Source organism: Rhizobium sp. BK275 (assembly GCF_014193555.1).
Taxonomy (GTDB): domain Bacteria; phylum Pseudomonadota; class Alphaproteobacteria; order Rhizobiales; family Rhizobiaceae; genus Rhizobium.
Genome location: NZ_JACHZL010000007.1, coordinates 281,797 through 337,343 on the forward strand (window position 1 = coordinate 281,797; position 55,547 = coordinate 337,343).

58 protein-coding genes and 1 pseudogene (2 of these 59 only partly in view) are annotated in these 55,547 nt (G+C 60.8%); 27 read left to right on the forward strand and 32 right to left on the reverse strand.

Translation table 11 applies throughout. From position 1 onward, the window contains the following. Positions 1-622, reverse strand: partial view of a hypothetical protein gene (locus FHT82_RS22555; RefSeq protein WP_183734900.1) — the 5' portion only. Its footprint begins 6,212 nt before the window's first position; the window shows 622 of its 6,834 coding nt (coding positions 1-622); the start codon lies at positions 620-622; its stop codon lies beyond the left edge, outside the window. Between the two features lie 464 nt (positions 623-1,086). On the opposite strand from FHT82_RS22555, the gene FHT82_RS22560 reads away from it, so the two are divergent. Further along, a complete protein-coding gene (locus tag FHT82_RS22560; RefSeq protein WP_183734901.1) occupies positions 1,087-1,458 on the forward strand; it encodes an Hpt domain-containing protein in 372 nt (123 codons plus the stop codon). Between the two features lie 202 nt (positions 1,459-1,660). Further along, positions 1,661-1,981 (forward strand): 2Fe-2S iron-sulfur cluster-binding protein, encoded by a 321-nt coding sequence (locus tag FHT82_RS22565; protein WP_183734902.1) that lies wholly within the window; start codon positions 1,661-1,663, stop codon positions 1,979-1,981. Between the two features lie 325 nt (positions 1,982-2,306). Here FHT82_RS22565 and FHT82_RS22570 read toward each other — a convergent pair whose 3' ends face one another. Next, positions 2,307-2,936, reverse strand: a complete 630-nt coding sequence (locus tag FHT82_RS22570) for a DUF922 domain-containing protein (RefSeq protein WP_183734903.1) — start codon at positions 2,934-2,936, stop codon at positions 2,307-2,309. A gap of 102 nt (positions 2,937-3,038) precedes the next feature. Here FHT82_RS22570 and folP point away from each other — a divergent pair, with 102 nt between their 5' ends. The 5 genes from folP to FHT82_RS22595 all read left to right on the forward strand — a co-directional run bounded on the left by folP (position 3,039) and on the right by FHT82_RS22595 (position 6,015). Next, positions 3,039-3,932: a dihydropteroate synthase gene (folP, locus tag FHT82_RS22575; protein WP_183734904.1), complete on the forward strand. Its 894-nt coding sequence runs from the start codon at positions 3,039-3,041 to the stop codon at positions 3,930-3,932. Positions 3,933-4,007: 75 nt separating this feature from the next. Next, on the forward strand, positions 4,008-4,376 hold the full coding sequence (gene folB, locus FHT82_RS22580) for a dihydroneopterin aldolase (RefSeq protein ID WP_112547776.1): 369 nt from the start codon (positions 4,008-4,010) through the stop codon (positions 4,374-4,376). Beyond that, positions 4,366-4,884, forward strand: a complete 519-nt coding sequence (gene folK / locus FHT82_RS22585) for a 2-amino-4-hydroxy-6-hydroxymethyldihydropteridine diphosphokinase (protein ID WP_183735101.1) — start codon at positions 4,366-4,368, stop codon at positions 4,882-4,884. Before folB ends, folK begins: the two co-directional genes overlap by 11 nt. A gap of 185 nt (positions 4,885-5,069) precedes the next feature. Beyond that, complete coding sequence (locus FHT82_RS22590; RefSeq protein WP_183734905.1) at positions 5,070-5,564, forward strand: hypothetical protein; 495 nt, start codon at positions 5,070-5,072, stop codon at positions 5,562-5,564. 7 nt (positions 5,565-5,571) lie between these two features. Continuing rightward, positions 5,572-6,015 (forward strand): YetF domain-containing protein, encoded by a 444-nt coding sequence (locus FHT82_RS22595; RefSeq protein ID WP_183734906.1) that lies wholly within the window; start codon positions 5,572-5,574, stop codon positions 6,013-6,015. A 13-nt stretch (positions 6,016-6,028) separates the two neighbouring features. Here the strand turns inward: FHT82_RS22595 and FHT82_RS22600 are convergent, their stop codons facing one another. Together FHT82_RS22600 and FHT82_RS22605 are read right to left on the reverse strand one after the other, a co-directional pair. Then, positions 6,029-6,604, reverse strand: coding sequence for an isochorismatase family cysteine hydrolase (locus FHT82_RS22600; RefSeq protein WP_183734907.1), 576 nt, complete (start codon positions 6,602-6,604; stop codon positions 6,029-6,031). A gap of 21 nt (positions 6,605-6,625) precedes the next feature. Next, positions 6,626-6,838: pseudogene (locus tag FHT82_RS22605) on the reverse strand (hypothetical protein); the annotation flags it as partial. A 199-nt stretch (positions 6,839-7,037) separates the two neighbouring features. On the opposite strand from FHT82_RS22605, the gene FHT82_RS22610 reads away from it, so the two are divergent. Further along, a complete protein-coding gene (locus FHT82_RS22610) occupies positions 7,038-7,214 on the forward strand; it encodes a hypothetical protein (protein ID WP_183734909.1) in 177 nt (58 codons plus the stop codon). Positions 7,215-7,414: 200 nt separating this feature from the next. On the opposite strand, the gene FHT82_RS22615 is transcribed toward FHT82_RS22610, so the two are convergent. From FHT82_RS22615 to FHT82_RS22630, 4 genes are all read right to left on the reverse strand, one after another. Next, positions 7,415-7,966: a hypothetical protein gene (locus FHT82_RS22615; protein WP_183734910.1), complete on the reverse strand. Its 552-nt coding sequence runs from the start codon at positions 7,964-7,966 to the stop codon at positions 7,415-7,417. A 234-nt stretch (positions 7,967-8,200) separates the two neighbouring features. After that, positions 8,201-9,280, reverse strand: coding sequence for a TIGR01620 family protein (locus tag FHT82_RS22620; RefSeq protein WP_183734911.1), 1,080 nt, complete (start codon positions 9,278-9,280; stop codon positions 8,201-8,203). Next, complete coding sequence (locus FHT82_RS22625; protein WP_183734912.1) at positions 9,277-10,752, reverse strand: YcjX family protein; 1,476 nt, start codon at positions 10,750-10,752, stop codon at positions 9,277-9,279. Before FHT82_RS22625 ends, FHT82_RS22620 begins: the two co-directional genes overlap by 4 nt. Before the next feature lie 73 nt (positions 10,753-10,825). Further along, on the reverse strand, positions 10,826-11,320 hold the full coding sequence (locus FHT82_RS22630; protein ID WP_183734913.1) for a histidine phosphatase family protein: 495 nt from the start codon (positions 11,318-11,320) through the stop codon (positions 10,826-10,828). A gap of 277 nt (positions 11,321-11,597) precedes the next feature. On the opposite strand from FHT82_RS22630, the gene dksA reads away from it, so the two are divergent. Continuing rightward, a complete protein-coding gene (dksA, locus tag FHT82_RS22635) occupies positions 11,598-12,017 on the forward strand; it encodes an RNA polymerase-binding protein DksA (protein ID WP_007826301.1) in 420 nt (139 codons plus the stop codon). A gap of 113 nt (positions 12,018-12,130) precedes the next feature. Here the strand turns inward: dksA and FHT82_RS22640 are convergent, their stop codons facing one another. Next, positions 12,131-13,270, reverse strand: a complete 1,140-nt coding sequence (locus FHT82_RS22640) for a flagellar biosynthetic protein FliO (protein ID WP_183734914.1) — start codon at positions 13,268-13,270, stop codon at positions 12,131-12,133. 331 nt (positions 13,271-13,601) lie between these two features. On the opposite strand from FHT82_RS22640, the gene FHT82_RS22645 reads away from it, so the two are divergent. Continuing rightward, on the forward strand, positions 13,602-16,205 hold the full coding sequence (locus FHT82_RS22645) for a PAS domain-containing sensor histidine kinase (protein ID WP_183734915.1): 2,604 nt from the start codon (positions 13,602-13,604) through the stop codon (positions 16,203-16,205). Positions 16,206-16,320: 115 nt separating this feature from the next. Here the strand turns inward: FHT82_RS22645 and FHT82_RS22650 are convergent, their stop codons facing one another. Both FHT82_RS22650 and FHT82_RS22655 read right to left on the reverse strand, forming a co-directional pair. After that, entirely contained in the window at positions 16,321-17,247 is a 927-nt protein-coding gene (locus FHT82_RS22650; RefSeq protein ID WP_183734916.1) for a pseudouridine-5'-phosphate glycosidase, read from the reverse strand. A gap of 30 nt (positions 17,248-17,277) precedes the next feature. After that, a complete protein-coding gene (locus tag FHT82_RS22655; protein WP_183734917.1) occupies positions 17,278-18,222 on the reverse strand; it encodes a carbohydrate kinase family protein in 945 nt (314 codons plus the stop codon). A gap of 229 nt (positions 18,223-18,451) precedes the next feature. On the opposite strand from FHT82_RS22655, the gene recA reads away from it, so the two are divergent. The 3 genes from recA (at position 18,452) to FHT82_RS22670 (ending at position 23,382) form a co-directional block, all read left to right on the forward strand. Continuing rightward, positions 18,452-19,540: a recombinase RecA gene (recA, locus tag FHT82_RS22660; protein ID WP_112547765.1), complete on the forward strand. Its 1,089-nt coding sequence runs from the start codon at positions 18,452-18,454 to the stop codon at positions 19,538-19,540. Positions 19,541-19,696: 156 nt separating this feature from the next. Next, the gene (gene alaS / locus FHT82_RS22665) at positions 19,697-22,351 is read left to right on the forward strand and encodes an alanine--tRNA ligase (protein WP_183734918.1); all 2,655 of its coding nucleotides are present in this window, start codon (positions 19,697-19,699) and stop codon (positions 22,349-22,351) included. Positions 22,352-22,530: 179 nt separating this feature from the next. Then, positions 22,531-23,382: an AraC family transcriptional regulator gene (locus FHT82_RS22670; RefSeq protein WP_183734919.1), complete on the forward strand. Its 852-nt coding sequence runs from the start codon at positions 22,531-22,533 to the stop codon at positions 23,380-23,382. Between the two features lie 9 nt (positions 23,383-23,391). Here FHT82_RS22670 and FHT82_RS22675 read toward each other — a convergent pair whose 3' ends face one another. Together FHT82_RS22675 and FHT82_RS22680 are read right to left on the reverse strand one after the other, a co-directional pair. Further along, positions 23,392-24,021, reverse strand: coding sequence for a glutathione S-transferase family protein (locus FHT82_RS22675; RefSeq protein ID WP_183734920.1), 630 nt, complete (start codon positions 24,019-24,021; stop codon positions 23,392-23,394). Between the two features lie 447 nt (positions 24,022-24,468). Further along, a complete protein-coding gene (locus tag FHT82_RS22680) occupies positions 24,469-25,680 on the reverse strand; it encodes an NADP-dependent isocitrate dehydrogenase (RefSeq protein WP_183734921.1) in 1,212 nt (403 codons plus the stop codon). Positions 25,681-25,872: 192 nt separating this feature from the next. Between FHT82_RS22680 and FHT82_RS22685 the strand changes: the two genes are divergently transcribed. From FHT82_RS22685 to FHT82_RS22705, 5 genes are all read left to right on the forward strand, one after another. After that, positions 25,873-26,415 (forward strand): hypothetical protein, encoded by a 543-nt coding sequence (locus tag FHT82_RS22685; RefSeq protein WP_183734922.1) that lies wholly within the window; start codon positions 25,873-25,875, stop codon positions 26,413-26,415. Between the two features lie 107 nt (positions 26,416-26,522). Continuing rightward, entirely contained in the window at positions 26,523-28,559 is a 2,037-nt protein-coding gene (locus FHT82_RS22690; RefSeq protein ID WP_183734923.1) for an FUSC family protein, read from the forward strand. 18 nt (positions 28,560-28,577) lie between these two features. After that, positions 28,578-29,408, forward strand: a complete 831-nt coding sequence (locus FHT82_RS22695) for an RNA methyltransferase (protein WP_183734924.1) — start codon at positions 28,578-28,580, stop codon at positions 29,406-29,408. After that, complete coding sequence (gene murI / locus FHT82_RS22700) at positions 29,389-30,189, forward strand: glutamate racemase (protein WP_183734925.1); 801 nt, start codon at positions 29,389-29,391, stop codon at positions 30,187-30,189. Before FHT82_RS22695 ends, murI begins: the two co-directional genes overlap by 20 nt. Positions 30,190-30,320: 131 nt before the next feature. Then, a complete protein-coding gene (locus FHT82_RS22705; RefSeq protein ID WP_183734926.1) occupies positions 30,321-31,835 on the forward strand; it encodes an ATP-binding protein in 1,515 nt (504 codons plus the stop codon). Between the two features lie 5 nt (positions 31,836-31,840). Here the strand turns inward: FHT82_RS22705 and FHT82_RS22710 are convergent, their stop codons facing one another. Continuing rightward, entirely contained in the window at positions 31,841-32,176 is a 336-nt protein-coding gene (locus FHT82_RS22710; protein WP_183734927.1) for a cupin domain-containing protein, read from the reverse strand. A gap of 103 nt (positions 32,177-32,279) precedes the next feature. Here FHT82_RS22710 and FHT82_RS22715 point away from each other — a divergent pair, with 103 nt between their 5' ends. The 6 genes from FHT82_RS22715 (at position 32,280) to FHT82_RS22740 (ending at position 37,269) form a co-directional block, all read left to right on the forward strand. Continuing rightward, positions 32,280-32,810, forward strand: a complete 531-nt coding sequence (locus tag FHT82_RS22715; protein WP_183734928.1) for a MarR family transcriptional regulator — start codon at positions 32,280-32,282, stop codon at positions 32,808-32,810. A 197-nt stretch (positions 32,811-33,007) separates the two neighbouring features. Continuing rightward, the gene (gene rpsD / locus FHT82_RS22720) at positions 33,008-33,625 is read left to right on the forward strand and encodes a 30S ribosomal protein S4 (protein WP_183734929.1); all 618 of its coding nucleotides are present in this window, start codon (positions 33,008-33,010) and stop codon (positions 33,623-33,625) included. Positions 33,626-33,695: 70 nt separating this feature from the next. Continuing rightward, positions 33,696-34,625, forward strand: coding sequence for a glutaminase (locus FHT82_RS22725; protein WP_183735102.1), 930 nt, complete (start codon positions 33,696-33,698; stop codon positions 34,623-34,625). Positions 34,626-34,685: 60 nt separating this feature from the next. Next, positions 34,686-35,552, forward strand: a complete 867-nt coding sequence (gene ttcA / locus FHT82_RS22730) for a tRNA 2-thiocytidine(32) synthetase TtcA (RefSeq protein WP_183734930.1) — start codon at positions 34,686-34,688, stop codon at positions 35,550-35,552. A 44-nt stretch (positions 35,553-35,596) separates the two neighbouring features. Next, positions 35,597-36,427, forward strand: coding sequence for an inositol monophosphatase (locus FHT82_RS22735; protein WP_183734931.1), 831 nt, complete (start codon positions 35,597-35,599; stop codon positions 36,425-36,427). Between the two features lie 17 nt (positions 36,428-36,444). After that, entirely contained in the window at positions 36,445-37,269 is an 825-nt protein-coding gene (locus tag FHT82_RS22740) for an inositol monophosphatase family protein (protein ID WP_183734932.1), read from the forward strand. 4 nt (positions 37,270-37,273) lie between these two features. Here the strand turns inward: FHT82_RS22740 and hisC are convergent, their stop codons facing one another. From hisC to FHT82_RS22765, 5 genes are all read right to left on the reverse strand, one after another. Next, positions 37,274-38,332, reverse strand: a complete 1,059-nt coding sequence (gene hisC, locus FHT82_RS22745; RefSeq protein WP_183734933.1) for a histidinol-phosphate transaminase — start codon at positions 38,330-38,332, stop codon at positions 37,274-37,276. Between the two features lie 30 nt (positions 38,333-38,362). Then, positions 38,363-39,643 (reverse strand): multidrug effflux MFS transporter, encoded by a 1,281-nt coding sequence (locus FHT82_RS22750; protein WP_183734934.1) that lies wholly within the window; start codon positions 39,641-39,643, stop codon positions 38,363-38,365. A 118-nt stretch (positions 39,644-39,761) separates the two neighbouring features. Further along, a complete protein-coding gene (locus tag FHT82_RS22755) occupies positions 39,762-41,009 on the reverse strand; it encodes a multidrug effflux MFS transporter (protein WP_183734935.1) in 1,248 nt (415 codons plus the stop codon). 137 nt (positions 41,010-41,146) lie between these two features. Further along, a complete protein-coding gene (grxD, locus tag FHT82_RS22760) occupies positions 41,147-41,482 on the reverse strand; it encodes a Grx4 family monothiol glutaredoxin (protein WP_183734936.1) in 336 nt (111 codons plus the stop codon). Between the two features lie 339 nt (positions 41,483-41,821). Continuing rightward, entirely contained in the window at positions 41,822-42,052 is a 231-nt protein-coding gene (locus FHT82_RS22765; protein ID WP_183734937.1) for a hypothetical protein, read from the reverse strand. Positions 42,053-42,219: 167 nt separating this feature from the next. Here FHT82_RS22765 and FHT82_RS22770 point away from each other — a divergent pair, with 167 nt between their 5' ends. Then, positions 42,220-43,371, forward strand: coding sequence for a hypothetical protein (locus FHT82_RS22770; protein WP_183734938.1), 1,152 nt, complete (start codon positions 42,220-42,222; stop codon positions 43,369-43,371). Between the two features lie 135 nt (positions 43,372-43,506). On the opposite strand, the gene FHT82_RS22775 is transcribed toward FHT82_RS22770, so the two are convergent. From FHT82_RS22775 to FHT82_RS22810, 8 genes are all read right to left on the reverse strand, one after another. After that, entirely contained in the window at positions 43,507-43,740 is a 234-nt protein-coding gene (locus tag FHT82_RS22775; protein WP_007826248.1) for a BolA family transcriptional regulator, read from the reverse strand. A gap of 19 nt (positions 43,741-43,759) precedes the next feature. Next, positions 43,760-45,991, reverse strand: coding sequence for a phosphoribosylformylglycinamidine synthase subunit PurL (purL, locus tag FHT82_RS22780; protein WP_183734939.1), 2,232 nt, complete (start codon positions 45,989-45,991; stop codon positions 43,760-43,762). Positions 45,992-46,237: 246 nt separating this feature from the next. After that, the gene (locus FHT82_RS22785) at positions 46,238-47,074 is read right to left on the reverse strand and encodes an IclR family transcriptional regulator (RefSeq protein WP_183734940.1); all 837 of its coding nucleotides are present in this window, start codon (positions 47,072-47,074) and stop codon (positions 46,238-46,240) included. Positions 47,075-47,087: 13 nt separating this feature from the next. Continuing rightward, positions 47,088-47,477: a RidA family protein gene (locus FHT82_RS22790; RefSeq protein ID WP_183734941.1), complete on the reverse strand. Its 390-nt coding sequence runs from the start codon at positions 47,475-47,477 to the stop codon at positions 47,088-47,090. 14 nt (positions 47,478-47,491) lie between these two features. Continuing rightward, positions 47,492-48,262 (reverse strand): amino acid ABC transporter ATP-binding protein, encoded by a 771-nt coding sequence (locus tag FHT82_RS22795; protein ID WP_281412300.1) that lies wholly within the window; start codon positions 48,260-48,262, stop codon positions 47,492-47,494. A gap of 11 nt (positions 48,263-48,273) precedes the next feature. Beyond that, positions 48,274-48,933, reverse strand: coding sequence for an amino acid ABC transporter permease (locus tag FHT82_RS22800; protein WP_183734943.1), 660 nt, complete (start codon positions 48,931-48,933; stop codon positions 48,274-48,276). A gap of 4 nt (positions 48,934-48,937) precedes the next feature. Further along, a complete protein-coding gene (locus FHT82_RS22805; RefSeq protein ID WP_183734944.1) occupies positions 48,938-49,600 on the reverse strand; it encodes an amino acid ABC transporter permease in 663 nt (220 codons plus the stop codon). Positions 49,601-49,654: 54 nt separating this feature from the next. After that, the gene (locus tag FHT82_RS22810; protein ID WP_183734945.1) at positions 49,655-50,494 is read right to left on the reverse strand and encodes a transporter substrate-binding domain-containing protein; all 840 of its coding nucleotides are present in this window, start codon (positions 50,492-50,494) and stop codon (positions 49,655-49,657) included. Positions 50,495-50,680: 186 nt separating this feature from the next. Between FHT82_RS22810 and FHT82_RS22815 the strand changes: the two genes are divergently transcribed. Continuing rightward, complete coding sequence (locus tag FHT82_RS22815; protein ID WP_183735103.1) at positions 50,681-51,760, forward strand: D-TA family PLP-dependent enzyme; 1,080 nt, start codon at positions 50,681-50,683, stop codon at positions 51,758-51,760. A gap of 173 nt (positions 51,761-51,933) precedes the next feature. Here the strand turns inward: FHT82_RS22815 and FHT82_RS22820 are convergent, their stop codons facing one another. Together FHT82_RS22820 and FHT82_RS22825 are read right to left on the reverse strand one after the other, a co-directional pair. Next, positions 51,934-52,515, reverse strand: a complete 582-nt coding sequence (locus FHT82_RS22820; protein WP_183734946.1) for an acyloxyacyl hydrolase — start codon at positions 52,513-52,515, stop codon at positions 51,934-51,936. A gap of 125 nt (positions 52,516-52,640) precedes the next feature. Further along, on the reverse strand, positions 52,641-54,059 hold the full coding sequence (locus tag FHT82_RS22825) for a PLP-dependent aminotransferase family protein (protein ID WP_183734947.1): 1,419 nt from the start codon (positions 54,057-54,059) through the stop codon (positions 52,641-52,643). Between the two features lie 80 nt (positions 54,060-54,139). Here FHT82_RS22825 and FHT82_RS22830 point away from each other — a divergent pair, with 80 nt between their 5' ends. Beyond that, the gene (locus FHT82_RS22830) at positions 54,140-54,394 is read left to right on the forward strand and encodes a DUF1127 domain-containing protein (protein ID WP_183734948.1); all 255 of its coding nucleotides are present in this window, start codon (positions 54,140-54,142) and stop codon (positions 54,392-54,394) included. 8 nt (positions 54,395-54,402) lie between these two features. On the opposite strand, the gene FHT82_RS22835 is transcribed toward FHT82_RS22830, so the two are convergent. The 3 genes in view from FHT82_RS22835 to FHT82_RS22845 are tightly spaced (at most 23 nt apart) and all read right to left on the reverse strand, a layout consistent with a single transcriptional unit that may run on beyond the window. Further along, positions 54,403-54,807 carry a hypothetical protein gene (locus tag FHT82_RS22835; RefSeq protein WP_183734949.1) on the reverse strand — a complete coding sequence of 135 codons (405 nt, stop codon included), beginning with the start codon at positions 54,805-54,807 and terminating at the stop codon, positions 54,403-54,405. A 23-nt stretch (positions 54,808-54,830) separates the two neighbouring features. After that, positions 54,831-55,502 carry a phosphoribosylformylglycinamidine synthase subunit PurQ gene (gene purQ, locus FHT82_RS22840; RefSeq protein ID WP_183734950.1) on the reverse strand — a complete coding sequence of 224 codons (672 nt, stop codon included), beginning with the start codon at positions 55,500-55,502 and terminating at the stop codon, positions 54,831-54,833. Next, positions 55,499-55,547, reverse strand: the final stretch of a protein-coding gene (locus FHT82_RS22845; protein ID WP_183734951.1) for a hypothetical protein. It continues 209 nt past the right edge of the window; the window shows 49 of its 258 coding nt (coding positions 210-258); its start codon lies beyond the right edge, outside the window — the gene reads right to left on this strand; its stop codon occupies positions 55,499-55,501. The genes purQ and FHT82_RS22845 overlap by 4 nt, the downstream gene beginning before the upstream one ends.

Sequence of the window (55,547 nt, forward strand, 5' to 3'; positions counted from 1 at the left end):
CGGCCTGGCCGACCGTCATGATGCGTTCAGACGCAATGGTTTCCGGCTCGGAAAGGCGCAGCGCAACCTCGGCCATGGACCGGGCGGCGTTGCGCATGTCCTGGGCACGCGAGATCATGATGGCGAAGGCATAGAACATCATGACCGGCACGACGATGCCGACGATGCCGGCGATCACGCCCGGCAGGGCGGCGAGATCGGTCAGCGAGCGGATCTGCGCGATCTGAGGCGCATAGAGCATGAACATCAGGCCGAGGCCGATGACCACCCACAGAATGGAGACGAGAGTGGCCGTGCGCAGGGCAGGGCGGCTGGAGCCGTTTTCCAGGGACTTCAGAAGCGAGGCAGGTGAATTGCGGCTGGCATCGTTGGCAGGGGCGAAGGCGGGTGCCCGCGATGCCTGCTGATCGCCTGTGCGGCCAGCGCGGCCGCGGCGGCGTTGTGCTTCTTCCTGGGCCTGATTACGGGCATTGGATGGGTCAGTCACATTAGCCTCCGGGGCGTGGGGCGCGTTACCGCGGCGGGACGGCACGTTTTCCTGGCCGAAATCGATCTGAAGCGCCTCGTCCAATGCCTTGAACGCTTTGTCCTCGATCGATTCATTGTACTTGTTATTCGCCATTCCGATACGCCTCACAATTCCCGGCAAGTCCGGCAGCGCATCCGGGCCACCGCCTTCGCCCGGAAAGAACCTTCGCCGTTCCAGCCTTCCATCCCACGACGGACGGATAAGCATGTCATTTCAGAGTAGATAGCCGATTTTTCAAACGAAAGGTATCAAAACACTACCATTATCCACTCTGACGGCAAAGGCGCGCGGCATGAGCCCGCCTCAACAGTATCGTAGTGACACATCTGGGTGGCTTACACAATTAATGAACCCTTGCGTTTGCGCCCTTCTTAACCTGTTGTTAACACCTTTAAATTTTGGATCCCGCCCAAAAGCCGATATTTTAGCGATGTTTAAGGGACGTTAACCATACAGTTAGATTTCCACCTCTGATGTGCCGGAATTTAACGGGATCGCCATTCTCCGACCGCACAACAGATGCAACCGCAGGCGATATAAGACGGGAGAATTGGCAAATGGCAGCAGTAAGCATTGCATTCGAAGCACCTGACAATTCCCACGGGCCTTCGCCTTCCAAGGTCCGGCCGATCGACCTTGTCCATCTTGCGCGCCAGACGATGGGCGACAAGACGGTGGAAATTGAAGTCCTCCAGATGTTTGCGCGCCAGGCGCGCGCCTGCCTGCAGGACATTGCAAGCGGCGAGTCCGCCAAGGTGGGCGCAGCAGCGCACCGCCTGAAGGGTGCCGCAAGCTCCATCGGCGCCTTCCGGGTTTCGCAGTCGGCGGAAGCCGTGGAAGAGAACAATGGCGACGCGACCGCCATGGCAGCCCTCGGTGCAGCCGTCGTCGATGCCGAGAATTTCATTCTGAAACTCTGCCGCGGATAAGGCAGGACAGGCTGAGAACGACCTAGGCCCGCTGTTCCATTAGGGAACGGCGGGTCTTTTTGCGACGTTCTTCATGACGCATCGGGAATGGCGCAGCCTTTGCGTATCTGCGAGGCTCAGGGCATCCGGCAATGTTGACTGACGCGCCGAATTGTCGGAAGAAAATCCGCCCATCTACGACCAAAGACCGGAAATAGTCCTGATGCCCAAACTTACCATCGTCGCCTTCGACGGAACGCGTTTCGATCTCGATGTCGATCAAGGCTCCACCGTAATGGAGAATGCGGTCCGCAATTCCGTGCCCGGCATCGAGGCCGAATGCGGCGGCGCCTGCGCCTGTGCAACCTGTCATGTCTATGTCGACGAACAATGGACGGAAATCGTCGGTCCGCCGGAAGCGATGGAAGAGGATATGCTGGATTTCGCCTTTGACGTGCGTCCAACTTCACGCCTTTCCTGTCAGATCAGGATGAAGGCTGCCTATGACGGCCTTACCGTGCATGTGCCGGAACGGCAGGCCTGATTTCTCACTGTTTTTGAGAACCATCCTTGAGAGAATGGGGGAGCTTTCCCAAAAAGAGAGCCTCGCACGCCGGAGGCGAGCGAGGCGAGGCGGGCGCATTACCTACGGATGAGGGAGGAACACCCGCGGCTTCGGAACGCGCCAGGAGAACACAGTCACGAAAGCCAGCTGCCTTACTGCACTTTCGAATATAGTCATATTACCGCTTTCCGGTTGAGTCCACCAGAATGAAAAATGACCGGTAAAAGGCTGGGAAGCGCACAAGTTTCGCACAAGTTTCATTGTGCAGCTAACGATCTCTACTCGCCTTGAGGCTGAAAAGAGCTTATCTTTCGCCGCCTTTGCCCTTGAGTCTATTGTTGAGCAGTCTCAACATGCGATTCTGGAAATTGACGGCTTCGACGCGATCGAATCGGGCCTGCAGCTTGTCATGCTCCTCTATTCCGCGAGCCGACTCATTCGAGACGAGTTCCTGCATGGCCTCGCAATTACGCTGCGACGGGAGCGCTTTGAGTTCGCGCTCCATGACGCGGGCCTGGGTGCGGGCGATCTCGGCATGGCGCTCCTCGTGACGCCTGATATCGCTCGACAGCGCATCCCAGATCATCGACAGCTCGCGGCTCGTACCCTTACGATTGCCCCACCGCGGCATGATGATCTGCGTGTGGACAGTGACTTTGACGTTGCCGACGCGGCAACGTCCATTTTCCTGGATATAGGTGGCCTCGCCGCCGAAACGGATCTTGGTGGCGCCGGGATGGCGGGCGGAGGAGCCGTTCGCTGTCGGGCCACGGCGGCTCAGCTCATCGTCCAGCTCGTCGGCCGTCTTTCCTTTGATATCGAAATAGGAATAGCTTTTCGTTGCAATGACTTCGGCTGCCGCGGGGCTGCAGAGGAAAAGGGCAATCATGGAAAAGGCGATGGGAAGGCGCATATAACGCAACGCAAGCGGCATTCTGAACTGAACCTGTGTTGAAGTTTGGCGGAGCTTGGGGCATAGCCACGGTAAGCGCAATATCGGATAGCGGCTTTTTTCGTTAGTGACGGGATTAGACTGGTGAATCAGCTCGATAGCAGTTTCTGGCGTGTGGCCCATGGTCGCGAGATCGAGCTCGGCAAGCGCTCAGTGATCATGGCGATCGTCAACGTGACGCCGGATTCCTTCTCCGACGGCGGGCGTTATCAGACGGTCGACAGCGCCGTCGAGCACGCGCTGCAGGCAGTCGCGGACGGCGCCGAAATCCTCGACATCGGCGGTGAGTCGACGCGGCCGGATGCGGTTTCCGTCAGCCCGGCGGAGGAACAGGCGCGGGTACTGCCCGTCATCGAGGTGCTCAGCAGACGCACGCAAGCGTTGATTTCCATCGATACCTATCGCGCGGAAACGGCGCGGCTTGCCATTAGTGCCGGCGCCCATATCGTCAACGACGTCTTCGGCTTGCAGAAGGAGCCTGATATCGCCGCGCTGTCGGCTGAGACCGGGGCGGGGCTCTGCATCATGCATACGGGCCGCGACCGACAGAAGCTTGCCGGTATCATCGATGACCAGATCTTCTTTCTCAAGCGTTCGCTGGAGATCGCTTCGGCTGCCGGCGTCCTGCGTGACCGTATCGTGCTCGATCCCGGCTTCGGTTTTGCCAAGGAGACGCCGGCAGAAAATCTGGAACTGATGGCGCGTTTCGAAGAGCTGCACCGCTTCGGCCTGCCGCTTCTTGCCGGCACCTCGCGCAAGCGCTTCCTCGGCGCCGTCACGGGCCGGGAGCCCGCGGAGCGCGATGTGGCGACGGCCGCGACCAGCGCGCTCTTGCGAGTTCAAGGCGCGGCTGTTTTCCGGGTACACAATGTCGCAATCAACAGGGATGCGCTTGCCGTAGCCGATGCTATGCTGGCCGCCCGGAACGACACTTCTAAAGCGTGTCACGATCTGTCAGATCCGCATGCCACGCTTTAAGTCTTTGTTTTACGCATGTCGTTGTCGCAAAACCGCTACGCACTTTTGCGCGATATGCTTTAGGGGGAGGCCGTCATGAGTACCTATACGATCCTAATGCAGAACTGCGCCTTCTTCGCCCGCCACGGCGTGCATGCCGAAGAGGAATTCCTCGGCCAGCGCTTTTTCGTGGATGCCGAACTGGAGGTGGAAGCGGGCAGTGCACTGGAAAACGATTCCATCGATGAGACCGTCCACTACGGCACCGCCTTCACCATCATCGAGGAGATCGTCGTCGGCCAGCGGCGTTACCTGATCGAGGCGCTGGCGTTCGATATCGCCAAAGGGCTCTGTAAAAAATTCCCACAGATCATCAGGGCCAAGATCACGGTGCGCAAGCCGAATGCGCCGATCCCCGGCGTGCTCGACTTCGTGCAGGTGACCGTTGAGCATCGTGCCCGATAATCCATTCCATCTCGCAACGCTCGGCCTCGGCGGCAATATCGGCGATCCGGTCAAGTCCATGGCCGCGGCACTCACGCGGCTCGATGCCGACGCGGATTGCCGCGTGGCGGCCGTTTCGCGGCTTTACCGCACGCCGCCCTGGGGCAAGACCGACCAGTCCTATTTCTTCAACTCCTGCGCGGCGGTGGAAACGCGGCTTGCCCCGGAAGCGCTGCTCGATCTCTGCCTGTCGATCGAGCGGGAGATGAAGCGCGAGCGTATCGAGCGCTGGGGGCCGCGCACGCTCGATATCGATGTGCTGACTTATCAGGGAGTCGAGCAGGATGCGCCGCGGCTGGAATTGCCGCATCCACGCATGACGGAGCGGGGCTTCGTGCTGATGCCGCTTGCGGATATCGCACCCGAACTCATGGTCCGGGGCAGGGCGGTTGCCGACTGGCTGGCCGGTGCCGATATCGCGGGGATCGAGATTGCGGACGAGAGCCGCAACTGGTGGCGCAAGGCCTGAAGGGCCACCAAGAGCAGGCTGCAAGACCTAACAGCCCTCAGAATCTCCGCCATGCGGGGCTTTTCCGTGTGTTCGTAACGTCTTGTCGCCTGCACCGGCTGCGCTAACTCAGAAGGGCGACTGAGCCGGAGGTATCATGAGGCAATTCAACAGCGGCCGGAAAGGCTGCTCGTTCAGGTGCTGATATGCCGAGAACGAGCAGCAGCCTTCCCGAAGGCATCGAAGATCATACTCGCTTCCAGCAGCGCGTCTGGTGTGCGCAACGCTGGGCATGGATCGGTTTTGCCGCCGTTCTCATCGCCGCGCTTTTCGGAGCGCTCGGGCGCAGCGGGCCTCTCTCCCAACAGGAATTGAAGCTCGCCGGCGGCAACATCGAGCTGCCGATCGTTACGCGGTGGAATGCGCCCGACGAGTTGCGCGTCTTTTTCTTGCCATCCTCTTCGGATCGTAGGCTCGTCCTCGATCCCGATTTTTTCACGATCTTCTCCATCGAAGGCATCGACCCGCCGCAGAGAGCGGCAGACTACGAGAATGGCCGTATCGGCTATGTCTTTCCTGCCGATGCCGCCGCGACGAGCCAGGTTATTCTGAGGCTTCATACGCAGAAGCCGGGGCTGCATTCCTTCCGCATCGGTATCGGCCAGGACGTCATCGAACGTTCGGTCCTCGTCTTGCCGTGAGGTGTCGATGGACGCAGTCGTTCGTGGCATCGCCATCTATTTCACGCTGCTGGTGATCATCAGGCTGTCGGGCCGGCGCACGCTCGCCCAGATGACACCCTTCGATCTCGTCATCGTACTGGTGATTTCGGAGACGACACAGCAGGCAATGCTGGGTGATGATTTCTCGATCACCAATTCCGTGCTCCTGATCCTGACGCTGTTTACGACTGATATCGCGCTTTCCTATCTGAAGCGCCGGTCGCGATGGACGGCCAGGTTGATCGACGGCGCTCCGACCGTTCTCGTTACCAATGGCGTTTACGACGAGGCTGCCCTGACGGGTGCGAGACTTCAGAGAGACGATGTGATGCAGGCTGCAAGAACGCAGCAGGGCATCGAGAGTGTCAAAGATATCCGGTTTGCAATTCTCGAAGTGAGCGGCAACATCAGCATCATTCCGAAGGAGTGAGGGGAACGGCGGATCAGAGAGCGGAGAGGAATGCATCCGTTTCGGTAATCTCCACCTGCACCGAAAAGCGGCCGCCCAGCAATTCGAGCGTAGCGTCATGCGTTTCGTCAGCGCTGCTGCAGACGGCGTCCTTCAACAGGATGACGCGATAGCCGAGATCGATTGCACCAAGTGCTGCCGCGAGCACGCAGATATCCGTTTCGCCGCCGGTGATGGCGATGGCCTCGACCTTTTCCTGCGCGAGCGTTTCATGCAGCCGCCCGTCGACCCAGGGAGAATAGGTTCGCTTGTCGAGGATGCGGGCGGGCGGTGCGAAAGGCTTCAGATCGGCAACGATATCCACGAGTTCCGGCAGCAAGTGTTCGCCGGTCATCATCGGCCATTTTTCGTAATAGTTCCTCCACATGCCCGGCATGGCATCAGCGGTCGGCGGCGGGACGAAGCGTGTGAAAACCGTTCGCTCCGCATACCGCCCCGAGAGTTCAACGATCTGCGGCGATACCGTCGCCATCCACGGCACATGCCATGCTGTCTGTTCTGCAAACATCCTCTGCATGTCGATGCAGAGATGGATCCAGTTGCCGGGCATCGGACCTCAAGCTTCCTGCAATCAGGGCGAATTGATGCTGGGCAGAAAATCCTCGACCTGCTTGCGATCGCTCGCAGACAGCGACTGTACCTGTTCCTGCCAGAAGCGTTCGGCCTCCGGCGGATCCTCCTCCCACTGGCGCACGGTCGTGATGTTATCGTCGATTTTGCAGCGGCGGTGTCCGCCGAGGCGCAGATATTCCTTGGCGAGCTTCAGGCTCCTGGTTTCCGTATCCACATTGGTCGCGTTCATGGCCTTGCCTCCTTGACTGCGCAGGGACCTGCCCTGCCATTCACGGAAAACGGTACATGGCGGGAAATGATCCGAGGCCATCACGAAATATTAAAATGGGGAACGGAGACAGGTCGGCACAGTTCTCCTTACCGAGGCGGCGACGAGCCGACCTCGCGATCATGAGAAAGGAGAATTGATCATGGCAAACCAAGGCGGTTCACACGAACAGCATGTCAAGGCAGGCCAGCAGAGCCACAAGAATGCCAGTCCACAACAGGCTTCGTCTGCCAACAATCAATCCAGTTCGGGTACCCGCGGCGGCACGCATGAGCAGCATGTGAAGGCCGGTCAGCAAAGCCACAAAAACCCTCGCTAAAGATCTGACCGATCTGGAAAGAAGCCCGTAAAAGCGGGCTTCTTTCATGTCTTCGTTTCAGAATCTCAGGCCTCTGTGGCGCGACTTGAGCAGCGGCTGTCTGCTCGCACGACCCGGACGAATGCTCATGGTCTCCCGCGTCCAAAAGCAAAAGCGGCGGAAAACCGCCGCTTCAGGAAAACCCGTCTGCGATGAGTGGCTTACTGGATCGAACCGACCGCCATTTCGTCGACCTGGCGGGTGAGCGTCAGACCGATGACAGGGACCATCTGGCTTTCGACCTTGACCGAAACGGTGACGTTCATGGTCTTGTCGTCGCGCACACGGGCAATCATCGCACCGTTCAGCTTGGCGCGGTTGATGCCGACGACGACGGTGTCTTCCGTGACGGCGCCGGAGACGACGTCGAGACCCTTGCCTTCGGCTCCGTCAAGGAACTTGCCCTTATAGGTGGAGCCGGACTGGGAAATCACGGCGGTCATCGGCTGCTTGAAGACGCCGACGCGGCAGGTGCCGTCAAGCTTGATACCGGCGGAGGAATCATCGGCCGGCGAACCGACGAGATTGCAGGTGAATTTCGTGCCCTTGTACTTGCCGGCGACGATTTCGCCCGGACCCTTCCAAGTGCCGGCGACGGATTCGAAGAAGGCCTTGTCGCGGGTTGCCGCAGTGGCGTTGGAAGCGACGTCCGCCACTGGAGACAATGCCGCGGCGGCCAGGCCGCATACAAAAAGAAACTTGCGCGAATACATGGATTTTCCTTGGCAAACACCACTCGGGAACTGAGGCAAACACCACTCGGGAACTGACAGGAAGTTTTGCCGGAGAATGGTTAATGCTTTCTTTCCGAGGCGCTGAAATGCGTGGAAATACAGGGCTTTCGCAAGGCAAGGATTCTCAGGCTAAGCCTTTAGCGCATTGAATCCGCTGGAAATTTTTACGCCCTGCGCAAGAAGGCACAAATGTGTCGAAATCCGGCGTCTTCTTCACGGATTGCCGTTGCGCGCCGTCATCGAGGGCGTCAGGTCGCCGATGAAATCGCCGATTCCCGGCCGTTTCAGTGCCCGGAAGGTCAGCGGACGGCAGAGATCCATGGCGGCAATGCCGATCCGCGCCGTCATCAGCCCGTTGATGACACCTTCGCCGAGTCGGGCGGAAAGCTTCGAGGCTAGGCCGTGGCCCAGCACTTGCTGCACGAGGCTGTCGCCGACGGCAATCGAGCCGGTCACCGCAAGATGGGCGAGCACGTCGCGCATCAATCTGATCATGCCGAGCGTGCCCGGCCGGCCGCCATAGAGTTCGGCCATGGCACGGATCAGGCGAGCGGCCTCATAGAGCACGTAGAGAAGATCGACGATGGCGCGCGGACTGACCGCCGTGACGATCGAGACGCGCTTTGAAGAGTTGACGATCAGCGCGCGCGCCTGCCGGTCCAACGGGCCGAGAAGCTCGCGCTCGGCAAGCGCAATCAGATGCGGGGGGTCGATGACCTCACCTTCGGTCGCCTTCAGCGTGGTGCGGCCCTTTGCGGTTTCCGGCTTGGCGTCGACAAGGCCAGTCAGGCGGGCGACAACCGCACGGGCTTTGGCCGGGCGGGTTTCGAGGATCGCAGCATCGGCCTCGGCCTTGATGGCCTGCACCGCGGCAAGCCGCATCATGCCCGCCGTCTCCCTGATGACGATGGCGATAACGGCGAGGATGCCGATCGCGAGCGCGGCGAGCGCGGCGTAACCCAGCCAGTCGGCGCGGCTGAAGAGATCGCGGATCAGCCGGTCGGTCCAGAGGCCGAAGGCGAGGGACAACAGAATGCCGAAGGCGCCGGCGGCGATGCCGGCAAAGGAGGTGCGGCGCTTGCGCGGGGCGGCGACCGGCAACGGGCTCAGATCTTGTTCCGGATTGAGGAAGGGATCTTCCTCGTCTGATGTCAGCACAACTTCGCCGGAGAAACTTGCCGGCTTGCGGCGCTCCACACGCGGGGATTCGGCAGCCGTATTCTTGTCCTCGTAGAGGAAGGCGGAGGGGGCACGGCGTGGCGGATTGGGCTGGTCGATCGGCGGCTTGCTCATGCGAGGCGGTCTCCGAACAGGAACTGCATGGCGCGGTCGAGGCGGATATGCGGCACGGAGAGCTTTATGCCGCCGCCGGTTTCCTCGAGCTGCGGCGGGCGGAAGCGCACGACATTGACGTCGGGCAGTTCGACGGAGGTGTCACCGACCTCGATACGCTCGAACAAGGATTCGGGATTTTCCGGCAGGTCGCCGGGGAAGATCGCCGTCTTGCGTTCGCCGTCGAAGGTCTCATTGGCGATCTTCTCGCCTGCCATCGGCGTGCCGACGATGACGGGCAGGTCGTGGCCGTCCTGACGTACGGTGGCCTCCCGCGTGGCGCGCACGGAGGCAAGCGCCATGACATCGATGCCGGCGCCGGCCATGCCGATACGGTCGATGGCGCGGTCGACGAGGCGGCGCGTCAGACGGTCCAGCCGGTCATGGCTTTCATGATGCAGATGATCGGCCTTGGTGGCGGCGACCAGCACGCGATCGATGCGCCGACCGAGGAGCGACGACAGGATGGAATTGCTGCCGGGGCGGAAACAGGCGAGCACATCGGTCAGCGCGCGCTCCAGATCCTGCACGGCTTCCGGTCCGCGGTTCATGGCCTGCAGCGCATCGACCAGCACGATCTGGCGGTCGAGACGAGCGAAATGCTCACGGAAGAAGGGTTTGACGACGACGGATTTGTAGGCCTCGTAGCGGCGCTCCATCATCGCCCAGAGCGAGCCACGCTCCGGCCGGCCCTCGGGGGGCAACGCAAGCGGCGCGAAGGTCAATGCAGGGGAACCGTCGAGATCGCCGGGCAGCAGGAAGCGGCCGGGCGGCAGGGTGGAGAGCGAGCGCTCATCGGCCTTGCAGGCTTTCAGATAGTCGGTGAAGCTGGTGGCGAGGTCGCGGGCCACCATTTCATCGGCGGAAGCGGTGATGTCAGTCGCTTTCGCCAGCGTCAGCCAGGCGCTCGACAGCTCGGCGCGGATGCCGGTGGCGGCAAGCGCGATGGTTTCCTCGCAGAAGGTTCGGAAATCCTTGCCGAGCAGCGGCAGGTCGAGCAGCCATTCGCCGGGATAATCGACGATATCGATCGACAGGCGACCGGGCGAGAACATGCGCGCCCAGGAACTGGCGCTCTGATAATCGAGCGTGATGCGCAGTTCGGAGATCGCGCGGGTGGAATCCGGCCAGCTGCGCTCCTTCACCAGCGCGCGGATATGATCCTCATATTGGAACCGCGGCACGGCATCGTCCGGCTGCGGCTCAAGGCGCACGGCCGACACGCGGCCGGACTGCACCGCTTCGAACAGCGGCAGGCGGCCGCCATGCAGGAGATTATGGACGAGCGAGGAAATGAAGACGGTCTTGCCGGAGCGGGAAAGGCCGGTGACGCCGAGCCGGATGGTCGGATTGACCAGACCGCTGGCGCGGTCTGCAAGATTATCCAGCGCGATCAGCGCATCGTCGGCAAAGGATGTCAGGCGTGGCGGCAAATCGGAATCCCTGATGGCACTGCCTGCAATATAGGAAAGGGCCGCTGCCCGAAAAAGAAGCGGCGCGAAAAGCTCAGTCGGTGACGAAATCGACGAGACGCCATGCCGCAGTCGTCGTGACGTAGTCGATGACGGCGAGACCGCCTGTCGGGAAGCCCTTCGGCAAAGAGGCAGCCATCGCCTTGTGGCCGATCAGCGCCGATAGGGCCTGTTCCATGGTCGGGTTATGGCCGACGAGCATGACGCTCCCCACATCCTGTGTGTCGAGGATTTCGAGATAGGTATCGACCGAGGCATTATAGAGCGTGTCGACGAAACGCATGTCGAGCGTTTCGCCCATGGCGCGATGTACGGCCTCCGCGGTGTCGCGGCAGCGGAGCGCCGTCGAACTGATCAGGATATCCGGCCGGTAGCCCTTGTCGGCAGCACGGTCGGCGACGATCTCGGCATCCCCAAAACCTTTCTCGCTCAGCGGGCGGTCGAAATCGCGCTGTCCGGGCTCGGCCTGGGCAGCTTGGGCATGACGGAGGAGGTAGATCCGGTGCGGTGGAGGCAGGAGGGCGACCATGGGCAAATCCAGCTTCGAGCGGAGCCTTTTAAGTAGCGGCTGCGGTCCGACGACGTCAACTGTCGAAAGGCTTTCATGAGCGCAAAAGGACGGTCGCAACACGGCATTTTGAATGCGAGGTGAGAATCACCGCTCGGAATAATGGTGAGAAAATAGACTGTTAGCTCAAATTTATGACAGATTTAAAAATCTGTTTACGTGTCTTATTTGGCTTGAATCGCTGATAGCGCTTGGGATATACAGCCCGCCAGATGAGATGTTCTTCAGGAGAATCGCGTTGAGTGAGAAGATCGATCTTAGCAATTATGTACCCTCGGAAGACGAGGAGTTCATGAATACGAACCAGCGCGCTTATTTCAGAGCCAAGCTGGTTGCCTGGAAAAACGATATCCTTAGAGAAGCGCGCGAAACACTCGACCATCTGGCTGAGGAAAGCGCGAACCACCCTGATCTCGCAGATCGTGCATCCTCCGAAACCGATCGGGCGATCGAACTTCGCGCCCGTGACCGTCAGAGAAAGCTGATCTCCAAGATCGACGCAGCCCTGCAGCGCATTGAAGATGGCACTTACGGCTACTGCGAGGAAACCGGCGAACCGATCGGCCTCAAGCGTCTCGACGCCCGCCCGATCGCTACGCTGTCGATCGAAGCGCAGGAACGCCACGAGCGGCGCGAAAAGGTTTACCGGGACGAATAATCGGTTCCGGACCGACAATGAAAAAAGGCACCGCGAGACGATCGCGGTGCCTTTTTGTTTTGTGCCCTTTGCCCTGGGGGCATATGGCCCCGGCTTTTATCTGGGGCTCCCGCTCACTTGTCGCGGTTGACGCTCATTTCGCCGAAGATGCGGGCGACTTCCTTCTGAAGTGCTGCATCCGCACCTGTGATCGGCGCCATTTCGGGGTCGCGGCGCGGCATTGATCCAGACTGAGGGGATCCAGGCTGAGGGGAGCCGGGCTGCGAGGCAGGGCGCGCCTGCTGCGCGTTGGGCGTGGGAACCACGCGGTCTGCGGCGACATTGCCAGTTATTTCCTCATCGAGGATGCGCTGGAAATCCCGGCGGATGGCAGCCGATTGCACGCCGCCATCTTCCGTCGCCACCGGTGCGCCGCGTGAAACGGTGGGGATGCTCTGGGCCGGCGGCGTGGAAACTTCCGGTTCGATGCGCTGCTGCGGCAACACCCGCTGGCGGGCTGCATCGAGGATATCGGCGGCGTTGGCCGTATCGGGCACCGGCTGCGGAGCCGGGCGTTCGGGCTGGCGCGGCTGAACCTGCAGCGGGCGCTGCAGGCCGTCACGCTCAGCTGTAAGCGGAGCCGACATCTGCGGAGCGGAACGTTCCGGCTGGCTCGGCATTTGCTGAGCAGACATTTGCTGAGCAGACATGGGTGGGGCCACGGCCGGAGCGACCGGGGGTTCAGGACGCTGGCGGATTGGCTCGGCAGGCGGGGCGATGACGGGGGCGGGTGTCGGCGTCGGGATATAGGTTTCGAAATCAGGTTCGGAGCTTGCCGTTACGGACGGTGCAACGGGAGCGGCAGCCGGCCGCGGCTGCGGGGCCGGCGGCGGCTCGCGGCGCGGCTGGACGAGAGAAGGTTCCTGGACGACTGGGCGCTCCTCGACCGGCTGCGGGCGGAACTCAGCGGCCGTTTCGACTTCCGATTCCGGCAGGATGCGGCTTTCGATGACGATGTCTGTTGGTCCGCCGATCATGACGAGATGTTCGACATTGTCACGCCGCACGAGCACCAGGCGGCGGCGGGCATCGACCGCGGCAGCATCAAGCACCTGCAGGCGCGGCTGGCGGTTGCGGCCACCGCGGACGAAGGGCGAGGGCGCGCGGTTGCGCAGAAACCACATGATGGCGATGAGCAGAATGAGGGCAATGCCGACGCCGCCGGCGGCAAGCAGGAAGCGGTCGCCGTAAGCTCCTACAACATCATCGAACATAGGCACTCACTCCATTTCGCATTATGGCACAACAGACGACTTTTCCGCTCCTTAGGCAAGAGCCGGCAGGTCTGTCCAGTCACCGGCGAACGCGATTTCGTGTTGTGCAACCTATTTGGTAGAACGGGTTAGACTTCCCTTGTCAGACTGCAGCACACTGACCAGGGAAGGCTCTGGGGCAAACTGGCGCGTTTGCCTGTGAATTCAAGCAGTCTGATGAAAGCCTGCTGTTTTTGAGGGCGCAGCAAGTTGCTAAGAAGGAAAAGACTGCCTGATTCCTGCTTCGTAGCGGTGTTACGAGCGCGGCAGGAAGGGCTTATGCGAGGAATAGATGACGAAATCGCGTCAGGTCGACGACTATAACGCGCCGCTTGTGGATCGTGGGGGGCGTTCTGGTACGGCAATACGCATCATCCTGCTGGCAATCGTGCTGATTGCGGCGGCGGCGGCCTTCGTCTTCTTCAAGGATTCGCTCGGCAACGAGCTGGTGCTCGGCTGTCTCGGCGTTCTCGCCATGGTCGGCATCTTCTTCCTGGTATCCTCGGTCATCGGCTTCATCGAGGTGATGCCGCAGCGCCAGTCCGACGGTCTGGCGCGCGCTTTCCTGAACAGCCATCCGGACGGAACGCTGATCACCGACGACAAGGGCCGTATCGTCTATGCCAATGCCGCCTATGGCGCGCTGACGGGCGCGCGCAAGGCGACCGAGGTGCAGACGCTGGAAACGCTGCTGTCGCGCCACCGCGAATCGAACGAGGCGCTCTACCGGCTGGTAAACGGCCTGCGCGAGGGCCGGGAAGGCCGCGAGGAATTCCGCCTGCTGCGCGCCGTCGGACCGGGGAGCAGCGCAGGCGCCCATTGGTACCGCCTGAAAGCCCGGCAGCTGAAGCCGGAAGAGGGCGATGGCAAGCCGCTGCAGATCTGGCAGATCACCGATATCACCGCCGAGCGCGAGGACCAGGAGCGATTCTTCAAGGAGCTGCAGAACGCGATCGACTATCTCGACCATGCTCCATCAGGCTTCTTCTCAGCCGGCCGCAAGGGCGAGATCTTCTATCTGAACGCCACGCTTGCCGAATGGCTGGGGCTCGACCTCACCAAATTCATGCCGGGCTCGATGAACATCGGCGATCTGGTGGCGGGCGAGGGGCTGGCGCTGATCCAATCCGTGCAGGCCGAGCCGGGTCTGAAAAAGACCGTGACGCTCGACCTCGACCTGCGTAAATCCAACGGCCAGAGCCTGCCGGTGCAGATCATCCACCGCGTCACCTCCATGCGGGACGGGGCGCCGGGCGAAAGCCGGACGATCGTGCTGACACGCGACAAGGACGGCGAGAACGGCCAGTCGGCCTCGGCGGCCGCCATGCGCTTCACGCGCTTCTTCAACAATACGCCGATGGCGATCGCCTCCGTCGATGGCAACGGCAAGATCCTGCGCACCAATGCGCCTTTCCTGAAACTCTTCTCCAATATCGTCTCGCGTGACGATCTGGAGCGCGGCGCGCTTCTGGAAACGATCGTGCAGGACAGCGACCGGCCGCAGCTTGCCGCGGCACTTGCCGCCGCCAAGGACCGGCAAGGCGATATCGCGCCGATCGATTCCCGCACGCCGACGGACGATGCGCGTTTCTTCCGCTTCTATGTGAATGCCGTCATCGACCAGAGCGACGAGGCGCCCGAGGAGGCGGCCATCGTCTACGCGGTCGAAGTGACCGAGCAGAAGGCGCTGGAAGCGCAGATGGCGCAAACGCAGAAGATGAATGCGGTCGGCACGCTTGCCGGCGGCATCGCACACGATTTCAACAACGTGCTGACGGCAATCCTGCTCTCCTCCGACCACCTGCTGTTGCAGGCGCGGCCTGCCGATGCGAGCTTCGCCGATCTGATAGAGATCAAGCGCAACGCGAATCGCGCTGCGGTGCTCGTGCGCCAGCTTCTCGCCTTCTCGCGCAAGCAGACGATGCGGCCGACAGTGCTGAACCTCACTGATGTGGTCGGCGACCTGCGCATGCTGGTCGACCGGCTGATTTCAGGCACCAACGTCAAGCTCGACGTGGAATATGGCCGCGATCTCTGGCCGGTCAAAACCGATCTTTCGCAGTTCGAGCAGGTGCTGATCAATCTCTGCGTCAATGCGCGCGACGCCATGCCGGATGGCGGCACGCTGACGTTGCGCACCCGCAATCTGCCGGCAGCAGAAGTTGCAGCCTTCAACTATTCCTACATGCCGCATGAAGACATGGTGCTGGTCGAGGTGACCGATACCGGCACCGGCATTGCGCCCGAGATCATGGACAAGATCTTCGAGCCCTTCTTCACGACCAAGGATGTGGGCAAGGGTACCGGTCTCGGCCTTGCCATGGTCTACGGCATCGTCAAGCAATCCGGCGGTTATATCCAGCCGGAATCGGAAGTCGGCAAGGGCACGACCTTCCGCATCTTCCTGCCGCGCCATATCGTCGAGCCCGCAGTTGCCGCTGAGGCCGAAGCCGCCGATCATGCCGTTGCGGCCGGCGGCGCGCAGGTTCCGGAACTGGTCCAGCCGCAGCAGCCGGAAGACCTGACCGGCTCGGCCGTCATCCTCTTGGTGGAGGACGAAGAGGCCGTGCGGCGCGGTGGCAAGCGCATGCTGGAGACGCGCGGCTATACGGTCCATGAGGCGGGGTCCGGCGTCGAAGCGCTCGAGATCATGGAAGAGCTGGAAGGCAAGGTGGACATCGTCGTCTCCGACGTGGTGATGCCGGAGATGGACGGACCTTCGCTGTTGCGCGAATTGCGCAAGAACTATCCGGACCTGAAGTTCATTTTCGTGTCAGGCTATGCCGAGGATGCATTCGCCCGCAACCTGCCGCCGGAAGCCAAGTTCGGCTTCCTGCCGAAGCCGTTTTCGCTGAAGCAGCTGGCCGTGGTGGTGAAAGAGACGCTGGATAGCTGAAGATCACCGTCTGGCGGTTACCGGAGAGGCCCTGCCGTGCGGTACCCCCTATCGGCAGGCATTGGCCAAACGCACAGCCCAAAAACAGGGCGGGACCAGCCCGCCCCATCAAAAATCACTCGCCAAGCGCCACGGCGATCTCCGCCGCCAACCGTGCATTATTCTCCACCAGCGCAATGTTCGTCTTCAGGCTCTGACCATCCGTCAGGTCGAAGATCGTGCTCAAGAGGTAAGGCGTTACCGCCTTGCCGGTGATTTCGTCGCGCTCGGCACTATCAAGCGCACGCTCGATGTAGATTTCCATCTCCTCTCGGGCGATTTCGTCGGCTTCTGGAACCGGATTGGCAATCAGCATGCCGCCTTCGATGCCGAGCTGTTCGCGGGTCGTCTGGAAGTTGGCGATCGCGGCCGGGCTGTTCAGGGTTAGCGGGCTGCGGATGCCGGACGAGCGCGACCAGAAGGCCGGGAATTCATCGCTTTCATAGGTGACGACGGGCACGCCGCGGGTTTCCAGCACTTCCAGCGTCTTGGGAATATCGAGGATCGCCTTGGCGCCGGCGCAAACGACGATGACGCCGGTGCGGGCGAGCTCTTCGAGGTCGGCGGAGATGTCGAAAGTCTCTTCAGCGCCGCGATGCACGCCGCCGATGCCGCCGGTGGCGAAGACCTTGATGCCGGCCCGTGCCGCTGCAATCATCGTCGCGGCAACGGTGGTCGCACCGGTGCGGCGTTCGGCGATCGCGAAGGCGATATCGGCGCGCGAGACCTTCATCACGTCCTTGGCCTGGGCGAGTTGCTCCAGTTCGGCAGCTTCGAGGCCGATATGCAGCGTGCCGTGGATGACGGCGATGGTCGCGGGAACGGCACCCTGATCGCGGATGATCGCTTCGACGCTGCGCGCCATTTCGATATTGCCGGGGTAGGGCATGCCATGGGTGATGATGGTCGATTCGAGCGCCACGATCGGCGCGCCGCGCTGTTTGGCGGCTGCCACTTCCTTCGAGTAGGAGATCGGCAGCAGGGGCGAGAAGGGTTTGGTCATGATCCGTATCCGTTTATCGATTTAGCGGCTTCAATGCAGAATTCTCGCCGCCGGGACAAGCGAAAGCATGTCGCGGAGCAGTTCCGGCGAAAGATTTTCGTTGACGGCATGCGATGACTGGACGGTCAACGCTGCCGCCGCCGCGCCATGACGGACCGCTTCTTCGAGCGGGAGGCCACGCATGAGCGCAGAGAGCGTGCCGGCTGCCAGCGAATCTCCCGCGCCGGTGACATCGGCGACAATGTCCGAAATGGGCGGCTGAAGGACAAACGCACGTCCATCCTTGAAGGCGACGAGTTCGCGCTGGCCGCGGGTGACGACCGCACCGCTAATGCCGATGTCACCGAGCAGGGACGGCCAGGCGGTCGCGTCTTCCGGACGGTCGCCGACAAGGGCCGCGGCCTCGGCCTCATTGAGGAAGAGATAGTCGATGCCATCGAGGCAGGGCAGGAGGCGCACGACCTTGGCCGGCGAAATGGCGATTGCCGCGACCGGCTTGCCGAGTGCCTTTGCCTTTGCGACGATCGCCACTGCCGTTTCCTCCGGCAGGTTGGCATCGAAGAGGATGAAATCGGTGGCAGCAAAGGCATCACGCACCCAGCGGATCGAGAGCCGCCGCGGCGCGAAGAAGCGGTAGAGCTCCATATCCGCCAGCGCGATGACGAGATTGCCGTCCTTCTCGATGATCGCCGTATAGCTCGGCGTCTTGCGGTCGAGAAAGACGAAGGGGCGGTCGTCTATCCCCGCGAAGTCGGCCGCCTCGCTCACCATCTCGCCGATCGGGTCACCGCCGCGTGGCGAAATCATCGTTACATCGAAGCCGAGCCGGGCGAGATTACGCGCCGCATTGAAGCCGCCGCCGCCCGGTTCCTCGAACCATGTTCCGGGGTTGCTGGCACCGGGCGCCGTCTCTCCGGCAATGCGGCCGCGGCGATCGATATGGGCGCCACCGAGAACGAGAATCTTGCGGCTCATTTCTGCACTCCGGAAGCGAATCGAAAGGTGGGCAAAGTGGCCACATTCGCGGGCCGACGCGCACTAAGCCGTTGCTTTGCATCGATAAAACAAAAATAGAACACAGGCCGTTTTACCTTTTTCTTTCAATTATTTGCAACCCCATTGCGAAATAAGAACAAATAGGGTACAAACTTCCCATCAGCGGCGACATTGCTTGAGCAGCGTCAATAACCTAAAGGTGGATCGAATGTCTCAGAATTCATTGCGGCTCGTAGAGGACAAATCGGTGGACAAAAGCAAGGCGCTCGAAGCGGCACTCTCACAGATCGAGCGGTCGTTCGGCAAGGGCTCGATCATGAAACTCGGCTCGAACGAGAACATCGTCGAGATCGAAACGGTTTCCACGGGTTCTCTCAGCCTCGATATCGCTCTCGGCATTGGCGGTCTGCCGAAGGGTCGTATCATCGAGATCTATGGTCCCGAAAGCTCCGGCAAGACGACACTCGCTCTGCAGACCATTGCCGAAGCCCAGAAGAAGGGCGGTATCTGCGCCTTCGTTGACGCCGAACACGCTCTCGATCCGGTCTATGCCCGCAAGCTCGGCGTCGACCTGCAGAACCTTTTGATCTCCCAGCCCGACACCGGCGAACAGGCGCTTGAAATCACCGATACGCTGGTGCGCTCCGGCGCCATCGACGTCCTCGTCGTCGACTCGGTTGCAGCGCTGACGCCGCGCGCCGAAATCGAAGGTGAAATGGGCGACAACCTGCCGGGCATGCAGGCCCGTCTGATGAGCCAGGCGCTTCGCAAGCTGACGGCTTCGATCTCCAAGTCGAATACGATGGTGATCTTCATCAACCAGATCCGCATGAAGATCGGCGTCATGTTCGGTTCGCCGGAAACGACGACGGGCGGTAACGCGCTCAAGTTCTATGCTTCCGTCCGCCTCGACATCCGCCGCATCGGCCAGGTCAAGGAACGCGAAGAGGTGATCGGCAACCAGACGCGCGTCAAGGTCGTCAAGAACAAGATGGCACCTCCCTTCAAGCAGGTCGAATTCGACATTATGTATGGCGAAGGCGTCTCCAAGACCGGCGAACTCATCGACCTCGGCGTCAAGGCCGGTATCGTCGAGAAATCCGGCGCCTGGTTCTCCTATAACAGCCAGCGCCTGGGCCAGGGCCGCGAGAACGCCAAGATCTTCCTGCGCGACAATCCGGATCTCGCCCGCGAGATCGAAACCGCGCTGCGCCAGAATGCCGGTCTGATCGCCGATCGCTTCCTGCAGAACGGCGGCCCTGACGCCGGTGACGATGCGGGTGATGGCGATATGTAATTTTCGCCTCTACCGTTGAAGCAGATTTCCTGCCGGCCGCATTCCCCAACGAGAATGCGGCCGGTTTTGTTTGTTTGCTGGACAGTGGCTAGGTCGAACGATAAAAGCCGATGGATTTAATTTTACCTGCCTGCAGGCAGCATCGAAGGGCATGAAATGAGCGGTGTAAACGATATCCGGTCGACCTTCCTCGACTACTTCAAGAAGAACGGCCACGAGATCGTTCCATCGAGCCCGCTCGTGCCGCGCAATGATCCGACGCTGATGTTCACCAATGCCGGCATGGTGCAGTTCAAGAACGTCTTCACCGGCCTCGAAAAGCGTCCCTATTCGACCGCAACCACCTCGCAGAAATGCGTGCGCGCCGGCGGCAAGCACAACGACCTCGACAATGTCGGCTATACTGCGCGTCACCTGACCTTCTTCGAAATGCTCGGCAACTTCTCCTTCGGCGACTATTTCAAGGAGAATGCGATCGAGCTTGCCTGGAAACTCGTCACCGAAGGTTTCGACCTGCCGAAGAGCCGGCTGCTGGTCACGGTCTATTCCGAAGACGAGGAAGCAGCGTCGCTCTGGAAGAAGATCGCCGGTTTCTCGGACGACAAGATCATCCGCATCCCGACCTCTGACAATTTCTGGCAGATGGGCGATACCGGTCCTTGCGGCCCGTGCTCGGAAATCTTCATCGACCAGGGTGAGAATGTCTGGGGCGGCCCTCCCGGTTCGCCGGAAGAAGATGGCGACCGGTTCCTGGAATTCTGGAACCTCGTCTTCATGCAGTTCGAGCAGACCGAACCCGGCGTGCGCAACCCGCTGCCGCGCCCGTCGATCGATACCGGCATGGGTCTGGAGCGCATGGCCGCCGTTCTGCAGGGCGTCCAGAGCGTCTTCGACACGGACCTGTTCCGCACGCTGATCGGCGCCATCGAAGACACGATGGGCGTCAAGGCCGAGGGTTCCGCAAGCCACCGCGTCATCGCCGACCACCTTCGCTCGTCTGCCTTCCTGATCGCCGATGGCGTACTGCCGTCCAATGAAGGCCGCGGCTACGTGCTGCGCCGTATCATGCGCCGCGCCATGCGCCACGCCCAGCTTCTCGGCGCCAAGGAACCGCTGATGTACAAGCTGCTGCCGACGCTGGTGCAGCAGATGGGCCGCGCCTATCCGGAACTCGTGCGCGCCGAGGCGCTGATCTCCGAGACGCTGAAGCTCGAGGAAAACCGCTTCCGCAAGACGCTGGAGCGCGGCCTGTCGCTGCTGTCGGATGCGACGACGGACCTCGGCAAGGGCGACATGCTGGACGGCGAGACCGCCTTCAAGCTCTACGACACCTACGGCTTCCCGCTCGATCTGACGCAGGATGCGCTGCGCGCCCGCGAGATCGGCGTCGATATTTCCGGCTTCACCGATGCGATGCAGCGCCAAAAGGCTGAAGCCCGCTCGCACTGGGCCGGCTCCGGCGAGAAGGCAACCGAAACCGTCTGGTTCGAGCTCAAGGAAAAGCACGGCGCGACCGAATTCCTGGGTTACGACACGGAAACGGCCGAAGGCGTGGTGCAGGCAATCGTCAAGGATGGCAAGGTTTCGACTGGGGCCAAGGCCGGCGACAAGGTGCAGGTCGTCGTCAACCAGACGCCGTTCTACGGTGAGTCCGGCGGCCAGATGGGCGATACCGGCGTGATCTCGTCCGACCACGGCAAGATCGAGATTTCGGATACGCAGAAGAGGGGCGAGGGCCTGTTCGTGCATCTGGGTACTGTCATCGAAGGCACGTTCAAGGACGGCGATGCGGTCGTGCTGACGGTCGATCATGCCCGCCGTTCGCGCCTGCGCGCCAACCACTCGGCAACCCATCTGCTGCATGAGGCGCTGCGCGAAGTGCTCGGCACACATGTCGCCCAGAAGGGTTCTTTGGTCGCGCCCGAGCGCCTGCGCTTCGACGTGTCGCATCCGAAGCCGATGACGGCAGAAGAACTCAAGGTCGTCGAAGAGATGGCAAACGAGATCGTGCTGCAGAACGCGCCGGTCACGACCCGCCTGATGAGCGTCGACGACGCGATCGAGGAAGGCGCAATGGCGCTCTTCGGCGAAAAGTACGGTGACGAAGTGCGCGTCGTCTCGATGGGCACGGGTCTGCATGGCGCGAAGGCCAACAGGCCCTATTCGGTCGAGCTCTGTGGCGGCACGCATGTGTCGGCGACCGGCCAGATCGGCCTCGTGCGCATCCTCGGCGAAAGCGCCGTCGGTGCCGGCGTTCGCCGTATCGAAGCGGTAACCGGTGAATCGGCACGCGAATATCTCGCCGAACAGGATGATCGCGTGAAGACGCTCGCGGCCTCGCTGAAGGTGCAGCCATCGGAAGTGCTTGGCCGTGTCGAGGCGCTGATGGACGAGCGCCGCAAACTCGAAAAGGAATTGGCGGATGCCAAGCGCAAGCTCGCCATGAGCGGCGGGCAGGGCGGTTCTGCCGATGCCGTGCGCGAGGTCGCCGGCGTCAAGTTCCTCGGCAAGGCCGTGACCGGCGTCGACCCGAAGGATCTCAAAGGTCTCGCCGATGACGGCAAGTCCAGCATCGGCTCCGGCATCGTGACGCTGATCGGCGTTTCCGAGGATGGCAAGGCAAGTGCTGTCGTTGCCGTCACGCCCGATCTCGTGGATCGTTTCAGCGCCGTCGATCTGGTGCGCGTTGCCTCCGCAGCGCTCGGCGGCAAGGGCGGCGGCGGTCGTCCTGACATGGCGCAGGCGGGCGGTCCTGACGGAGCCAAGGCCGACCAGGCGCTCGAGGCTGTTGCAGCGGCACTCGCAGGCTGAGCTTCCGGCATAGGTTGATTGCAAGGCGGGACCTGTTCCCGCCTTTTGTTTTTGGGCGAACGCCGCTTTTTGCTCGATGATGGCGAAAGAGCAGGCCTCTTGCGTTTCGTGGCAAGTCAGCAGGATTTGTCAAATCGGGCTATGCTTTGGTGGGCCGATCGATTTGCAAAGGGTTTGACATGGTGGGTGAAACGGCATGGGCGCTTTATGAAACCCGTCTGAGACGGGTTTCGGCCTATATCCACGATCATCTGGACGAGGATCTGGATATGGAGCGGCTGGCCGAGATCGCCTGCCTGTCGAGCTATCACTGGCACCGGATCTATCGGGCGATTTACGGCGAGACGCTGGCGGCAACCGTCAAGCGGCTGCGGCTGCATCGCGCGGCGGGCGATATCGTCCGCACGGATCTTGATGTCGGCGAGATTGCGAAGCGATCAGGCTATCCCAATCTCCAATCCTTCAACCGCATTTTCAAATCGGTCTATGGCATGCCGCCGGCACGCTACCGGAAAGAGGGAAGCCACACGCAGTTCGAACCCTCAACCTCCGGAAAGGCGACAGCCATGTTTGATGTCACCCTGAAAACCATCCCGCCGCTCGAATTGGTCGGCGTTCCCCATACCGGCTCCTATATGGAGATCGGCAAGGCCTTCGAGACGCTGTTCGGCACGCTCTATGCCCGCGGGCTCGCAAAACCCGAGATGCGGATGATCGGCGTCTATCTCGATGATCCCGATCTCGTGCAGCCCGAAAATCTGCGCTCTGTCGCCTGTGTCGCGGCTGGCGAAGAGACGCCCGCCAACGCACCGCTGGAGCGGCGCATGGTGGAGGGCGGCGACTATGCCGTGCTGCACCACAAGGGGCCTTACGCCGATATGTACAAGGCCTATCAGTGGCTCTACGCCCAGTGGCTGCCTGCCTCCGGCCGGCAGATCCGGGATCGCGTCATGTTCGAGGAATATCTCAACAATCCGCGCGAAGTCGCGCCGACCGAATTGCGGACGGATATCTGCATGCCGCTGGCATAAACGAAACGCTCAGGCAGCCTGCATGGCCTTTGCCGCCTCATCATCGAGCGCGGTTGCCCGCTTATAGGCATCGCGTTCGGCAAGGCGGCCGAAATAATCGACAAAGGCCTGGCGCTTTTCGATACTTCCGAAGGCGAGACCCCAGCCGACATGCGAGCCGACGTAGACGTCGGCAGCCGTGAAACGTTTGCCGGCGATATAGGGAGAGGCGGCCAAAATAGCCTTTTCCAGCGTGCCCATGACATCGCCGAAAGAGCCGCAGCCTGCCATGCGGAGTCGCTCCTGCGGGATTTCGAAGCCGAGCGCCTTCAGCGTGACGGACGCTTCCAGCGGCCCGGCGGCGAAAAACATCCAGCGGTAATAATCGGCGCGTTCATCGGGCTGCGGGCCGAGCCTTGCCTGCGGAAAAGTGTCCGCAAGATACGCACAGATCGCCGCGCATTCCGTCACGATCGTCTTCCCATGACGGATCGCCGGCACCTTGCCCATCGGGTTGACGGACAGATAGCCCGGCTCCTTCATCGTTCCGCCGAAGGTCAGGATTTCGGTATGATATGGGACGCCGGTTTCTTCCAGCATCCACCGTGCTATCCGGCCGCGCGACATCGGGTTGGTGTAGAAGGTGATTTCGTCGGTCATCGTGCTCTCCTCTCTCCCATGCTCTTTTCGTAGCACTGGCACGGGAGATTTCAACCTTTGGCGCCGGCGGCGCCTTCACGGCTGCGCGGGGAATGATTTCGGTCGAGGGGAGCGCGTCTGCAGTCGCGGCCGGACCGGCAGGCGAGCGAAAACGCTGATTATAGTGCTGGGTCTGGGTCTCGAGTAACGCGAGATCGAGATAGAAGACAATCATATCCTGACCCTCGCGACGCGCGAGCAGCCTTACAAGTTGCAGGAATTCGGGGACAAAACTCTTCTTGGCCATCAGAACCTCCATGCCTAGGCGAGTTTCTGAATAGGCCTTGCAACTTACGCGAGGCTTACTTTTTAAAGTAATTGCTAATTTAGGAGCAGAAGCCAATTTCGCCGGATAACAAAAAACCCGGCGCGAAGGCCGGGTTTTCCGATTGTCTATCCGAGCAGGGCTCAGGCCATTGCGGCCTGTAGGTTCTGGTCGATCTTGTCGAGGAAAGCCGTCGTGGAGAGCCACGGCTGATCCGGGCCGATGAGCAGCGCCAGGTCCTTGGTCATGAATCCGGATTCGACGGTATCGACGCAGACCTTTTCCAGTGTGGAAGCAAAGCGGGCGAGCTCGGCATTGTCGTCGAGCTTGGCGCGGTGCGCGAGGCCACGGGTCCAGGCGAAGATGGAAGCGATCGAGTTCGTCGAGGTTTCCTGGCCCTTCTGGTGCTGGCGATAGTGGCGGGTGACCGTGCCGTGAGCGGCTTCGGCTTCAACCGTCTTGCCATCGGGCGTCAGGAGAACCGAGGTCATCAGGCCGAGCGAGCCGAAGCCCTGGGCAACCGTGTCGGACTGGACGTCGCCGTCATAGTTCTTGCAGGCCCAGACATAGCCGCCGGACCACTTGAGAGCGGAGGCGACCATGTCGTCGATCAGGCGGTGTTCGTAGGTGATGCCGGCTTCCTTGAACTGATCCTTGAATTCGGTCTCGTAGACTTCTTCGAAGATATCCTTGAAGCGGCCGTCATAAGCCTTGAGGATGGTGTTCTTGGTCGACAGGTAGACCGGCCACTTGCGCATCAGGCCGTACATCATCGAGGCGCGGGCGAATTCGCGGATCGATTCATCGAGGTTGTACATGGCCATGGCAACGCCGGCGCCCGGTGCGTTGAAGACTTCCTTCTCGATGACCGTGCCATCTTCACCGACGAACTTGATCGTCAGCTTGCCCTTGCCGGGGAACTTGAAGTCGGTTGCGCGGTACTGGTCACCGAAAGCGTGGCGGCCGACGACGATCGGCTGCGTCCAGCCGGGAACGAGGCGGGGAACGTTACGGCAGATGATCGGCTCGCGGAAGATGACGCCGCCGAGGATGTTGCGGATCGTGCCGTTCGGGCTCTTCCACATTTCCTTGAGGTTGAATTCCTTCACGCGGGCTTCGTCCGGCGTGATCGTCGCGCACTTGATGCCGACACCGTACTTCTTGATGGCGTTGGCGGCATCGACCGTTACCTGGTCGTTGGTGGCGTCGCGGTTTTCGACCGAGAGGTCGTAATAGTCGATGTCGAGGTCGAGATACGGATGGATCAGCTTATCCTTGATGAGCTGCCAAATGATGCGAGTCATTTCATCGCCGTCGAGATCGGCGACGGGATTGGCGACCTTGATCTTCTTCATGTATCTGCCTCGTAAGCTTAAGAAAGGGACAGCTGTCCCGGGTGGGTGATGTGGGTCCGGAGCGCTATAGCATTGTGAGCCGGGAACGCAAAGCCGAACGGGCAGGGACGTAGCGTTTTTGCCGCCATTGCCAAGTGCTGGAAAATGGCTAGTCTCGCCGGCATAAGCCCCCCGAGTCCCGGACATTTTGCCATGAAGAAGATCGCCGTTCTGCTTGCCGGCCTCGTTGCCGCCCTGTCTTTTGCACCCGGCCTTTCGATTGCGGCCGATGCCATTGCGCCGGTCAGGGAGATCATGAAGGACACACAGAAAAACTGGGCGGGCGAGAACAGCGACTGGATCGATATTTTCGAAGAAGGTACGCTCAGCCGGCTCTACAGCAAGGATTTCGGCGACAAATACAAGGCGGCAGCTCAAAACCCAGCAGCCGACGAGGATGGCATTTCGCCCTTCGATTATGATGTGATCGTCAACGGCCAGGATGCCTGCCCGCTGCAGGACCTCTCCATCGAAAGCGGCCAGCCGGCCAACGGCACGACCGAGGTGACGGCGAAGTTCAAGGCGGCGACCTGCATGGAAGGCACACCCAACAGAGATGCCTTCACGACCGTGCGTTTCGAGGTGATCGAGGAGAACGGCAAATCCGTCATCGACGATATCATGATCCAGGGCGAAGAGGGCCAGGGGCCGATCTCGCTCAAGGAAGCCATGGTGCAGATCGCCAACGGCGAGTGACGACTGGTGACACCGTATGCTGACACCGGGATGATTTGATTTTTACCGGGGCGGCGGTATCTCGCTCTCGGGTTTGCCGCATCCGGCGTGCGTGAGGACTGGCAAGGGTGATTTCCGGCTTTGAGTTCCGAGACTGGCTGCTTGCCAACGACCCGGCGCTGTCGCGCTTGCGCATGGGCACGCGGGTTACGCTGTCGATCCTGCTCTCATTCGCGATCCTGCTTTTGATCCACCTGCTCATCGTGCCGCTGCCGATCGCGTCCTATGGGCTCGGCATCGTGCTGTCGATCGAAGGCGGAGTCGCGGTGCGCGACAAGGGCTCGGCGAGCCAGCTCATCACCAGGCTGCTCGGCTGTCTTGCAAGCCTCGTCGTGGTCGGCATCGCGGCGGCGCTCGAGTCGCAACGCATTCTCTCGGATTTCATTTTCCTCGTGGTGATCTTCCTCGCTTCATCCGCGCGCGTCTACGGCCCGCGCGGCTTTGCGATCGGCATGTTCGCTTTCACTTCCTATTTCCTGGGCGCCTACTTCCACCCGACGATCGGGGAATTGCCTGTCGTCCTGATCGGCCCAGTTGTCTCGGCGCTCGTCAGCCATTGGGTGAGGGCGGTGCTTCTGCCCGACAATTGGCGGCGCGACCTGCTGCGTTCACTGGAGAGCGTGCGGGGCCGCATCAATCAGATCCTCTTCAAGCTTGCTGCCCTGGCAGCGGATGGAAAGGTCGATGCGGACGACCGGCAGGAGCTGCGCCAGCTGGAAGACCGGCTGAAGGAAGTGGTGCTGATGGCCGAGAGCTTCATTCCGCGCCCGCCGGGCGGCGTTTTCGATGGCGCTTCCGCTCCGGCCGCGGAACTGGCGATCCGGCTGTTCGATGCGCATCTGGCGACCGAAAGCGCCATCGTGCTGAGCTATCAGAGCGCGCCGTCCTTTGTGCTCGTCCATGCCGTCATCGAGGATGACAAGGCAGTGCTGTCTGCGCAGGAAAAGGCGGTCGCCGATATGGACGGTCAGCCGCAGGGCGAGACGGCGCGGGCGCTGCTCTGGCTCGGAGCGGCGCGCCGGCAGCTCGTCGAAACGATCGATACCGGGCGCAGGACGGATTTTGCCGAGATCGCCTCCGTCGAGGAAGTTACGACGCCCACGACAGTCGACTTCTCGCTGAAGAACCCGGTGATGCGTTCTGCCCTGCAGATCACGCTGGCGGCGGCGATTGCCATGACGCTCGGGCTGGCGCTGTCGCGCGAGCGCTGGTTCTGGGCGGTGCTCGCTTCCTTCCTCGTCTTCAGCAATACCAATTCGCGCGGCGACACGGCCATCAAGGCGCTGCAGCGCTCGATCGGTACGCTGTTCGGCATCGCCTTCGGCCTGGTGCTGGCCTCATTGCTTTCCCACCAGATGGGTATTGCCATTGCCGTTTCGATCGTCTGCGTCTTCCTCGCCTTCTACTTCCTGCAGATTTCCTATGCGACGATGACCTTCTTCATCTCGATCGTGCTCTGCCTGGTCTATGGCATGATGGGTGTCCTGACCTTCGATCTTCTGAAGCTGCGACTGGAGGAAACGCTGATCGGCGCGGTCGCTGGAACGCTGGTGGCCTTCCTCGTCCTGCCGGCACGCACGCGCGGGACACTCGATACGGCGCTCACCAAATGGTTCGAGACCCTGAAGGAGCTGCTGTCGGCGGTATCGGACAAAAAGAGCCAGCCGGAACTGATCGTCATCTCGCAGAAGGTCGATGCCTGCTACCGCGACATTACGCTTGCCGCACGCCCGCTCGGCTCCACATGGTCCATTGTCACCAGGCCGGGACAGATCCGCCAGACGCTGGCAATCTTCCTGTCGGTCACCTACTGGTCGCGTGTTCTGGCACGAAACCACCATGCCGATGCCGTCGATGACGATCTGAAACGCAGGATCGCCGCCGATATCGGCATGCTGGATTCGGCGGCACCCCGCGGCTCGGACTGTTTCCTGATCACCCGAAAGCAGATTCGACCGACCGGCCGGCACCTGCCGCTCTGGCGCGAGGGCGCCCGGCTGGCCGTGGAGATGATCGGCTCCACGCTGGCGCGGCTCTACCCGACGGAGACGCAGGACTTGCCGTTTGCGGCCGGCAAAGCTATTGCGCCCGTAAATCAGGAATAGGAAGCACAAGTAAGCACCATGGCGGGCACCAACAGCGAGCGTCAACTTCTGGCCGAAGGGCCTGTCATCATTCTGGTCGAGCCGCAGATGGGCGAGAATATCGGCATGGTGGCGCGCGCCATGGCGAATTTCGGCCTTGCCGATCTGCGCCTCGTCAATCCGCGTGACGGCTGGCCGAATGAGAAGGCACAGGCGGCCGCCTCCAAGGCCGATCATGTGATCGAGGGTACGCAGGTCTTCGCCACGCTGGAAGAGGCGATTGCCGATCTCAATTTCGTCTATGCGACGACGGCGCGCAGCCGCGACAACTACAAGCCGGTGCGCTCGCCGGTCTTTGCCGCGCAAACGCTGCGCACCCGGTTTCGAGCAGGCGAGGCGACCGGCATCCTGTTCGGCCGCGAGCGTTGGGGTCTGACCAACGAGGAAGTGGCGCTTGCCGACGAGATCGTCACTTTCCCGGTCAATCCGGCTTTCGCCTCACTCAACATCGCCCAGGCCGTGCTGCTGATGTCCTATGAATGGATGAAATCGAGCATGGACGATCTGGAAGCCGTGCCATTCCAGGCGCTGGAACAGAGGCCCTCCACCAAGGAGCAGCTCTTCGGCCTGTTCGACCAGCTCGAAGAAGCACTCGATTCACGCAACTATTTTCATCCGCCCTCGAAAAAGCCGAAAATGGTCGACAACCTGCGCGCTGTTCTCTCCCGCCGGGCATTCACGGAGCAGGAAATAAGCGTGCTGCGCGGCGTCATCTCCTCCCTCGACCGCTTTTCGCGCAACAGCCCGCGCAAGGGCGGTTTCACCAGATCAGGCAAGGGTGCCCCGACCGATGACAGCGCCGACGAATGAGCTGAAACCCGTCCTCGTCTTCGATTCCGGCATAGGTGGGCTGACGGTGCTGCGCGAAGCGCGCGTGCTGATGCCTGAACGCGGCTTCATCTACATCGCCGACGATGCCGGCTTTCCCTATGGCGGCTGGGAAGAGCAAGCGTTGAAGGAGCGCATCATCGGCCTCTTTGCCAAGCTGCTCGAAGACTACGACCCGGAAGTCTGCGTAATCGCCTGCAACACGGCCTTCACGCTTGTGGGTGCGGATCTGCGCGCTGCCTTTCCGCAAATGACCTTCGTCGGCACTGTGCCGGCGATCAAGCCGGCAGCCGAACGCACGCGTTCCGGGCTCGTCTCGGTGCTCGCCACGCCCGGCACGGTCAAGCGCGCCTATACGCGCGATCTCATCCAGTCCTTCGCCCAGCAATGCCATGTGCGGCTGGTCGGCTCGGAAAACCTGGCGCGCATGGCAGAGGCTTATATCCGCGGCGACGCCGTTTCCGACGATGCTGTGCTGACCGAAATCGACCAGTGCTTCGTCGAGAAGGACGGACGCAAGACCGATATCGTGGTACTCGCCTGCACGCATTATCCGTTCATGGCCAATCTATTCCGCAGGCTCGCGCCCTGGCCGGTGGACTGGCTGGATCCGGCCGAAGCCATTGCTCGGCGCGCACGAACGCTGGTGCCGCAAGTGGCAGACGCCGTTCATCCCGACAATTTCGACTTTGCCATCTTCACGTCGGGCAATCCGGATTTCGCTACCCGGCGGTTGATGCAGGGTTTCGGGCTAAACGCCTGACAGAGGCGGCACAATCCCTGTGGGTTGCCTCAATCAGCCCCTGATATCGGCTGCATTCTTTGATAGACGGAAGCCCGCCATTTCTGGAAGGATGGCACGTCGCTGATTTGAGTCTCTCGAGAGGTTTCGCATTGCAGGTTGGTATCGATATGGGATTGGCGTCCGGCGCTCCGGCGACGCTCGATATCGAGGAGTTGCTGGCAACGCGTCTGCTCGTGCAGGGCAATTCCGGATCCGGCAAATCGCATCTGCTGCGCCGCCTGCTGGAGCAATCCGCTCAATGGGTGCAACAGGTCATCATCGATCCCGAAGGTGATTTCGTCACGCTGTCCGACCGGTTCGGCCATATTGTGGTCGACGGCGAACGGACCGAGGCCGAGCTTGCCGGCATTGCCAACCGCATTCGTCAGCACCGCGTTTCCTGCGTACTGACGCTGGAAGGGCTCGATATCGAGCAGCAGATGAGGGCCGCCGCCGCCTTCCTCAACGGCATGTTCGATGCCGACCGCGAATATTGGTATCCGGTTCTGGTCGTGGTCGACGAAGCGCAGATGTTTGCACCCTCGGTCGGCGGCGACGTGTCGGAAGATGCGCGCAAGGCCTCGCTGGGGGCCATGACCAACCTGATGTGCCGTGGGCGAAAGCGCGGGCTTGCCGGCGTCATCGCCACGCAGCGTCTGGCAAAGCTCGCCAAGAACGTCGCGGCTGAAGCCTCCAACTTCCTGATGGGCCGTACCTTCCTCGATATCGACATGGCGCGCGCTGCCGACCTGCTCGGTATGGACCGGCGCCAGGCGGAAATGTTCCGCGACCTGAAGCGCGGCAATTTCGTAGCCCTCGGCCCGGCATTGTCGCGTCGGCCGCTGCCGATCCAGATCGGCAATGTCGAGACCTCGGCGCGCTCGTCGAGCCCGAAGCTGATGCCGCTGCCGGATGCGCCCCAGGATGTGGAAGACCTGATCTTCACGCCCGATCCCGAGGAGTTTCAGCGGCCGATCGTGCGGCGTGCTCCACCGGCGCCGCGCCCGACCACCGATATTCTGGCCGAGCTTTCGCGCTCGACGCCGGCAGCAAGCCCGATGCAGGCTGCCGAGCCGCGGGCGGCGCAGCCGGAACTGTCAGCCGAAGAGCGCGAGGAGCGGCTTGCAGGCGTGCTCTCGGAAATCCTCGACGATCCGGGCTCCGGCTTCCGCACGGATGCGGTTCTCTATCAGGAGTTCCTGGTAAGATTGCGCATGCGCCGCGTTCCCGGACCGCCGATGTCCTTGCCGGACTTCCGGCGGCGCGTGGCGGTCTCCCGGTCGGGCGTCGATCCTGACATGGCGGCGGGCGAGGCCTGGGCGACGGCGCTTTCGCTTTCCAACGGTGTCACCGACGATCTGCAGGGCGTTTTCCTGATGATGGCGAAGGCCGCGATCGGTGGCGAGGCCTGCCCCTCCGACGCCCGCATCGCGCGTGCCTATGGCACGCATTCGGCTCGGCGCGCTCGCCGTCTGCTCGGCTATTTCGAAGAGCAGGGTCTTATCGTCGTCCACACGGACTTTACGGGCAAGCGGATCGTCGCCTTTCCGGACCTGCAGGCAGAAACCGCACCGGGTTCGGCCGATGCGCCCGACAGCGACGCCCTGAAGAGCGCTGCCGAATAGGCCTTTCAGACCCAACTCTGGATGATTTCCGGGCTGGCGTGGATGCAGGTGAGCTCCAGCCGTGTCGTTCCCACGTTCTTGAAGCAATGCGGCGTCTCGGCATTGACGATGACGATGTCACCGGGATTGGGCTCCAGCGTTTCCTCGCCGACGGTAAAGCGCGCCTTGCCGGAGCGGACGATCCACAATTCCGTATAGGGGTGAACATGCAGGTCCGGGCCTTGGCCGGGCTCGTTGTCGATCAGGAAGATGGAGACGGGTGCACCGAAGTCGCCGCCCTCGAAACGAATGGTTCGGTTGGCGAATTGCTGCTGGCTTTCACGGGGTATGACATGGAACATGATTTCCTCCTTGGATCACGCTGCAGACTTCGCTATGATTTTATCTTCACGAGAAGATATTCTGATGGATTTATCTTCTCGTCAAGATAGTTTGGGAGTCCCCATGGAAACGGAAGATCATGTCGACCGGCTGCGCGCGCTCTGGGCTCAGGAATTGCCTGATCTCGATACGACACCGATGAGCATTCTCGGGCGCATCTATCGGCTCTCCAATCTGGTGCGGCCCTCCATCGAGGCAACATTCGCCGAATTCGATCTCGACCGCGGCGAGTTCGATGTGATTGCGACGATCCGCAGGGCAGGGCCGCCCTACAGAATGACCCCGACGGAACTCTATAGCCTTCTGCTGATCTCCTCGGGCGGCTTGACGCACCGGCTCGACAGACTGGAGAAATCGGGGCTCATACGGCGGGAACGCTCGGCACAGGATAAACGCAGCTTCGAGGTGGCGCTGACGGACGAGGGCATCAAACGCGCCGAGGCGGCCTTCCGCGAAGACATGAAGCGGGAACTCGACCATCTCGACGCGCTCGATGAGGGCGAGCGTCGCGCGCTTGCCGGCCTCTTGCGCAAACTTGCTGGTTCGCTGGAGCGGGCAGGCGAGAAAGGCCTTGCGGCGGCAGATTCTGTTTGACAATCCTGTGACTTACCCCTAAAGACCGCCCCAGCACCGGGCAGCAATGTCCGGTGTTTCATTTGACATGTCCCGTGGATCTTGTCCGTTCGCGAATGGAAAGATCCTGTCGGGTCCTGGAAACGGGATCAAAGGAGGGCGTGTTTCCTTCGCGCGGTTTGGCAACAAACCGTCATAACACTTTGAAAGGAAATACGATGAGCAAGCGCGAATCGTCCAAGTACAAGATCGACCGCCGTATGGGCGAAAACATCTGGGGCCGTCCGAAGTCCCCGGTGAACCGCCGCGAATACGGTCCGGGCCAGCACGGCCAGCGCCGCAAGGGCAAGCTTTCCGACTTCGGTGTGCAGCTGCGCGCCAAGCAGAAGCTGAAGGGTTACTACGGTGACCTGCGCGAGAAGCAGTTCCGCGCCATCTTCGCTGAAGCTGACCGCCGCAAGGGCGACACTTCGGAAAACCTGATCGGTCTTCTGGAATCCCGTCTCGACGCGATCGTCTACCGCGCCAAGTTCGTTCCGACGGTCTTTGCTGCCCGTCAGTTCGTCAACCATGGCCACGTCACGGTTAACGGCGTCCGCGTCAACATCGGTTCTTACCGTTGCAAGGCCGGCGACGTCATCGAAGTTCGTGAAAAGTCCAAGCAGCTCGTTACGGTTCTGGAATCCGTTTCGCTCGCAGAGCGCGACGTTCCTGACTATGTCGAAGTCGACCACCACAAGATGGTTGCCACTTTCGCACGCGTTCCGACGCTGTCCGACGTTCCGTACCCGGTCGTCATGGAACCGCATCTGGTCGTCGAATTCTATTCGCGTTAATACGCGAGGCGTTTTCGCATACAGAAAAGCCGCCCTCCAAGGCGGCTTTTTTGTTCTCTGGAGAGAAGCCATCATGGATTTGCAGGCAGTCCTCGACAGCATTCACAAAGAGATTCAGCCCCGCATCGGCGAGGGCAAGGTGGCGGATTACATTCCCGAACTTGCCAAGGTCGATCCGCAGCAGTTCGGCATGTCGATCATCACCGTCGACGGCAAGGTCTACAGCGTCGGCCATGCCGACGTCGCCTTCTCCATCCAGAGCATTTCCAAGGTCTTCATGCTGACGCTGGCGCTCGGCAAGGTGGGCGAGGGGCTGTGGAAGCGGGTCGGCCGCGAGCCTTCGGGCTCAGCCTTCAATTCCATCGTCCAGCTCGAGCATGAGCATGGCATTCCGCGCAATCCCTTCATCAATGCCGGCGCGATCGCCGTCAGCGACGTCGTCATGGCCGGCCATGCGCCGCGCGAGGCGATCGGCGAATTTTTGCGCTTCGTGCGTTACCTCGCAGACGATGAATCCATCACCATCGACGACAAGGTGGCGCGTTCGGAGACGGCGACCGGTTATCGCAATTTCGCGCTTGCCAATTTCATGCGCTCCTACCGCAATCTCGACCATCCCGTCGATCATGTGCTTGGCGTCTATTTCCACCAGTGCGCGCTCTCCATGACCTGCGAGCAGCTGGCTCGCGCCGGCCTGTTCCTGGCCGCACGGGGCAGCAATCCGCTGACCGGTCATTCGGTCGTTTCGCCAAAGCGGGCGCGGCGCATCAATGCGCTGATGTTAACCTGCGGCCATTACGACGGTTCCGGCGATTTCGCCTATCATGTCGGCCTGCCGGGCAAGAGCGGCGTCGGCGGTGGCATCTTTGCGGTGGCGCCGGGCATTGCCTCGATCGCTGTCTGGTCGCCGGGGCTGAACAAAGTCGGCAATTCGCAGCTTGGGGCGGTGGCGCTGGAGATGCTGGCGGCGCGCACCGGCTGGTCCGTTTTCGGTGATTGAGACTGGGTTGGGCGGCGGCTTTCTGCTAAGCAGGACACGCACATCAGACTGGACGAGAAGATGAATATCGCAGCCAATATTGCCGACGATCTGGAAACGGCTGAAACCAGCATCGGCCATGCGCTGTTTGCCGACGCGCCGCATTCGGTCTCCTTCAACAAGCTGCGCAAACGTCTCTTGCGGCAAGTGCGACAGGCCTTCGACGATTTCGATATGTTGAATGGCCAGAAGCGCTGGCTGATCGGCATTTCCGGCGGCAAGGATTCCTATGGGCTCCTGGCGCTGCTGCTCGACCTGCAATGGCGCGGCCTGCTGCCGGTGGAGCTGATTGCCTGCAATCTCGATCAGGGCCAGCCGAATTTCCCGAAGCATGTGCTGCCGGAATATCTCGCCAGGATCGGCGTCAAACATCGCATCGAATATCGCGATACCTATTCGATCGTGAAGGAAAAGGTGCCTGAAGGGGCGACGTACTGTTCGCTCTGCTCGCGTCTGCGCCGCGGCAATCTCTATCGGATCGCCCGCGAAGAAGGCTGCGATGCGCTGGTGCTCGGCCATCACCGCGAGGATATTCTTGAGACCTTCTTCATGAACTTCTTCCATGGCGGGCGGCTTGCCGCCATGCCGGCGAAGCTGCTGAACGATGAAGGCAACCTGATGGTGCTGCGGCCGCTCGCCTATTGCGCCGAGGACGACATGGCTAGGTTTGCGGCGGCCATGCAGTTTCCAATCATTCCGTGCGATCTCTGCGGCTCGCAGGACGGGCTGCAGCGCAATGCGATGAAGGACATGCTCGCCGATATCGAGCGCCGCATGCCTGGCCGCAAGGACACGATGCTGCGCGCGCTCGCGCATGTGAACCCGTCGCACCTGCTCGATCCGAAACTTTTCGACTTTTCTGCGCTGACCGTCACCCAAACGTCATAATGGACTTGCTATGAGCCTCTGCAGATCCATGCAACGAGTCCAAAATGAATTTCTCAGACAATGACATAGAGTTTCTCGGCGACTGCCTCCGGCACGTCGCCGAAGAAGAGATCATGCCGCGCTTCCGCAATGCGGCCGCGGCCAGTGTTTCCGAAAAGACATCTTCCGTCGATCTCGTCACGCAGGCCGACCTGCGCTCCGAGGCCTATCTGACGGCCGTCATCCGCGAGCGTTTTCCTGCAGCACTCATCGTCGGCGAAGAAGCCTACGAGGCAGATCGTTCCGTCGTGCCGGCGCTTGCCGATGCCGACCTTGCCTTCATCATCGATCCCGTCGACGGCACCTTCAATTTCGCAGCCGGCCTGCCGGTCTTCGGCACGATCCTCGCCGTGACGATCAAGGGCGAGACGGTTGCCGGCCTCATTCACGATCCCGCACTCGGCGATACCGTCGTTTCCATCAAGGGCGCCGGCGCTTTCCAGCACAAGCGCAATTGCGAGCCTGTCCGTTTGAAGGTGGCAGAGCCAATCGAGCTTGGCCGCATGGTCGGCGCCATGTCCTTCAGTCATATGGACGAGCCTGACCGTTCGCGCATTGCCGGCAATATGGCCAAGACCCGCATGACTTTCGCTTTCAATTGCTCGGCCTACGAATATTGGATGGTTTCCTCGGGCAAGCTGCATTTCATCGGCCATGAAAAGCTGATGCCTTGGGATCATCTTGCCGGTGTTCTGACGCATCAGGAGGCCGGCGGCCATACTGCGAAATTCGACGGAACGCCTTACAGGCCGGGCGAGATTTCCGGCGGCATCATCTCTGCTCCCGACAAGGAAAGCTGGCAGATGATCCGCAACGAGATCGTCGGCTACCGATAAACCGAGGGGAGACCGCCATGACGACTGCCATAGATACGATGAAGCTTGCCAATCTCTTGCGGCAGGCAGCGAAAGCCGAGATCCTGCCGCGCTTTCGCCGGCTGGGCAGCAGTGATGTGCGCGCCAAGACGGAAGCGACCGACCTCGTGACCGAGGCGGACGAGCAGGCCGAAAGAATGATGAAGGCGGAGGCCGCGCGCTTCTGGCCGGAAGCGCTCTTCATCGGCGAAGAATCGGTCGCCTCCGATGCAGCCCTTCTCAACAAGATCGAAGGCGCGGATCTCGCCATCATCGTCGATCCCGTCGACGGCACCTTCAACTTTGCCGCCGGCATTCCGGCCTTCGGCGTCATGGCCTCGGTTGTTTCCAAAGGCGAGACGGTTGCCGGTATCATCTATGATCCGATGGGCGACGACTGGGTCATGGCGGAAAAGGGCGGTGGTGCCTGGCTGCGGCGGCCGGATGGCGAATCGCAGCGGCTGCGGGTGGCCGAGCCTGTGGCGCTCGACCAGATGGTCGGCATGGCCTCGACCGGCTACTTGCCGCAAGACAAACGCGCCGAAATTCTTGGCAATCTCGCGAAGGTGCGTTTCCTGACCAACTATCGCTGTGCGGCCCATGAATACCGCACCTTTGCCAGCGGGCATGTGCATTACCTGATGTACAACAAGCTGATGCCCTGGGATCATCTGGCCGGAACGCTGATCTGCCAGGAGGCAGGTGCCTATGCCGCCCGTTTCGACGGCTCGGCCTATCTGCCGCATCATGTTACCGGAGGACTGCTGATCACGCCGGACAAGGACAGTTGGGATATCCTGCGCCGTGAGGTCGTCACGGTCTGAGCCGTCAGGCGAGGATCTGCTTCAGCGCATCCAGAAGCTTGTCGCATTCGGCATCGGTGCCAATGGTGATGCGCAGGAAATTCTCGGTGCGCGCCCCGCGGAAATGCCGTACGAGGACCGCGCGCTTGCGCAGTTCCGCAGCGAGTTCCGCGCCGCCGCGGGTGCTGTGGCGGGCGAAGACGAAATTGGCGGAGGAGGGCAGGACTTCGAAGCCGAGCCCGCCAAGCGCGACGGTCAGGCGCTCGCGGCTTGCGACGATCAGGTCGCAATGTTTCCCGAACCACTCCCGATCTTCCCAGGCAGCCACGGCGCCTGCCTGGGTCAGTCTGTCCAGCGGATAGGAATTGAAGCTGTCCTTGACCCTTACCAGGGCATCGATCAGCGGCCGCTGACCAACGGCGAAGCCGACGCGCAGACCCGCAAGTCCGCGCGATTTCGAGAAGGTCTGGATGACGAGCAGGTTCGGATACTTCCGCACCAGCGGGATGGCGCTTTCGCCGCCGAAATCCACATAGGCTTCATCAATGACGACGACCTGATCGGGATGCTCCTGTAACAGCGCCTCGATCGCGGCCAGCGGCAGTGCCGTCCCCGTAGGCGCGTTCGGATTGGGCAGGATGATCGCGCCGCAGGGCCGGCGGTAATCCTCGATGCGAACCTGCATCTTTTCGTCCAATGGGACCTCGCGGAAATGGATGCCGTACAGGCCGCAATAGGTCGGGTAGAAGCTGTAGGTGATGTCGGGGTAGAGCAGGGGCAGTTCGTGCTTCAGCAGTGCCTGGAACGTGTGTGCCAGAACCTCATCCGAGCCATTGCCGACGAAAACTTCACCGGGATCGAGATCGTGGCTTGCGGCAATCACCTTGCGCAGCTTGAGGCCCGTCGGCTCGGGATAAAGCCGCAGCGTGTCGTTGACCGCTTCCGAAATCGCCGCCAGCGCACGGGGCGATGGGCCGTAGGGGTTCTCATTGGTGTTGAGCTTGACCAGGCCGTCGATGACGGGCTGTTCGCCCGCCACGTAGGGCGTCAAGGAATGGACAATGGGGCTCCAGAAACGGCTCATCGTGATTTTCCAGTTATGCCTGCTGCAGCATTACATGTGAACGGCGCCGGGGTCGATCTGCGGGCTGTCGCCGGGATGGGTGAAAAGCTTGCCCTTTTCCGCCCAAAGCACCATGACGACGGTAACGGCGCCGAAGAGCGCAAAGCCGCCGAACAGCGGCTGGACGGTGCCGTTGAAGAGCTGGCCGACGCCGCCGCCGATGATAGCGCCGAAGGTCGTCGACACGAAGCCTGTGACGGCCGTTGCGGTGCCGGCGAGATTACCCATCGGTTCCAGGCTGATCGCCGTAAAGTTGGTAGCGATCACCGCAAACATCATCAAAAGGATCGAGAAGAGCGCATACGAGAAGGCGAAGGACGGCGTGCCGCCGAGTGCCGCCACGAAGCCAATCGCCGAGACGATGGTGAACAGCAGCATGGCTGCATGCGAGATACGGCGCATGCCGAAAGTGCGCACCAGCATGCCGTTCAGGAAGTTGGCGACGGCGATGCCGCCCGCTGTTGCCGCGAAGGCAATCGGCAGCCAGTCACCGAGGCCGTAAACCTCTCCGAAGACCTGCTGGACCGAGATCACATAGGCGCTGATGACGCCGGTGAACATGGTCAACCCGATCATGTAGCCGCAGGTGATACGGTTGGTCAGAACCGTCTTGAAGCCATCAACGACCGCGCCGAAGGACAGCGGGATGCGCTCCTCCGGCGGCAGGGATTCCTTCAGGCGCAGCAGCGCCCAGACGAAGAGGATCGTCGCAACGATGCCGAGCAGGATGAAGATCCAGTTCCAGTGGGCATAGGTGATGATGAGCTGGCCGACCGAGGGAGCGACGATCGGCACGATCATGAAGACGATCATGACATAGGACATGACGCGGGCCATCTCACGGCCGCCGAAGCAGTCACGCACGATTGCCATGGTGGTGATGCGCACGGCCGCACCGCCGATGCCCTGAACGAAACGCATGATCAGCAGCATTTCGAAGCTGCCGGTTGCGGCTGCCGCAAACATGCCGACCACGTAGCAGGCCAGACCGCCGAGCAGGATGTTGCGGCGGCCGAAGGCATCCGAGAGACTGCCGAAGACGATCTGGGAGGCGCCAAACCCCAAGAAGAAGACACCGATGACGAGCTGTGCGTCATTGTTGCTGGTGACACCCAGCGAATGGCCGATATTGGGTAGCGCTGGCAGCATGCTGTCGATCGCCATGGCGATGCTGGCGGTCATGATGGCGATCGTCACCACGAACTCGACAAAGCCCATGCCGATGCGGGCAGAACCCTGATTTTCCGTGTGCGGTTTGTGCGTCGGAGTCATTCTAATCCCCCTGAATGACGGAAGAACGGACGCTAAAGCGGCCGAATTGATGCGGGATGCGGCAGGCTCCTACCAAGATGCCCCGCCGCCTGATGTGTCTGAAAGCCTCAGCCTGATATCAGTGGCCGATATCGGTGAAGCTGGAAAGCGATGCGTCCTTCGACAGCGGCGCATGCTGCGGTCTGAACAGCCGGCCCTTTTCGGCGATCAGCACGAAGACGATGCCGACAAGCGAGACCGCGAAGTAGCCCGCGATCATCGGCGTCGCCGTGCCATCAAAAGCCTGCCCGATCAGGGCTCCGATCGATGCGCCGCCGATCGTGCTCATAAAGCCGATCACCGAGGAGGCGGTGCCGGCAAGGTGACCGAGCGGCTCCATGGCGAGCGAGTTGAAGTTGGAGCCGATCCAGCCGAACTGGAACATGACCAACGCGAAGAACACGATGAAGATCGGGAAAGGCATTGGCTGCGGCCCCGATATCTGCACCATCAGCCAGATGAAGCTCAAGAAGCAGAAGCCGAGGATCGAGGCGTGCGACAGGCGGCGCATGCCGAAGCGGCCGACCAGCTGCGAATTGATGAAGGACGAAAAGGCCATGAACAGCGCCACTCCGGCAAAGGCGACGGGCATATAGACGCCAAGCCCGTAGATGCCGACATAGATCTGCTGAGCGGAGTTGATGAAGCCGAACAGTGCGCCGAAAAGGATCGTGCTGGCAATGGTGTAACAGAGGGCGATGCGATTGGAAAAGAAGATCGCAAAGCCCTGCGCCACCGAGCGGACCGTGAACGGACGGACATTGGCGGGATCAAGCGTTTCCGGCAGGCGCAGATACATCCACGTGCCGACAGCCGTCGCCATGGTGCCGATAAAGACGAAGATCATGTGCCAGGTGCTGACAAGCATGATGATCTGGCCGCTACCCGGCGCGATGACCGGCACGACCATGAAGACCATCATGATGAGCGACATGACCTCCGCCATCTGCCTTCCGCCGTAGACATCGCGGACGATGGAAATAGTAATGACGCGGGTGGCGGCCGAACCAAGTCCCTGGATGAAGCGCAACGCCAGCAGGCCCGCAAAAGTTGGGACCACAGCAATGCCGAAGGCGGCAACGACGTAAATGCCGAGGCCGATCAGCAGCGGAACACGGCGGCCGAAGCGATCGGACAGCGGACCGTAGAAAAGCTGGGCGAGGCCGAAACCGAAAAGATAGGCGGAAACGACATATTGGCGATGATTTTCGTTCTCGACGCCGAGGCTGGAGCCAATCTGCTGCAGCGCTGGCAGCATGATGTCGATTGCCAGCGAGTTGACGGCCATCAGGAAAGCCGCAAGCGCGATAAATTCAAGCTTGCCCATGGGCAGCCGACCCGCGGACATGGCTTGTGATGAATCTGTCACAATGAAATTCCCATAAACAGGTCAAGGCGCTGCTTGGCACAGCGCCTCGAACTCAAGATACAGATTTGGAAACCGGACGGACGCCCGATGACCGATCAGGCGGCGCCCTTAACCGTGACGCCCTTTTCCTGGAGATGCTGCTGCAACTCACCTGCCTGGAACATTTCCCGGACGATGTCGCAGCCGCCAATGAACTCGCCCTTGACGTAGAGCTGGGGGATCGTCGGCCAGTTGGAATAATCCTTGATGCCCTGGCGGATTTCCGAATCGGCGAGCACGTTGATGCCCTTATAGTCGACACCGAGGTAATCGAGGATCTGGACGACCTGGCCGGAGAAACCGCACTGCGGAAACTGCGGCGTGCCCTTCATGAAGAGGACGACGTCGTTGCTCTTGATCTCGTTTCCGATGAATTCGTTGATACCGCTCATAGGCTCTAATCCTTTCAACAGGCGGGTTAAAGGCCCGCCGTTTCAATCGTTTTCCTTAGATAGCATGTGGGGGCCGGAATTCCACCCGCCAAAACCAAAAAAAGACCAATCCGCGACACTTAGCGACGCATATTGTTGCCTCTGCGTTACGGCGTCTTGGCGAGGCTGGCCTGGATCCGTTCGATCGCGGTATCGGCGAAGCGACTGACGTCCCGTTGCGAGACGTCGGTCATACCGCCGAGATCGCGCCCGTCCCTGATTCCTCGAGCATACGCGACCGATCTTCCTTGCCTTCCGGGCAAGGCGTGCCGGCCTTTGCAGCTTCCAGTGAAGAAGGCTCTAAGCGCGGCGCTGTCTGCTGCGGCCTGCCGCCGTGCGGCGCTTGCTGACCTGCTTGCGAGCGGGCTTACGGCTCGTCGACGTTGCCTTGCGGGTGGTGCGGCTTGTCGTTGCAGACGCTGCCTTGCGGCGCTTGCGCTTGGTCGTGGTGCGGCCTGTCGTCTTCTTCAGGATTTCCTTCAACACGCTGTTGACGACGCCCGACACCAGTTCATTCACGAGATTGGCCACAAAATCCCCCTCAATCCTATCGAAACACGCCTTGCGCTATTGAATTCCGGAAGAGTTCGCTTAGCAAGACGGCTCGAAGGTTCTATCCGGTTTTTCGCCGTATTTTCAAGCGAACCCGTCATCCTGGCAACGGCGCCCCCAACCCGACAGAAAAGAAGAAAAAGACTATGAAACTGATCGACAAGCGGGTTGCCCTGCATTTCCCTGGATTCGAGCCGCTTGATGGCGCAGCGCACCGGGCGCGGTATGAGCGTACCGCAAGGCAGAGCGCATCCGTCTGGGGCTATAATGTCGCTACGGGTGCCGCAGGCGAAGGGCACTATGTTTCCTTCGATGTCAGCACCGGCGCCGATGGCTGGCAGACGCAGACGCGCGTGCATGTCTTCGACCATAACGCACTGGTGCAGCGGTTGCGCATGGGCAATACGGCAAGCCGGATCGCGGCAGGCTTTCTGAGCTTCTGGCAGGTGGTGCGGGAAGGCGGCATGGCCGGCTATTTCCGCCACGCTTGGCGCTTCGGCCTGTTCTTCATCTTTCCCTTCCTGCTGACGGCATTTGCAATCCTGATCACGCTGCAGATCCTGACGCTGCACTACTGGCTTGGGCTTCCCGGCTGGCATGTCGGCTGGAGCGCACCGCTGGCAGCCATCTTCTTTATCTTCGGCTTCCTGCCGTTCTCGGAGCGCTTCCACACGCTGCATCTTTTTGCCGATTGGGAAATGGCGGTGGCGCTGGCACGCATGGACAGGCCTGATTTCAACGACTGGCTGGAGCAATGCGCGACGTCGATGCGCGAAGCGCTCAACGTGGAGGCCGATGAATATGTCATCTCCTCACACAGCATGGGCTCCAGCGTCGCGGCCCATGTCGTCGGCATTCTGCTGGAGCGGGAGCCGGATGTCTTCAAGGGCAAGCGCGTGGTCTTTACAACACTCGGCGGCGCCATCCTGCAATGCGCGCTGATGTCATCTGCCACGCTGCTGCGTTCGCGCGTCGGACTGATTGCGCGTTGCCCGGATATTTTCTGGCTGGATGTGCAGTGCCTGACGGACTCGATCAACTTCTACAAGGTGCCGGTCGTCAGCGTTTCCGGCCATCCGGATGCCCCGCAGGCCAGCATGATCCATATCCGCGTGCGGCAGATGCTGACGCCGGAACATTACAAGAAGATCCGTGGGGATCAGCTGCGTGTGCATCGCCAGTATGTGCTGGGGCCGGACATGAAATCCTCCTTCGATTTCACATTGCTGACGGCAGGCCCGATGCCGGCCTCGGTCTTTGCCTATCCTGAGCAGGACAAGCTGCCGGCTTGCGAATAGACGGACAAAGAGGTGAGGGCGCGTCGATCTTCGAGCAACCGCCTCCATTCCAAAATAAAGGCCCGGCTGCAAAAACGTCTTCCAGCCAGACCTTTTCATTTCCAATCTTCGATCGGTCGAAGTCAGGGGGTCGGTTCAATCCGGCGCCGAGGTCTGCAGGGCAAGGGCGTGCAGGATGCCGCCCATGTTGCCCTTCAGCGCCTCATAGACCATCTGATGCTGCTGCACGCGGCTCTTGCCGCGGAAGGCTTCCGCGACAACTTCGGCGGCGTAGTGGTCGCCGTCACCTGCCAGATCGCGGATCGTCACCTTGGCACCGGGAATCCCAGCCTTGATCATGTCTTCGATATCGCCGGGTTTCATGGCCATGATCGTTACTCCTTGCGCATCATTCCGCGGCAAGTTCGCCGCGGCCTTCCATGTAATCAGGGAACCACGATTCATGGGCATCGCGCAATTGCTGAATTGGCAGCGCAATCAGATCGTCGACGACGAGGCTGTCGCCCTGGACCGTACCAAGGCGGCGGAAGGGCACGCCGGCGCCTTCGGCATTGGCGCAGACGAAATCCGCGACCTCCTTTGGAACCGTCAGCACGTAACGCGCCTGATCCTCGCCGAAGAGCTGCGCATGCGCAGCACCCTTGCCTTCGCTGAGGCTGACCTTGAGACCCTTGCCTGACGCCATTGCCATTTCAGCAAGCGCCAGCACGAGACCGCCGGAGGAAATGTCGTGGCAGGCGGTCGCCTGACCGTTGCGGATGACGGAGCGGACGAAATCGCCATTGCGACGTTCTGCGAAGAGATCGACTTCCGGTGCCGGGCCTTCGATGCTGCCGACGACATCGCGCAGATAGACGGACTGGCCAAGATGGCTGCCGTCGATGCCGATAAGCAGAACCCTGTCGCCTTCGGCAGCGCTGCCGATGCGGGCCATCTTACGCCAGTCGGGCATCAAGCCAACGCCGGCAATGGTGGGCGTCGGCAGGATCGCAACGCCGTTGGTCTCGTTATAGAGCGAGACGTTGCCGGATACGATCGGGAAGTCGAGCGCGCGGCAGGCTTCGCCGATGCCCTTCACGGCCTCGACGAACTGGCCCATGATCTCGGGCTTTTCCGGATTGCCGAAGTTCAGATTGTCGGTCGCCGCCAGCGGCTCGGCGCCGGTCGCGGTGATGTTGCGCCAGCATTCGGCAACGGCCTGCTTGCCGCCTTCGAAGGGATCGGCCTCGACATAGCGCGGGGTAACGTCGGAAGAGAAAGCAAGCGCCTTCAGCGGATGGCCTTCGACACGCACGACGCCGGCGTCGCCACCCGGAAGCTGCAGGGAGTTGCCTTGGATCAGCGTGTCATACTGTTCGTAGACCCAGCGGCGGCTGGACTGATTGGCGGAGCCGACGAGCTGCAGCAGCGCTTCGTTATAATTCTGCGGTGCTGCCACGAGATTGGCGGGCAGGGGCGCGCGCTTGCCGGATTCGCGCCAGGGGCGGTCATATTCCGGAGCCTGGTCGCCGAGATCCTTGATCGGCAGATTGGCGACTTCCTCGCCCTGATGCATGACGCGGAACCGAAGGTCATCCGTGGTCTTGCCGACAACAGCGAAATCGAGGCCCCACTTGACGAAGATCGCCTTGGCTTCCTCTTCCTTTTCCGGCTGCAGCACCATGAGCATGCGCTCCTGGCTTTCCGACAGCATCATCTCGTAGGCGGTCATGCGCTCTTCGCGCACCGGCACCTTGTCGAGTTCGAGCAGGATGCCGAGATCGCCCTTGGCGCCCATTTCGACAGCCGAGCAGGTGAGGCCGGCCGCACCCATGTCCTGGATGGCGATGACCGCACCGGTCTGCATCAATTCCAGGCAGGCTTCGAGCAGGCATTTTTCGGTGAAGGGGTCGCCGACCTGAACCGTCGGACGCTTCTCCTCGATCGATTCGTCGAATTCAGCCGATGCCATCGTCGCGCCGCCGACACCGTCGCGGCCGGTCTTGGCGCCGAGATAGACAACCGGAAGGCCGACGCCCTTTGCTTCCGACAGGAAGATGGCATTGGATTTCGCAATGCCGGCAGCAAAAGCGTTGACGAGGATATTGCCGTTATAGCGGGCATCGAACTCAACCTCGCCGCCGACCGTCGGCACGCCGAAGGAATTGCCGTAGCCGCCGACGCCGGAGACCACGCCGGAGACGAGGTGGCGAGTCTTCGGATGATCCGGTTCGCCGAAGCGCAGCGCGTTCATGGCCGCGATCGGGCGCGCGCCCATGGTGAAGACGTCGCGCAGGATGCCGCCGACACCGGTCGCGGCACCTTGATAGGGCTCGATATAGGAGGGATGGTTGTGGCTCTCCATCTTGAAGACTACGCAATCGCCGTCATCGATATCGACCACACCGGCATTTTCGCCCGGCCCCTGGATGACGCGCGGCCCCTTGGTCGGCAGCGTGCGCAGCCACTTTTTGGAGGATTTATAGGAGCAGTGCTCATTCCACATGGCCGAGAAGATGCCGAGCTCGGTAAAGCTCGGTTCGCGGCCGATCAGATCCAGAATGCGCTGGTACTCGTCCGGCTTGAGGCCGTGTGAAGCGATGAGTTCCGGCGTGATCTTGATAGTGTTGGGAATGGTCATGAGCTCTCGAAAATCCCTGCCTAGAGCAATCCAGCAAACGTGCGCAGCGGTTTTGCGTTCGGAATGCGTGAAAACAAAGAGATAGAGCATGTCCGTGATCAAGGGAAATACGGGCATGCCCTAGCGCGTTTGTGGTGTCTTTAGCTTATGTAGGAACCGTGCGCGACAGGAAAATGCCTGCCGTCAACAGAGGGTATGCCTGATAGGTTCCGTACCGGTAATCCGGGACCCTTAACTTGAAGGCGTCTACTGCCGGATATTGGCCGAGACCTTCCCAGCGTCTTCGAATGCGACCGGTCTCTGGGCTCGCTGGTATCCCAGCTTCTCGGAAATCTCGTTGGCTGCACCAAGCAAGCTCTCCAGGTACTTGCTCCGATTTCGTACGCCGTCCTCGCGCGGAGTTACAAGACACAGGGTGGCGATGCAGGCACCGTCGGCCTGATGAACCGGCACCGCGAAGCAATGCGTGAAATTCTCCACCTCACTGTTGAAGGTGAAGAATCCGTCGCGGGCCGCCTGACGCACCTGGGCGATGAATTCCGCCGGCTTCATCTGCCGACCGTTTGGAAGAACGAAGTCCTCCGGCGGAATCAGATCGACAATCTCCTGATCGCTCAGGTGCGAAACCAGCAACCGGCCGGACGCCGTCCAGGGGATGGAAACGAGCTCGCCGACATTCGAGGAGATGCGAAACGGCCGGATGCCCTCGCGCATCATGGCGACGGTGTATTTGCGTCCCTCGAGCAGACACATCTGTGCCGTCTCACGGGTTTCTTCGGCCAGCCGCACCAGCATGCGGTCGCATTCCCGCATCAGGTCGAATTGTTCGGCGTAGGCCGTTCCAAGGAAATACAGGCGGCGGCCAAGATTAACGCGGCCGTCTCCCCCGTGGTAATCAAGCATGCCGTGGCTGAGCAGGAGATTGACCAGCTCGTAGACCGAAGATCGAGGCGCGCCAATTTCGGCCGCGATCTCGTTCGGCCGCATCGGCTGTCGTTTCACCCGAAGGAATTCGAGGATCTCGAAGGCACGATCCAGTCCTCGGGTGCGCCGCGATACTGTGTCGATACCAGCCTCAGCCATGCTTTCTCCGATATTAGGCGCGATCCGCGCGGTAGGCCACGCAATCAACTTCGACCTTGCAGTCGACCATCATGCTGGATTGGACACAAGCGCGGGCCGGAGGGTTTCCTCCGAAATACTCAGCGTACACGCCGTTAAAGCTCCAAAAATCACGTGGATCGTCAAGCCACACGCCCACACGCACGACGTCTTCAAGGCTGTAGCCCGCCTCATTGAGAATGGCAATCAGGTTTTCGATAGCCTTTCGGCTCTGGACAACGATTCCGCCAGGAACGATCTCGCCGTTCTCCATGGGCACTTGGCCGGAAACATATAGCCAGCCGCCTGCTTCGGTGGCTCGGGCGAAGGGAAGTGGTTGTCCGCCTGCGCCCGTCTCGCCAGCCCCATAACGCTTGATAGTCATTCTTTCACTTTCCTTTAGTTGAAGCTGGAGGTCTTCAGGAATTCGGCCAGGCGCTCGGTCCTGGGATTCACGAACATTTCTCTTGGATTGCCTTCCTCGCAGATCACCCCCTGGTTCATGAAGATGACCCGCGAGGATACCTCGTAGGCAAAGCGCATCTCGTGGGTGACCAGCAGCATGGTCATTCCATCTGCCGCAAGCCCCTTGATGACCTGCAGCACTTCGCCCACCAGTTCGGGATCGAGAGCCGAGGTCACTTCATCAAACAGCATAAGACGCGGCGACATCGCGATCGCACGGGCGATCGCCACGCGCTGCTGCTGACCGCCGGAGAGCTGGCCCGGGTAATGACCGGCCCGCGCCGACAGCCCGACGCGGTCGAGCCAACGCTCCGCGATCGACCTCGCTTCGCTCTTCGGCATCTTCTTGACCTTGACGAGGCCAAGCATGACATTTTGGGCCGCTGTCATGTGCGGGAACAGGTTGAACTGCTGGAAGGCCATACCGGTGAGCGCGCGCTGGCGGGCGATTTCTTTCTCGCTCTTGCGCCGACGGGTCGCTCCCTCCACGTGGTACCCGATCTCTTCACCGTCCAGGCTGATCGTGCCGCCCTGGAATTCCTCCAGCATATTCACGCAGCGCAGCATCGTGGTCTTGCCCGAGCCGGAAGAGCCGATAATCGAAATAACCTCGCCTTCCTGTACGGAGCAGTCGACCCCTTTGAGCACTTCGTGTTGGCCGTAGCTTTTGCGCAGGCTCTTGATTTCAAGCATTGTTTTGGCCATCGATCGGCTCCTCAGGATGGAAGGGCAGTCTTGCGCTCGATGAATCTGCCGAAGCGCTCGATACCGAAGTTGACGACGAAATAGAGAGCCCCTGCCAGGAAATAGAACTGCAGGCTCATGAAGTTGCGGGAGATGATCTCCTGCGTTCGCAGCAACAGTTCCGCTACACCGATCACCGACAGCAGCGTCGACGCTTTCACCATTTCCGCCGCCGTGTTGACCCAGGCCGGCAGGCACTGGCGCAGCGCCTGAGGCCATAGGACGGAGGTGAACGTCTGCGTAAACGTCAGCCCGATCGCTTTTGCGGCTTCGGTTTGCCCCTTCGGGATGGCTTGAAGAGCACCGCGAACGATCTCACCAACGTGGGACGAACAAAATACCGCCAGCGCCAGAACACCCGCCGCAAATGCTCCCAATTCCAGGCCCACGGCACTGGAGACGTAATAGCTTGCGAGGACGAGTACCAAAACGGGCGTGCCTCGGATCACATCCGTATAGGCCCGCACGATCAGGCGCAGCACACTGTTTCCATAGACCAGCGCCAGACCTACGAAGAGGCCGAGCACGGAGCCTGTGAGAATAGCCAGTAGGGAGATCGATACGGTCATCGCCATGCCATTCAGGATGACGTGACGGGCGATCCAAAGTTGATCGAGAAAGGTCTGAGACATCGGCTTACCTCGGCAATGCCAGACGTCGCTCGATGAAGCGCATCAGAGCGGCAATGAGGAAACAGGTGACGACATAGAGAGCCGATGTGACCATCCAGGTCTCGACGATACGGAAGCTCTCAACATTGATCTTGCGGGCTGCAAAAGTCAGCTCGGGCACGGCGATCGTTGCGGCAAGCGATGTGTCCTTGAAGAGAGAGATGATTGTCGAGGACATCGAGGGCAGAACGTTGCGGAACATCAGCGGCGCTATGATCGATGTGCGTATCTGCATCGACGTCAAGCCAATCGCCATTCCGGCCTCGGTCAATCCCTTGGGAATCGAGAGAAGTCCGGCGCGGAAAACTTCCGCGAGGTATGCTCCTGAATAGAGTGAGAGAACCAAGACGAAGCTTTTGATCTTGTCCAGCCGGAAGCCCATCTGAGGCAGCGCGAAGAATGCGAACAGGACGAGCACGAGAATAGGAAGATTTCGAATAACGGTAACGTAGATTCTTGCCGGCGCGACAGCGGCACGGCTCTTGGAGAGCAGCGCGAATGCAACGAACAGACCGATGACAGCCCCGATCAAGATCGAAATGACCGCCAAACCGAGGCTCAACATCAAGCCGCTAAGAAGAAAATCGAAGTTGCGCCAGACAGCAGCAAAATTCAGCGTATAACCCATGGCAGACCGCCCCTTTCAGGAAGGGAGCGGGAAAGACCCGCTCCCTCGGGCCAGTTACTTGTATTCGACCGGGAAGCCGATTTGCGGAGGCGTCAGTTCCTTGCCGAACCACGTCTTGTACGACTTGGCGTAAGCATCGAATTCAACGCCGGTCATGGCCTCGTGGAGGGCGGTGTTGACGAAATTCAGCCAATCCTGATCGCCGCGCTTGACGCCGCAGGCGTAAGTCTGTGGGTTCCAGCCGTAACCGGCATCCCGATATTTACCTGGGTTCTGAGCCATATACCAGGCGAGCGACGACTGGTCGGTTGCGACCGCGTCCGCACGACCGGATTCCAATGCCTGGTAGATGAGATCGACGGAGTCGTACTGGTCGACGGTAGCTTCCGGGAGCGCCGCGTGAACCATCGACTCCGCGTAGACGTTCTGTAGGACCGAAATTGTCACCGATGAGCCGGCAGCTTTAAGCGCTGCGTAGTCGGCATATTTGCCATCGGCCTTCAGCATGAGGCCGACGCCTTCCCGATAGTAGGGAATCGTGAAGGCGATCTGCTGGGCGCGCTCGCCGGTGACCGTCATGAACTGGCAGGTGATGTCGACCTTGTCCGTCGTGATGTTGGGAATACGAGCGTCGGACGACTGGTTGACGTATTCGATCTTATCAGGATCGCCAAAGAGAGCCTTGGCGATGATGTGGCCCATGTCCACATCGAAACCCTGAAGTTTGTCGTCGGCGCTCTTGAAGTGCCAAGGCGCATTGGTGCTGCCGGTGCCCATAACAAGATGACCGCGAGCAAGAACCTCATCGAGCTTACTTCCGGCGGCGAAGACCGGGCTTGAAAGAACTGCAGTTGCGGCCAGCGCAATCAGGCCGGCGCGGAAGGATATGGTCATGACTGTTCCCCTGAGAACCGAGTGTTTCTGATTAATCCAATATAGCGGACACTTGTCCGTATTATCGGATTGACATATCAAGTCCCCTGGTTGATGAATTGTCAATAGCGATGGTTGATATTTGATGCGGCGCTAAAGAGCGGCACATTTGTCCGCACCGCAGGTTCGTTCCATACGAGGTTTGCCATGACTTTTTCGCCCGCGGATATCGCAGCCATTCAAACTCCTGCTGTTCTGATTGATCTCGACATCGCCACCGTCAATATCGGCCGTTTTCAACGTTACGCGGATGCTCACGACTTGCGTGTTCGCCCGCACATCAAGACGCACAAGCTGCCGGCAATCGCCAATCTGCAGATTGCGGCCGGCGCGGTCGGTATCACCTGTCAAAAGGTATCCGAGGCCGAAGCAATGGTCGCCGCCAGTAGCGCAATCACCGATGTGCTGATTACCTACAACATCGTCGGCGCTGAGAAGCTTGAACGTCTGAAGGCGCTCGCAAAGAAGGTGAAATTGTCGGTCGTTGCCGATAGTGCGGCTGTCGTGAACAGCCTCTCGGAGGCCTTCCGAAACGAAGTTCAGCCGCTGACAGTCCTGGTGGAATGCGACACCGGTGCGAACCGCTGCGGCGTACTCACTCCCGAGGCGGCAGAGGCTCTCTCGGCCCTTATCCACTCGATGCCTGGCATCGTCTTCGGTGGCCTCATGACCTATCCTCCTGCGGGCGGGGAGGCTGCTGTCGAGGCTTTCATGATGGCGGCCAAGGCTCGCATCGAAGCGCTCGGTCTCGCAGTGCCGGTCATCACGTCAGGTGGGACGCCTTCGATGATGCACGCAGCAGACGCACCGGTTACGACTGAATATCGCCCCGGAACCTACGTCTACAACGACCGCTCTCTCGTATCGCGCGGCGCATGCGACTGGCAGGATTGCGCACTCAGCGTCCTAACAACTGTCGTCTCAGTGCCCGCCGCGAACCGAGCGATCGTTGATGCAGGTTCAAAAATCCTGACATCGGATCTTTTGGGCCTCACAGGTTACGGTCATGTGCGGGGGCGCGACGATATCGTCGTGGACCAACTATCGGAGGAACATGGCCGGCTGATCAGCAGCGGGTCAATCGGACTGTCGGTGGGAGATAAATTACAGATCGTGCCGAACCACGCGTGCGTCGTCACCAACATGGTCGACTCGGTTTTCATCACAGGAAAGAGCTTACCTTCAGTCGAGTCTTGGCCGGTCGTGGCGCGCGGAAAGATCATCTGACATGCCGGCTCATCCGTTTTCCATCGGCCAAGCCCATGATCGTATTGGGGTTGGACTGAACAAGATTCCGATGCGAAAATTCTTGGTGCGACGCGTTTAATCCCGCCTTCTATGCTGTTCTTACATCCGCTGAACCGATCCCGTGACGTGACGACCGGCTCAGCAAAGATCGACTAGAATTTGTAGCCGACCATCAGTCCGGCGCGGGTCATGCCGTCGTTCGGACCGTCGCAAAGATTGGCATTCGAGGAATGGGCGAGTTGCGCCATGACATTCCAGTTGCTGTTGAAGCGATAGCCTGCGCCGAGATATTCGTGGAACAGCACACGACAGCCGAGGTCGGGGTCGTCGTCGTCATCGCGAAGCTCGCCAGTGTGGATGACGCCGCCGAAGCCGGCTTCGGCGAAAATCTTGTCGCTGAGATCGACCGTCCAGGTGAAACCGGCGAAGAACTGCGTGGCTGCGCCCGCCGTGCCGATGGAGGTGCCGAGATGGACGCGCGGATGCATGAGCTGCTGCTTCCAGTCAGTCGCCTGCTCAAAACCGAAGGGATCGAAAAGGGCCGTTATTTCCGGGAAAACGCCATCTTCATGCGAATGTCCGCCCTGGATGGAGGCCGAAGCCCCGAAGCGCAATTCGTCGAAAACCTTGTCTCCGGCTTGCGCCGCCGACGACATTCCCAAGCTGCTGGCAATTGCTGCGACCGACGCGATACTCGACAGGCGCAACAGGAGTGAACGGAAATCGGATTTCATCTGCTGTCCCTTGATTCCCGCTTAAACGGCGGGATGAGATAGAGGTAACATGCAGATGATCTCGGTAAAGCGCCTGTGTTTCGATCGTGGCCTTTTCCACAATGCTGACACCGATCTGCAACAGTTCAGATTTCACCGTCGTAGGCGGAGCCGCCATTTTCCAACAGGCGTTTCAATACCATAAGGCCTGCGACCAGTTCGTTTCTATCCTTCGGTGAGGAGAAGCCGATGCGCACGCGGTGATAGGCTTTCTCGCCGCGTGCCGCCTTGAACTCATCCTCGTCGTCGACAAGCACGCCATCGCGGAAGGCGGCATTCTTGAAGGTGCCGGACAGCCAGGGTTCCGGCAGCTTCAGCCACAGGAAGGGCGCATGCGGGTGAGATTCGAAATCGAATCCTTGCAACTGTTCACGAGCAAGGCCGACGCGGACCGACAGTTCAGCGACACTTGCGTTGCGGATTTCATGCGCCTTGCCGCTCTGGACCAGCCGTGCGCAGGTTTCCGCCAGGATGAAGGGCAGACCGCCGGTGACCATCCTGTGCGTGACCTTGATGCGCTGGGCGAAATGCGGCGGGCAGGCGACCCAGCCGCCGCGCACGCCGGCCGCAACCGACTTAGACAGGCCGTTGACGAGGAAGGTACGGTCGGGCGCGATCGCAGCAAGCAGCGGCGTATCGTCATTGGCCATGCCGCCATAGAGATCATCCTCGATGATCCAGACCCCATGCCGTCTGGCAATGTCGGCAATGGCGACGCGCCGCTCATAGGGCATGATCGCAAGTGTCGGATTGTGAAGCGTCGGCATCGTAAAGACGAGCTTCGGATGCTGCTGCTGACAGAGCCGCTCGAAATCCTCGGGGATGATGCCGTTTTCATCGGACTCGACGGTCAATGTGCGCCGGCCGAGCAAGCGGACGCTGCGGCTCACCTGCGTGTAGGTGAGATTTTCAAAAACGATCTTGTCACCGGGCGCAGACACGGCGGCGATGACGGAGATGGCTGCTGCGTGCGCGCCGAGCGTGGGCACGACGTTTTCGACCTCCGGCGACCAGCCATTGCGCGCCAGCCACAGACGGCCGGCCTCGAACCAGTTCGGAGGGAAGCTGCGCGAATAAGAGGAGATCTCGGCCAGATGCTGTTCGCCGATCTCGGCCATGATGCCGGCGATAATCTTGCCCTGACCAAGATCAGGGGCGGCGGTCGTATCGAAGCGAAGCTTGTTCGGCGGGGCATCTGCGATACGCGTGCCGCTCAGCGAAAGGGTGACAGGGTCCACCTGCTCGCTGGGGGGCGTATCGGCACGGTCGAGCACATAGGTGCCGCGGCCGACTTCGCCGGCGACAAGCCCGCGTTCATGCACCAGCGCATAGGCGCGGCCGATTGTTCCGATTGTCACCCCTATGTCATAGGCGAGATTTCGCTGCGGCGGCAGCTTGGCGCCCGCTGGCAAGGCGCCCGAAGCAATAGCGGATTCGATATTGTCCGCAAGCCGCATATAGACCGGGCCGGAGCCCTGCGAGAGATCGGGGAGCCAATTTGTCATGGTGACAATGAATAGATTGTCACCCTTATTCTGTCAAGACTATGAGACAATTCCATAGGCGGAAACGACAGGAGTCAGGAATGTCCGCTATACCTCACATTAAGGGCCAGATTGTATCGATTGTCTCTATCGATGGCCGGCATGAGATTATCATGCCCAGGCAGGCGCCAGCCGCGACGCGGCTCGGGCGGTTGTGGGCAATCTTCCTTCTGTGGCAGCAGAAGCGGGAAGGGCGCCTGGCGCTGCGCGGACTGACAGCGGATCAACTCAAGGATATCGGCCTGTCGCGTTCCGATGCCGCACGCGAAGTCAGCAAGTCGTTCTTCTGGGATTAAGCCAAAACTTAGCGGCAGGCGCGATTGCCACCCGACCAGCGGGTAACATCGGCGGCGATGCGGCCGGCGACCGGCTCGGACATCATCGGGCCGAAGGCCTGCATCTTGGCCGGATTGCCTTCGGCCTGCACGACGAGCAGCGGCCGGCCTTCCGGGGTACCCTTGTGCACCACGAGAATGCGCGGACGACCGGAGAAGGAATTGAGTTCCGGGGCCAGCTTGTAGGCGGCGAAAGCCGCATCGCCCGATTTGAACCAGCAGCTGTTGGCGCCGAGCGCCACACGTTCCATCGTCGACAGCGCGCTACGATCCGGTCCCTTTGCGGGCGTCGGGGACTGGCAGGCAGCAACGAGCGCGGCAAGGCCGGCAAAAGCAGCAGCGTTAGCGATGGCTGCGAAAAGGCGAGGGTGCATCTATCTTGCTCTTCGGCCGGAAATCACGCGGCGATGACGTCGAGCGCCGAAGCGAAGAGGCCGCGGCCATCCGAACCGCCATGAGCGGCCTCGATGAGATTTTCCGGATGCGGCATCATGCCGAGCACATTGCCCTTGGCGTTCATGATGCCGGCAATGTCGTTGATCGAGCCGTTCGGATTGGTGCCTTCGGCATAGCGGAAGACGACCTGGCTGTTGCCTTCGATGGCAGCGAGCGTCTCGGCATCGGCAAAATAGTTGCCGTCGTGGTGGGCGACCGGGCAGCGGATGATCTGGCCCTTTTCATAGGCACGGGAGAAGTCAGTCTCGGCGTTGACGACTTCGAGCTTGATCTCGCGGCAGACGAATTTCAGCGAGGCATTGCGCATCAGCGCGCCCGGCAGAAGTCCAGCCTCGACCAGGATCTGGAAGCCGTTGCAGACGCCCAGAACCTTCACGCCCTTGTTCGCCTTTTCGATGATCGCCTGCATGACCGGCATGCGGGCCGCAATCGCGCCGCAGCGCAGGTAATCGCCGTAGGAGAAACCGCCGGGAATGACGATGAGGTCGACGTCAGGGATTTCCGTTTCCGTCTGCCAGATCGTCAGCGGCTGATGACCGGAGATCTTGGTGAGCGCGGCGATCATGTCGCGATCGCGATTGAGGCCCGGAAGTTGAACGACGGCTGATTTCATGGGTGCGGTTCAAACCTTGCTTGTGCTTCTGCCAGTTCTCGAAGT

Excerpts from the sequence above, each read along its gene's own strand:
- FHT82_RS22560 (WP_183734901.1), top strand. The coding sequence starts at position 1,087 with ATGGCAGCAGTAAGCATTGCATTCGAAGCACCTGACAATTCCCACGGG.
- FHT82_RS22565 (WP_183734902.1), top strand. The coding sequence starts at position 1,661 with ATGCCCAAACTTACCATCGTCGCCTTCGACGGAACGCGTTTCGATCTC.
- FHT82_RS22570 (WP_183734903.1), bottom strand. The coding sequence starts at position 2,936 with ATGCCGCTTGCGTTGCGTTATATGCGCCTTCCCATCGCCTTTTCCATG.
- folB (WP_112547776.1), top strand. The coding sequence starts at position 4,008 with ATGAGTACCTATACGATCCTAATGCAGAACTGCGCCTTCTTCGCCCGC.
- FHT82_RS22590 (WP_183734905.1), top strand. The coding sequence starts at position 5,070 with ATGCCGAGAACGAGCAGCAGCCTTCCCGAAGGCATCGAAGATCATACT.
- FHT82_RS22595 (WP_183734906.1), top strand. The coding sequence starts at position 5,572 with ATGGACGCAGTCGTTCGTGGCATCGCCATCTATTTCACGCTGCTGGTG.
- FHT82_RS22600 (WP_183734907.1), bottom strand. The coding sequence starts at position 6,604 with ATGCCCGGCAACTGGATCCATCTCTGCATCGACATGCAGAGGATGTTT.
- FHT82_RS22610 (WP_183734909.1), top strand. The coding sequence starts at position 7,038 with ATGGCAAACCAAGGCGGTTCACACGAACAGCATGTCAAGGCAGGCCAG.
- FHT82_RS22615 (WP_183734910.1), bottom strand. The coding sequence starts at position 7,966 with ATGTATTCGCGCAAGTTTCTTTTTGTATGCGGCCTGGCCGCCGCGGCA.
- FHT82_RS22620 (WP_183734911.1), bottom strand. The coding sequence starts at position 9,280 with ATGAGCAAGCCGCCGATCGACCAGCCCAATCCGCCACGCCGTGCCCCC.
- FHT82_RS22630 (WP_183734913.1), bottom strand. The coding sequence starts at position 11,320 with ATGGTCGCCCTCCTGCCTCCACCGCACCGGATCTACCTCCTCCGTCAT.
- FHT82_RS22640 (WP_183734914.1), bottom strand. The coding sequence starts at position 13,270 with ATGTTCGATGATGTTGTAGGAGCTTACGGCGACCGCTTCCTGCTTGCC.
- FHT82_RS22645 (WP_183734915.1), top strand. The coding sequence starts at position 13,602 with ATGACGAAATCGCGTCAGGTCGACGACTATAACGCGCCGCTTGTGGAT.
- FHT82_RS22650 (WP_183734916.1), bottom strand. The coding sequence starts at position 17,247 with ATGACCAAACCCTTCTCGCCCCTGCTGCCGATCTCCTACTCGAAGGAA.
- FHT82_RS22655 (WP_183734917.1), bottom strand. The coding sequence starts at position 18,222 with ATGAGCCGCAAGATTCTCGTTCTCGGTGGCGCCCATATCGATCGCCGC.
- recA (WP_112547765.1), top strand. The coding sequence starts at position 18,452 with ATGTCTCAGAATTCATTGCGGCTCGTAGAGGACAAATCGGTGGACAAA.
- alaS (WP_183734918.1), top strand. The coding sequence starts at position 19,697 with ATGAGCGGTGTAAACGATATCCGGTCGACCTTCCTCGACTACTTCAAG.
- FHT82_RS22670 (WP_183734919.1), top strand. The coding sequence starts at position 22,531 with ATGGTGGGTGAAACGGCATGGGCGCTTTATGAAACCCGTCTGAGACGG.
- FHT82_RS22675 (WP_183734920.1), bottom strand. The coding sequence starts at position 24,021 with ATGACCGACGAAATCACCTTCTACACCAACCCGATGTCGCGCGGCCGG.
- FHT82_RS22680 (WP_183734921.1), bottom strand. The coding sequence starts at position 25,680 with ATGAAGAAGATCAAGGTCGCCAATCCCGTCGCCGATCTCGACGGCGAT.
- FHT82_RS22685 (WP_183734922.1), top strand. The coding sequence starts at position 25,873 with ATGAAGAAGATCGCCGTTCTGCTTGCCGGCCTCGTTGCCGCCCTGTCT.
- FHT82_RS22695 (WP_183734924.1), top strand. The coding sequence starts at position 28,578 with ATGGCGGGCACCAACAGCGAGCGTCAACTTCTGGCCGAAGGGCCTGTC.
- murI (WP_183734925.1), top strand. The coding sequence starts at position 29,389 with ATGACAGCGCCGACGAATGAGCTGAAACCCGTCCTCGTCTTCGATTCC.
- FHT82_RS22710 (WP_183734927.1), bottom strand. The coding sequence starts at position 32,176 with ATGTTCCATGTCATACCCCGTGAAAGCCAGCAGCAATTCGCCAACCGA.
- FHT82_RS22715 (WP_183734928.1), top strand. The coding sequence starts at position 32,280 with ATGGAAACGGAAGATCATGTCGACCGGCTGCGCGCGCTCTGGGCTCAG.
- rpsD (WP_183734929.1), top strand. The coding sequence starts at position 33,008 with ATGAGCAAGCGCGAATCGTCCAAGTACAAGATCGACCGCCGTATGGGC.
- ttcA (WP_183734930.1), top strand. The coding sequence starts at position 34,686 with ATGAATATCGCAGCCAATATTGCCGACGATCTGGAAACGGCTGAAACC.
- FHT82_RS22735 (WP_183734931.1), top strand. The coding sequence starts at position 35,597 with ATGAATTTCTCAGACAATGACATAGAGTTTCTCGGCGACTGCCTCCGG.
- FHT82_RS22740 (WP_183734932.1), top strand. The coding sequence starts at position 36,445 with ATGACGACTGCCATAGATACGATGAAGCTTGCCAATCTCTTGCGGCAG.
- hisC (WP_183734933.1), bottom strand. The coding sequence starts at position 38,332 with ATGAGCCGTTTCTGGAGCCCCATTGTCCATTCCTTGACGCCCTACGTG.
- FHT82_RS22750 (WP_183734934.1), bottom strand. The coding sequence starts at position 39,643 with ATGACTCCGACGCACAAACCGCACACGGAAAATCAGGGTTCTGCCCGC.
- FHT82_RS22755 (WP_183734935.1), bottom strand. The coding sequence starts at position 41,009 with ATGGGCAAGCTTGAATTTATCGCGCTTGCGGCTTTCCTGATGGCCGTC.
- grxD (WP_183734936.1), bottom strand. The coding sequence starts at position 41,482 with ATGAGCGGTATCAACGAATTCATCGGAAACGAGATCAAGAGCAACGAC.
- FHT82_RS22770 (WP_183734938.1), top strand. The coding sequence starts at position 42,220 with ATGAAACTGATCGACAAGCGGGTTGCCCTGCATTTCCCTGGATTCGAG.
- FHT82_RS22775 (WP_007826248.1), bottom strand. The coding sequence starts at position 43,740 with ATGGCCATGAAACCCGGCGATATCGAAGACATGATCAAGGCTGGGATT.
- purL (WP_183734939.1), bottom strand. The coding sequence starts at position 45,991 with ATGACCATTCCCAACACTATCAAGATCACGCCGGAACTCATCGCTTCA.
- FHT82_RS22785 (WP_183734940.1), bottom strand. The coding sequence starts at position 47,074 with ATGGCTGAGGCTGGTATCGACACAGTATCGCGGCGCACCCGAGGACTG.
- FHT82_RS22790 (WP_183734941.1), bottom strand. The coding sequence starts at position 47,477 with ATGACTATCAAGCGTTATGGGGCTGGCGAGACGGGCGCAGGCGGACAA.
- FHT82_RS22795 (WP_281412300.1), bottom strand. The coding sequence starts at position 48,262 with ATGGCCAAAACAATGCTTGAAATCAAGAGCCTGCGCAAAAGCTACGGC.
- FHT82_RS22800 (WP_183734943.1), bottom strand. The coding sequence starts at position 48,933 with ATGTCTCAGACCTTTCTCGATCAACTTTGGATCGCCCGTCACGTCATC.
- FHT82_RS22805 (WP_183734944.1), bottom strand. The coding sequence starts at position 49,600 with ATGGGTTATACGCTGAATTTTGCTGCTGTCTGGCGCAACTTCGATTTT.
- FHT82_RS22810 (WP_183734945.1), bottom strand. The coding sequence starts at position 50,494 with ATGACCATATCCTTCCGCGCCGGCCTGATTGCGCTGGCCGCAACTGCA.
- FHT82_RS22815 (WP_183735103.1), top strand. The coding sequence starts at position 50,681 with ATGACTTTTTCGCCCGCGGATATCGCAGCCATTCAAACTCCTGCTGTT.
- FHT82_RS22820 (WP_183734946.1), bottom strand. The coding sequence starts at position 52,515 with ATGAAATCCGATTTCCGTTCACTCCTGTTGCGCCTGTCGAGTATCGCG.
- FHT82_RS22825 (WP_183734947.1), bottom strand. The coding sequence starts at position 54,059 with ATGACAAATTGGCTCCCCGATCTCTCGCAGGGCTCCGGCCCGGTCTAT.
- FHT82_RS22830 (WP_183734948.1), top strand. The coding sequence starts at position 54,140 with ATGTCCGCTATACCTCACATTAAGGGCCAGATTGTATCGATTGTCTCT.
- FHT82_RS22835 (WP_183734949.1), bottom strand. The coding sequence starts at position 54,807 with ATGCACCCTCGCCTTTTCGCAGCCATCGCTAACGCTGCTGCTTTTGCC.
- purQ (WP_183734950.1), bottom strand. The coding sequence starts at position 55,502 with ATGAAATCAGCCGTCGTTCAACTTCCGGGCCTCAATCGCGATCGCGAC.